58 protein-coding genes and 1 pseudogene are annotated in these 55,731 nt (G+C 67.8%); 28 read left to right on the top strand and 31 right to left on the bottom strand.

The window, feature by feature from the left end; translation table 11 throughout:
* Window positions 1-323 precede the first annotated feature (323 nt).
* The 7 genes from nrdH (at window position 324) to EDF51_RS10500 (ending at window position 11,103) form a co-directional block, all read left to right on the top strand.
* A complete protein-coding gene (nrdH, locus tag EDF51_RS10530; protein ID WP_017886897.1) occupies window positions 324-557 on the top strand; it encodes a glutaredoxin-like protein NrdH in 234 nt (77 codons plus the stop codon).
* A gap of 110 nt (window positions 558-667) precedes the next feature.
* Complete coding sequence (gene nrdI, locus EDF51_RS10525; protein WP_071291227.1) at window positions 668-1,084, top strand: class Ib ribonucleoside-diphosphate reductase assembly flavoprotein NrdI; 417 nt, start codon at window positions 668-670, stop codon at window positions 1,082-1,084.
* Window positions 1,085-1,101: 17 nt separating this feature from the next.
* Window positions 1,102-3,207 carry a class 1b ribonucleoside-diphosphate reductase subunit alpha gene (nrdE, locus tag EDF51_RS10520; protein WP_134194811.1) on the top strand — a complete coding sequence of 702 codons (2,106 nt, stop codon included), beginning with the start codon at window positions 1,102-1,104 and terminating at the stop codon, window positions 3,205-3,207.
* Window positions 3,208-3,301: 94 nt separating this feature from the next.
* On the top strand, window positions 3,302-4,303 hold the full coding sequence (gene nrdF, locus EDF51_RS10515; protein ID WP_111086559.1) for a class 1b ribonucleoside-diphosphate reductase subunit beta: 1,002 nt from the start codon (window positions 3,302-3,304) through the stop codon (window positions 4,301-4,303).
* Window positions 4,304-4,763: 460 nt separating this feature from the next.
* A complete protein-coding gene (locus tag EDF51_RS10510) occupies window positions 4,764-9,944 on the top strand; it encodes a DUF6531 domain-containing protein (RefSeq protein ID WP_134194809.1) in 5,181 nt (1,726 codons plus the stop codon).
* Complete coding sequence (locus EDF51_RS10505) at window positions 9,941-10,378, top strand: hypothetical protein (protein ID WP_134194807.1); 438 nt, start codon at window positions 9,941-9,943, stop codon at window positions 10,376-10,378. Before EDF51_RS10510 ends, EDF51_RS10505 begins: the two co-directional genes overlap by 4 nt.
* Window positions 10,379-10,578: 200 nt before the next feature.
* Window positions 10,579-11,103, top strand: a complete 525-nt coding sequence (locus EDF51_RS10500; RefSeq protein ID WP_123341231.1) for a hypothetical protein — start codon at window positions 10,579-10,581, stop codon at window positions 11,101-11,103.
* Here the strand turns inward: EDF51_RS10500 and EDF51_RS10495 are convergent.
* The 3 genes from EDF51_RS10495 to EDF51_RS10485 all read right to left on the bottom strand — a co-directional run bounded on the left by EDF51_RS10495 (window position 11,049) and on the right by EDF51_RS10485 (window position 14,238).
* Window positions 11,049-11,936, bottom strand: coding sequence for a carboxypeptidase-like regulatory domain-containing protein (locus EDF51_RS10495; protein ID WP_159572678.1), 888 nt, complete (start codon window positions 11,934-11,936; stop codon window positions 11,049-11,051). The two genes, EDF51_RS10500 and EDF51_RS10495, sit on opposite strands and share 55 nt — an antisense overlap.
* A gap of 224 nt (window positions 11,937-12,160) precedes the next feature.
* Entirely contained in the window at window positions 12,161-13,396 is a 1,236-nt protein-coding gene (locus tag EDF51_RS10490) for an acyl-CoA dehydrogenase family protein (protein WP_123341229.1), read from the bottom strand.
* A 416-nt stretch (window positions 13,397-13,812) separates the two neighbouring features.
* Entirely contained in the window at window positions 13,813-14,238 is a 426-nt protein-coding gene (locus EDF51_RS10485; protein WP_123341228.1) for a hypothetical protein, read from the bottom strand.
* A gap of 170 nt (window positions 14,239-14,408) precedes the next feature.
* Here EDF51_RS10485 and EDF51_RS10480 point away from each other — a divergent pair, with 170 nt between their 5' ends.
* The 7 genes from EDF51_RS10480 to EDF51_RS10450 all read left to right on the top strand — a co-directional run bounded on the left by EDF51_RS10480 (window position 14,409) and on the right by EDF51_RS10450 (window position 19,021).
* Window positions 14,409-14,780 (top strand): hypothetical protein, encoded by a 372-nt coding sequence (locus EDF51_RS10480; RefSeq protein WP_123341227.1) that lies wholly within the window; start codon window positions 14,409-14,411, stop codon window positions 14,778-14,780.
* 46 nt (window positions 14,781-14,826) lie between these two features.
* The gene (locus EDF51_RS10475; protein ID WP_123341226.1) at window positions 14,827-15,324 is read left to right on the top strand and encodes a hypothetical protein; all 498 of its coding nucleotides are present in this window, start codon (window positions 14,827-14,829) and stop codon (window positions 15,322-15,324) included.
* Window positions 15,325-15,797: 473 nt separating this feature from the next.
* Window positions 15,798-16,130, top strand: coding sequence for a hypothetical protein (locus EDF51_RS10470; RefSeq protein ID WP_123341225.1), 333 nt, complete (start codon window positions 15,798-15,800; stop codon window positions 16,128-16,130).
* 51 nt (window positions 16,131-16,181) lie between these two features.
* A complete protein-coding gene (locus EDF51_RS10465) occupies window positions 16,182-16,781 on the top strand; it encodes a DUF5819 family protein (protein ID WP_131847149.1) in 600 nt (199 codons plus the stop codon).
* On the top strand, window positions 16,778-17,749 hold the full coding sequence (locus EDF51_RS10460) for an HTTM domain-containing protein (protein ID WP_159572674.1): 972 nt from the start codon (window positions 16,778-16,780) through the stop codon (window positions 17,747-17,749). Before EDF51_RS10465 ends, EDF51_RS10460 begins: the two co-directional genes overlap by 4 nt.
* On the top strand, window positions 17,688-18,578 hold the full coding sequence (locus tag EDF51_RS10455) for a serine hydrolase domain-containing protein (RefSeq protein WP_134194805.1): 891 nt from the start codon (window positions 17,688-17,690) through the stop codon (window positions 18,576-18,578). Before EDF51_RS10460 ends, EDF51_RS10455 begins: the two co-directional genes overlap by 62 nt.
* Window positions 18,566-19,021: a DUF1648 domain-containing protein gene (locus EDF51_RS10450; RefSeq protein WP_134194803.1), complete on the top strand. Its 456-nt coding sequence runs from the start codon at window positions 18,566-18,568 to the stop codon at window positions 19,019-19,021. Before EDF51_RS10455 ends, EDF51_RS10450 begins: the two co-directional genes overlap by 13 nt.
* A 185-nt stretch (window positions 19,022-19,206) precedes the next feature.
* Here the strand turns inward: EDF51_RS10450 and EDF51_RS10445 are convergent, their stop codons facing one another.
* On the bottom strand, window positions 19,207-20,256 hold the full coding sequence (locus EDF51_RS10445) for a methionine synthase (RefSeq protein ID WP_131847140.1): 1,050 nt from the start codon (window positions 20,254-20,256) through the stop codon (window positions 19,207-19,209).
* A 32-nt stretch (window positions 20,257-20,288) separates the two neighbouring features.
* Complete coding sequence (locus EDF51_RS10440) at window positions 20,289-21,248, bottom strand: putative oxygenase MesX (RefSeq protein WP_131847138.1); 960 nt, start codon at window positions 21,246-21,248, stop codon at window positions 20,289-20,291.
* 120 nt (window positions 21,249-21,368) lie between these two features.
* Between EDF51_RS10440 and EDF51_RS10435 the strand changes: the two genes are divergently transcribed.
* Window positions 21,369-22,310: a LysR family transcriptional regulator gene (locus tag EDF51_RS10435; RefSeq protein WP_134194801.1), complete on the top strand. Its 942-nt coding sequence runs from the start codon at window positions 21,369-21,371 to the stop codon at window positions 22,308-22,310.
* 74 nt (window positions 22,311-22,384) lie between these two features.
* Here the strand turns inward: EDF51_RS10435 and EDF51_RS10430 are convergent, their stop codons facing one another.
* The gene (locus EDF51_RS10430) at window positions 22,385-23,365 is read right to left on the bottom strand and encodes a family 20 glycosylhydrolase (protein WP_134194800.1); all 981 of its coding nucleotides are present in this window, start codon (window positions 23,363-23,365) and stop codon (window positions 22,385-22,387) included.
* Between the two features lie 28 nt (window positions 23,366-23,393).
* Between EDF51_RS10430 and EDF51_RS10425 the strand changes: the two genes are divergently transcribed.
* The 3 genes from EDF51_RS10425 to EDF51_RS10415 all read left to right on the top strand — a co-directional run bounded on the left by EDF51_RS10425 (window position 23,394) and on the right by EDF51_RS10415 (window position 25,664).
* Window positions 23,394-23,972, top strand: a complete 579-nt coding sequence (locus EDF51_RS10425; protein ID WP_134194798.1) for a hypothetical protein — start codon at window positions 23,394-23,396, stop codon at window positions 23,970-23,972.
* The gene (locus EDF51_RS10420; protein ID WP_166673526.1) at window positions 23,969-25,147 is read left to right on the top strand and encodes a GDSL-type esterase/lipase family protein; all 1,179 of its coding nucleotides are present in this window, start codon (window positions 23,969-23,971) and stop codon (window positions 25,145-25,147) included. Before EDF51_RS10425 ends, EDF51_RS10420 begins: the two co-directional genes overlap by 4 nt.
* A gap of 82 nt (window positions 25,148-25,229) precedes the next feature.
* The gene (locus EDF51_RS10415) at window positions 25,230-25,664 is read left to right on the top strand and encodes a hypothetical protein (protein ID WP_134194794.1); all 435 of its coding nucleotides are present in this window, start codon (window positions 25,230-25,232) and stop codon (window positions 25,662-25,664) included.
* Window positions 25,665-25,786: 122 nt separating this feature from the next.
* On the opposite strand, the pseudogene EDF51_RS10410 reads toward EDF51_RS10415, so the two are convergent.
* The 8 genes and pseudogenes from EDF51_RS10410 to EDF51_RS10375 all read right to left on the bottom strand — a co-directional run.
* Window positions 25,787-26,212, bottom strand: a pseudogene (locus EDF51_RS10410) (alpha/beta hydrolase); the annotation flags it as partial.
* A 64-nt stretch (window positions 26,213-26,276) separates the two neighbouring features.
* The gene (locus EDF51_RS10405) at window positions 26,277-26,783 is read right to left on the bottom strand and encodes a hypothetical protein (protein WP_134194792.1); all 507 of its coding nucleotides are present in this window, start codon (window positions 26,781-26,783) and stop codon (window positions 26,277-26,279) included.
* Window positions 26,784-26,866: 83 nt separating this feature from the next.
* Window positions 26,867-28,333, bottom strand: coding sequence for an SDR family NAD(P)-dependent oxidoreductase (locus tag EDF51_RS10400; protein ID WP_133937785.1), 1,467 nt, complete (start codon window positions 28,331-28,333; stop codon window positions 26,867-26,869).
* An 18-nt stretch (window positions 28,334-28,351) separates the two neighbouring features.
* On the bottom strand, window positions 28,352-29,425 hold the full coding sequence (locus EDF51_RS10395) for a low specificity L-threonine aldolase (protein WP_134194790.1): 1,074 nt from the start codon (window positions 29,423-29,425) through the stop codon (window positions 28,352-28,354).
* A gap of 4 nt (window positions 29,426-29,429) precedes the next feature.
* Window positions 29,430-30,101, bottom strand: a complete 672-nt coding sequence (locus EDF51_RS10390) for an SDR family oxidoreductase (RefSeq protein ID WP_243837116.1) — start codon at window positions 30,099-30,101, stop codon at window positions 29,430-29,432.
* Window positions 30,098-31,579: a DUF6421 family protein gene (locus EDF51_RS10385; protein ID WP_134194788.1), complete on the bottom strand. Its 1,482-nt coding sequence runs from the start codon at window positions 31,577-31,579 to the stop codon at window positions 30,098-30,100. Before EDF51_RS10385 ends, EDF51_RS10390 begins: the two co-directional genes overlap by 4 nt.
* Before the next feature lie 256 nt (window positions 31,580-31,835).
* The gene (locus EDF51_RS10380) at window positions 31,836-32,093 is read right to left on the bottom strand and encodes a hypothetical protein (protein WP_134194786.1); all 258 of its coding nucleotides are present in this window, start codon (window positions 32,091-32,093) and stop codon (window positions 31,836-31,838) included.
* Window positions 32,090-32,611: a hypothetical protein gene (locus EDF51_RS10375; RefSeq protein ID WP_134194784.1), complete on the bottom strand. Its 522-nt coding sequence runs from the start codon at window positions 32,609-32,611 to the stop codon at window positions 32,090-32,092. Before EDF51_RS10375 ends, EDF51_RS10380 begins: the two co-directional genes overlap by 4 nt.
* A 182-nt stretch (window positions 32,612-32,793) precedes the next feature.
* Between EDF51_RS10375 and EDF51_RS10370 the strand changes: the two genes are divergently transcribed.
* Window positions 32,794-33,369, top strand: coding sequence for a TetR family transcriptional regulator (locus tag EDF51_RS10370; protein WP_134194782.1), 576 nt, complete (start codon window positions 32,794-32,796; stop codon window positions 33,367-33,369).
* 32 nt (window positions 33,370-33,401) lie between these two features.
* Window positions 33,402-33,623: a hypothetical protein gene (locus EDF51_RS10365; protein ID WP_134194780.1), complete on the top strand. Its 222-nt coding sequence runs from the start codon at window positions 33,402-33,404 to the stop codon at window positions 33,621-33,623.
* Window positions 33,624-33,669: 46 nt separating this feature from the next.
* Here EDF51_RS10365 and EDF51_RS10360 read toward each other — a convergent pair whose 3' ends face one another.
* A complete protein-coding gene (locus tag EDF51_RS10360) occupies window positions 33,670-34,314 on the bottom strand; it encodes a GntR family transcriptional regulator (RefSeq protein ID WP_134194778.1) in 645 nt (214 codons plus the stop codon).
* Window positions 34,315-34,434: 120 nt separating this feature from the next.
* On the opposite strand from EDF51_RS10360, the gene EDF51_RS10355 reads away from it, so the two are divergent.
* From EDF51_RS10355 to EDF51_RS10345, 3 genes are read left to right on the top strand one after another with little or no spacing between them, the layout of a single operon-like run.
* Window positions 34,435-35,142 (top strand): DUF969 domain-containing protein, encoded by a 708-nt coding sequence (locus EDF51_RS10355; protein WP_123291728.1) that lies wholly within the window; start codon window positions 34,435-34,437, stop codon window positions 35,140-35,142.
* Entirely contained in the window at window positions 35,139-36,209 is a 1,071-nt protein-coding gene (locus tag EDF51_RS10350) for a DUF979 domain-containing protein (protein ID WP_133937774.1), read from the top strand. The genes EDF51_RS10355 and EDF51_RS10350 overlap by 4 nt, the downstream gene beginning before the upstream one ends.
* On the top strand, window positions 36,196-37,251 hold the full coding sequence (locus EDF51_RS10345; RefSeq protein WP_243837115.1) for a DUF2891 family protein: 1,056 nt from the start codon (window positions 36,196-36,198) through the stop codon (window positions 37,249-37,251). Before EDF51_RS10350 ends, EDF51_RS10345 begins: the two co-directional genes overlap by 14 nt.
* Window positions 37,252-37,440: 189 nt before the next feature.
* Here the strand turns inward: EDF51_RS10345 and EDF51_RS10340 are convergent, their stop codons facing one another.
* Window positions 37,441-38,310 carry a GyrI-like domain-containing protein gene (locus EDF51_RS10340; RefSeq protein ID WP_134194776.1) on the bottom strand — a complete coding sequence of 290 codons (870 nt, stop codon included), beginning with the start codon at window positions 38,308-38,310 and terminating at the stop codon, window positions 37,441-37,443.
* Between the two features lie 179 nt (window positions 38,311-38,489).
* On the opposite strand from EDF51_RS10340, the gene EDF51_RS10335 reads away from it, so the two are divergent.
* The 3 genes from EDF51_RS10335 (at window position 38,490) to EDF51_RS10320 (ending at window position 41,223) form a co-directional block, all read left to right on the top strand.
* Complete coding sequence (locus EDF51_RS10335; RefSeq protein WP_131847106.1) at window positions 38,490-38,966, top strand: hypothetical protein; 477 nt, start codon at window positions 38,490-38,492, stop codon at window positions 38,964-38,966.
* Between the two features lie 653 nt (window positions 38,967-39,619).
* Window positions 39,620-40,261, top strand: coding sequence for a GNAT family N-acetyltransferase (locus tag EDF51_RS10330; RefSeq protein ID WP_131878054.1), 642 nt, complete (start codon window positions 39,620-39,622; stop codon window positions 40,259-40,261).
* Between the two features lie 563 nt (window positions 40,262-40,824).
* Complete coding sequence (locus EDF51_RS10320) at window positions 40,825-41,223, top strand: hypothetical protein (RefSeq protein WP_134194774.1); 399 nt, start codon at window positions 40,825-40,827, stop codon at window positions 41,221-41,223.
* A gap of 120 nt (window positions 41,224-41,343) precedes the next feature.
* On the opposite strand, the gene EDF51_RS10315 is transcribed toward EDF51_RS10320, so the two are convergent.
* Window positions 41,344-41,862, bottom strand: a complete 519-nt coding sequence (locus tag EDF51_RS10315; protein WP_132048354.1) for a helix-turn-helix domain-containing protein — start codon at window positions 41,860-41,862, stop codon at window positions 41,344-41,346.
* A gap of 78 nt (window positions 41,863-41,940) precedes the next feature.
* Here EDF51_RS10315 and EDF51_RS10310 point away from each other — a divergent pair, with 78 nt between their 5' ends.
* A complete protein-coding gene (locus tag EDF51_RS10310) occupies window positions 41,941-42,669 on the top strand; it encodes a tyrosine-protein phosphatase (protein WP_166673525.1) in 729 nt (242 codons plus the stop codon).
* 17 nt (window positions 42,670-42,686) lie between these two features.
* Here EDF51_RS10310 and EDF51_RS10305 read toward each other — a convergent pair whose 3' ends face one another.
* The 8 genes from EDF51_RS10305 to EDF51_RS10270 form a co-directional block, all read right to left on the bottom strand.
* Entirely contained in the window at window positions 42,687-43,340 is a 654-nt protein-coding gene (locus EDF51_RS10305; RefSeq protein ID WP_134194770.1) for an HAD-IB family phosphatase, read from the bottom strand.
* A gap of 65 nt (window positions 43,341-43,405) precedes the next feature.
* Window positions 43,406-44,662: an MFS transporter gene (locus EDF51_RS10300; protein ID WP_134194768.1), complete on the bottom strand. Its 1,257-nt coding sequence runs from the start codon at window positions 44,660-44,662 to the stop codon at window positions 43,406-43,408.
* A 119-nt stretch (window positions 44,663-44,781) separates the two neighbouring features.
* Window positions 44,782-45,384 carry a helix-turn-helix domain-containing protein gene (locus EDF51_RS10295; protein ID WP_134194766.1) on the bottom strand — a complete coding sequence of 201 codons (603 nt, stop codon included), beginning with the start codon at window positions 45,382-45,384 and terminating at the stop codon, window positions 44,782-44,784.
* 355 nt (window positions 45,385-45,739) lie between these two features.
* Window positions 45,740-46,552, bottom strand: coding sequence for an AAA family ATPase (locus EDF51_RS10290; RefSeq protein ID WP_123293741.1), 813 nt, complete (start codon window positions 46,550-46,552; stop codon window positions 45,740-45,742).
* Window positions 46,552-47,946 carry a Mu transposase C-terminal domain-containing protein gene (locus EDF51_RS10285; RefSeq protein ID WP_134194764.1) on the bottom strand — a complete coding sequence of 465 codons (1,395 nt, stop codon included), beginning with the start codon at window positions 47,944-47,946 and terminating at the stop codon, window positions 46,552-46,554. The genes EDF51_RS10290 and EDF51_RS10285 overlap by 1 nt, the downstream gene beginning before the upstream one ends.
* A 5-nt stretch (window positions 47,947-47,951) precedes the next feature.
* Window positions 47,952-48,554, bottom strand: coding sequence for a recombinase family protein (locus EDF51_RS10280; RefSeq protein ID WP_123293853.1), 603 nt, complete (start codon window positions 48,552-48,554; stop codon window positions 47,952-47,954).
* Window positions 48,555-48,694: 140 nt separating this feature from the next.
* The gene (locus tag EDF51_RS10275; RefSeq protein ID WP_079238225.1) at window positions 48,695-49,279 is read right to left on the bottom strand and encodes a uracil-DNA glycosylase family protein; all 585 of its coding nucleotides are present in this window, start codon (window positions 49,277-49,279) and stop codon (window positions 48,695-48,697) included.
* Window positions 49,276-50,373 carry a TDT family transporter gene (locus tag EDF51_RS10270; RefSeq protein ID WP_243837114.1) on the bottom strand — a complete coding sequence of 366 codons (1,098 nt, stop codon included), beginning with the start codon at window positions 50,371-50,373 and terminating at the stop codon, window positions 49,276-49,278. Before EDF51_RS10270 ends, EDF51_RS10275 begins: the two co-directional genes overlap by 4 nt.
* Before the next feature lie 136 nt (window positions 50,374-50,509).
* On the opposite strand from EDF51_RS10270, the gene EDF51_RS10265 reads away from it, so the two are divergent.
* On the top strand, window positions 50,510-51,436 hold the full coding sequence (locus EDF51_RS10265; RefSeq protein ID WP_134194760.1) for a LysR family transcriptional regulator: 927 nt from the start codon (window positions 50,510-50,512) through the stop codon (window positions 51,434-51,436).
* Here EDF51_RS10265 and eno read toward each other — a convergent pair.
* From eno to EDF51_RS10235, 6 genes are all read right to left on the bottom strand, one after another.
* Complete coding sequence (gene eno / locus EDF51_RS10260) at window positions 51,421-52,755, bottom strand: phosphopyruvate hydratase (RefSeq protein WP_208321838.1); 1,335 nt, start codon at window positions 52,753-52,755, stop codon at window positions 51,421-51,423. The two genes, EDF51_RS10265 and eno, sit on opposite strands and share 16 nt — an antisense overlap.
* A 136-nt stretch (window positions 52,756-52,891) precedes the next feature.
* Window positions 52,892-53,377, bottom strand: coding sequence for an inorganic diphosphatase (locus EDF51_RS10255; RefSeq protein ID WP_134194758.1), 486 nt, complete (start codon window positions 53,375-53,377; stop codon window positions 52,892-52,894).
* A 32-nt stretch (window positions 53,378-53,409) separates the two neighbouring features.
* Window positions 53,410-53,781 (bottom strand): CrcB family protein, encoded by a 372-nt coding sequence (locus EDF51_RS10250; RefSeq protein ID WP_071295098.1) that lies wholly within the window; start codon window positions 53,779-53,781, stop codon window positions 53,410-53,412.
* Window positions 53,778-54,281 carry a CrcB family protein gene (locus EDF51_RS10245; protein ID WP_235035968.1) on the bottom strand — a complete coding sequence of 168 codons (504 nt, stop codon included), beginning with the start codon at window positions 54,279-54,281 and terminating at the stop codon, window positions 53,778-53,780. The genes EDF51_RS10250 and EDF51_RS10245 overlap by 4 nt, the downstream gene beginning before the upstream one ends.
* Window positions 54,278-55,024 (bottom strand): 2,3-diphosphoglycerate-dependent phosphoglycerate mutase, encoded by a 747-nt coding sequence (locus tag EDF51_RS10240; protein ID WP_134194756.1) that lies wholly within the window; start codon window positions 55,022-55,024, stop codon window positions 54,278-54,280. Before EDF51_RS10240 ends, EDF51_RS10245 begins: the two co-directional genes overlap by 4 nt.
* Complete coding sequence (locus tag EDF51_RS10235) at window positions 55,021-55,527, bottom strand: universal stress protein (RefSeq protein WP_134194754.1); 507 nt, start codon at window positions 55,525-55,527, stop codon at window positions 55,021-55,023. Before EDF51_RS10235 ends, EDF51_RS10240 begins: the two co-directional genes overlap by 4 nt.
* Window positions 55,528-55,731: the final 204 nt, after the last annotated feature.

Here is a 55,731-nt window from a genome sequence, read left to right as displayed (position 1 = left end):
TGTCACCCGTCCGGGGGAGGTGCCGCCGCGACACGCCGACGCGCTGATTCCACACATGTGGATCGTGGCTGTCCACCGGTGTGGGCAAGTGTCGGTGGTCGGCCGCAGACTGGCGGAAACTCGGGCCTCCCGGGAATCCACAGACTGTGGACGGCGTTGTGGAGAACTACATGGCTGTAACACTCCCTCTTGTGGTCGGTCCCGCGGCTAGCCACTAGATGTAGTGTGGAGACATCGCAGCGGCCCCTCCCGGACACGACTGCGGACAGACATCAGCACCACCTCCACAGCACGTGAGAAATCAGTAGAAACCAGGGGAGAACATGGCCGTCACCGTCTACACCAAGCCGTCCTGCGTCCAGTGCACAGCGACGTACCGGGCCCTCGACAACAAGGGCATCGAGTACGAAGTGCACGACGTCTCCACCGACGAGGCAGCCCTCGAACACGTCAAGAGCCTGGGCTACATGCAGGCCCCCGTCGTCGTCACGGACGACGACCACTGGTCAGGCTTCCGCCCCGACAAGATCGCGACGCTCAGCGCCGAACTGGCGTAGTCGTCTCCCGTCCTGTGGACGGTCCCCGGTTCCGTTCAGGAGGCCCGGATAACCGCCCACAGGACACCCTCCGGTCCGCCTGTTCCGCACCTTCACCACAGGAGCGCACCATGAGCCGATTGGTCTACTTCTCGAGCGTGTCCGGGTACACCGCGCGCTTCGTCGAGAAGCTCGGCCGCGACGCGGACCGGATCCCGCTCTACCCGAGCGAACCCTTCCTCCACGTGGACGAGCCCTACGTCCTGTTCCTGCCCACCTACGGTGGCGGCAACGGCGAGGGTGCGGTCCCCAAGCAGGTCATCAAGTTCCTCAACGACGCGCACAACCGCTCGCTCATCCGCGGTGTGGTCGTCGGCGGCAACACGAACTTCGGCGAGGCCTACGGCCTGGCAGGGGACGTCATCGCGCGGAAGTGCAACGTCCCCCTTCTCTACAGATTCGAACTCTTCGGGACCCCTGACGACGTGTCGGCGGTCAACTCAGGATTGGATGCATTTTGGACGCAGCAGTTGCAGACGTCGATCTGACGTCGCCGCAGACGGGGATGGACTACCACTCCCTCAACGCGATGCTCAACCTCTACGACGCGGACGGCAACATCCAGTTCGACAAGGATCGTGAGGCCGCCAAGCAGTTCTTCCTGCAGCACGTCAACCAGAACACCGTCTTCTTCCACAACCTGAAGGAGCGGCTCGACTACCTGGTCGAGAACGAGTACTACGAAAAAGCGACGATCGACATGTACTCGCTGGACTTCATCCAGCGACTCAACGACCTGGCGTACTCGAAGAAGTTCCGGTTCCAGACGTTCCTCGGCGCGTTCAAGTACTACACGAGCTACACGCTCAAGACGTTCGACGGCAAGCGCTACCTCGAGCGCTTCGAGGACCGCGTCGTCATGACCGCCCTCGGCCTGGCGCAGGGCAACGAGCAGCTCGCCATCGACCTGGTCGAAGAGATCGTCGCCGGCCGCTTCCAGCCCGCCACCCCGACGTTCCTCAACACGGCGAAGGCCCAGCGCGGCGAACTCGTCTCCTGCTTCCTGCTGCGCATCGAAGACAACATGGAGTCGATCTCGCGCGGGATCAACTCGTCGCTGCAGCTCTCGAAGCGCGGCGGCGGCGTGGCCCTGCTGCTCTCCAACATCCGTGAGGCCGGCGCCCCGATCAAGCAGATCGAGAACCAGTCCTCGGGCATCATCCCCGTGATGAAGCTGCTGGAAGACTCCTTCTCCTACGCGAACCAGCTCGGTGCGCGTCAGGGTGCCGGTGCGGTCTACCTCAGCGCCCACCACCCGGACATCATGAAGTTCCTCGACACCAAGCGCGAGAACGCCGACGAGAAGATCCGCATCAAGACGCTGTCCCTCGGCGTCGTCGTGCCGGACATCACGTTCGAGCTCGCGAAGAACAACGAGGACATGTACCTGTTCTCGCCGTACGACGTCGAGAAGGTCTACGGCGTCCCCTTCGGCGACGTCCCGATCTCCGAGAACTACCGCGCGATGGTCGACGACTCGCGCATCAAGAAGACGAAGATCAAGGCGCGTGACTTCTTCACGACCATCGCCGAGATCCAGTTCGAGTCCGGCTACCCGTACATCGTGTTCGAGGACACGGTGAACAAGGCCAACCCGATCAAGGGTCGGATCAACATGTCCAACCTGTGCTCCGAGATCCTGCAGGTCAACACCCCGACGACCTTCAACGAGGACCTGTCCTACAAGGAGATCGGCAAGGACATCTCCTGCAACCTCGGCTCGCTGAACATCGCGCTGACGATGGACTCGCCCGACTTCGGCAAGACCATCGAGACGGCCATCCGCGGCCTGACCTCGGTCTCGCAGATGTCGCACATCACCTCGGTGCGTTCCGTCGAGGACGGCAACGACAAGTCGCACGCCATCGGCCTCGGCCAGATGAACCTGCACGGCTACCTCGCTCGTGAGCGCGTCTACTACGGCTCCGAAGAGGGCATCGACTTCACGAACATCTACTTCTACACGGTGCTGTTCCACGCCCTGCGCGCCTCGAACAACATCGCCATCGAGACCGGCGAGACCTTCGACGGGTTCCGCGACTCGAAGTACGCGTCGGGTGAGTTCTTCGACAAGTACACCGACCAGGCGTGGACCCCCGCGACCGCTCGTGTCGCCTCGCTGTTCGACAACGCGAACATCACGATCCCGACGCAGGAGGACTGGGCCGCACTGAAGGCCTCGGTCCAGGAGCACGGCATCTACAACCAGAACCTGCAGGCAGTCCCGCCGACCGGTTCGATCTCGTACATCAACCACTCGACGTCGTCGATCCACCCGATCGCGTCGAAGATCGAGATCCGCAAGGAAGGCAAGCTCGGCCGCGTCTACTACCCGGCGCCGTTCATGACGAACGACAACCTGGACTACTACCAGGACGCGTACGAGATCGGTGCCGAGAAGATCATCGACACGTACGCCGCGGCGACGCAGCACGTGGACCAGGGCCTGTCCCTGACGCTGTTCTTCAAGGACACCGCCACCACGCGTGACATCAACAAGGCCCAGATCTACGCATGGCGCAAGGGCATCAAGACGATCTACTACATCCGTCTGCGCCAGCTCGCCCTCGAGGGCACCGAGGTCGAGGGCTGCGTCAGCTGCATGCTGTAGAGCTGCTGCTCTCTTCCTGGAGGCGCGGGGCGGGCCCCGCCCCGCGCCTCCAGTCCGTCATCAGATCACCATCTCGAATCCGGAAGACAATCCCATGACCCTCACCGACCCGGTCCACGCCACGGGCAAGTCCATCCCGCTGATCAGTTCGGTCAGTGCCATCAACTGGAACCGCATCCAGGACGACAAGGACGTCGAGGTCTGGAACCGGCTGGTCAACAACTTCTGGCTGCCCGAGAAGGTGCCGCTGTCGAACGACGTGCAGTCGTGGAACACGCTGACGCCGGCGGAGCAGCAGCTCACGATGCGGGTCTTCACCGGCCTGACGCTGCTCGACACCATCCAGGGCACCGTCGGCGCGATCAGCCTGATCCCCGACGCGATCACCCCGCACGAAGAAGCCGTCTACACGAACATCGCGTTCATGGAGTCGGTGCACGCGAAGAGCTACTCGTCGATCTTCTCGACGCTGGCCTCGACGCCCGAGATCGACGACGCCTTCCGCTGGTCCACCGAGAACGTGAACCTGCAGAAGAAGGCCCAGATCGTCCTCGACTACTACACCGGTGACGACCCCCTGAAGCGCAAGGTCGCCTCGACGCTGCTCGAGTCGTTCCTGTTCTACTCCGGCTTCTACCTGCCGATGTACTGGTCCTCGCGCGCCAAGCTCACCAACACGGCCGACCTGATCCGCCTGATCATCCGCGACGAAGCCGTCCATGGGTACTACATCGGGTACAAGTTCCAGAAGGGCCTCGAGGGCGCTTCCGAAGAGCGCAAGCAGGAGATCAAGGACTACACGTTCAACCTGCTGTTCGAGCTCTACGAGAACGAGGTGCAGTACACGCAGGACCTCTACGACCAGGTCGGGCTGACCGAGGACGTCAAGAAGTTCCTGCACTACAACGCCAACAAGGCGCTGATGAACCTGGGCTACGAGCCGATGTTCCCCAAGGAGACGACGGACGTGAACCCGGCGATCCTGTCGGCCCTGTCGCCGAACGCGGACGAGAACCACGACTTCTTCTCGGGGTCGGGGTCGTCGTACGTCATCGGCAAGGCGGAGAAGACCGAGGACGAGGACTGGGACTTCTGATCTCGCTCTGACTCGTGGGGACGCCCCGCTGGCTTCTGCCGGCGGGGCGTCGTCGTTCGCCGGACCGCACTGACGTGTCCGGTCAGCGGGTGGCGGTGGTCGGCGCGGACTCGACGAGGGCGGCGACCTCCTTGGGCCGTGCGTTCTGGTCGTCCATCGAATGCACCCTCGGTCGAGTCCGAGTTCCCCTCGGGGCGATTGGACGGCGCTGTCATCCGGGGCCCGCCCGCAGGCGACGTTGACTGCGCCCGCAGATCTGATGCGCCTGGGCGGAGCAGGCCCTGTCCTGGTGATTCGATGTCGGAGCGGGCCGATTCGTGTGTGCGGTAGCAGGCCAGAGAGATGCTTGGTCCGCTCGCTCGCTCGCTCGGGCTGGCTCCGTGGGGGACCAGCGACACGGGCGACGAGCCTGCGTTAGGTTCGACTGAGACAACACCGCTTTCCATGGGGGGACACAACGGTGACTGGAACGACAGACCTGACCGCGTACGCACTGCCGGACCTGACGTACGACTTCTCCGCGGCCGACGACCTCGCACGACAGTGCGACCTGGCGAAGACTACGGTGGAGCTCCAATCGCCGTCGCGCGCGGCGCTCGTCACGCTGGCCGGCACCGACTTCGCAGGCGGTTTCGCGGAGACCTTCCGGTCGAACGCGCAGATCGCCCAGGAGGACGCGCGCGAGCTCACCACGAAGCTCGGCGAGGTCGCGAGCGGCATCCGTGCGCTCAGCGATGCCGCGCGGGCGGAGAACACCCGCCGGCGCGAGGCCCGGGCCTGGCGCGACCGCGTGATGGCCCGCCGGACTGACCTCGTCGACAGTACTTGGGACCAGATTTTCGGTGAAGAACCCCCGCCGAGCAGTGGCAAGGTCGACGTTCCGGCCTTCCCGAGTACGAGCTACACGGCGCGTACCAGGAGCACGCCGACGCCGGGTGCCGGTCCGGGAACCGGGGGAAGTGTCTCGTCCGCGCGACCAGACCGCCTCCGGGCGTTCGCCTCCGGATCCGCCTCACTGAACGGCAGCCTGCAGGCGCTCCCGGGGCGGATCGCGGCTGCCCTGGCGGCCTTCACCCAGGGGTGCGACTTCGGCCGAGTTGACCTGTCGACGCTCCTCGCGGGCTTCCGGGCCTGGTCGACCGCAAATGAAGGCGACGTGGACTGGGCGAACACGATCGCAGCTGCCTTCGAAGCAGCCGGGGCGAGCGGAGACGTCGTCTCGCTGAACGACACTTCGCTCCTGGCCGCGCTACTGGCGGCGGGGGTGGGCAGGACGCGGACCGACCTCGACTTCGGCGCCCCGTCGTTGCTCGGCGCGGTCCCCACCAGTGGCTTCGCAGCCGACCCCGTGAACACGGCGACCGGCAACTTCGTCGAGCTGGAGCGTGACCTCTCCTTCGCCGGAGGCGCTGAGGGCTTCGAGCTCACGCGGTTGTACAACTCGTTCGACCTCGTCGCTGGTTCTTTCGGTCGCGGGTGGTCCTCAGTCCTCGACAAGCGCCTCGAGGTCCTCGCCGACCATGTTGAGTTGGTGCACGATGACGGCCGACGGAGCACTTTCCCGACCCGGGGCGACATCGCGGTTCGTGCCGTCGGAGAGAACCTGTGGCTGGCACCAGAACCCGACCCGACGGCGGGTTCGACGGTTGACCGTGAGGTGGTCCTCGTCGTCCGTGACAACGCCGGCTCCTGGTGGTCGTTCACATCCCGAGGGGTGTGGATCGCCGCCGGTACCGGGACCGCGGCGACCACCAAGGCCGTGCGGGACGGCGACGACAGGCTCGTGCGGCTCCAGCACCGACGCGGGCGGTTCATCGACTTCCTTCACCGCGACGGGCTGGTCCGTTCGGCGCGCTCCTCCGACGGACGCACGGTCACGTACGACTACGCCGACGACGGTGCACTCAGGTCGGTGACGGGTCCCGGCGGAACGCGGACGTACACATGGGAGGACGGCGGTCGCATCGAGCGGGTGACGGCGGCGGACGGCGTCGTCGAGTGTGCGAACATCTACGACCAGCACGGTCGTGTGCTCCTGCAGACGACTCCGCAAGGCCGCACGATCCGGTTCGCGTACCTTCCCGGACGGGTCACGTCCGTCGCCGATGAGGACGGCACACAGTCGAACACGTGGACATCCGATCGCCACGGTCGCGTGGTCGCAATCACCGACGCGGATGGTCGACGACAGTCGTTGAGCCACGACGAGCACGGGAACCTCGTGGCCTCGACCGCTCGTGACGGATCAGTCGCGGTGCACGAGTACGACGACCGCGGGCGCCTCACCCGCACCGTCGCAGCGGACGGGACCGACACGGTCGTCGCCCACGACGATCACGACCGCGTGCATCGCATCGAGCGCGACGGTCGAAGCGTCTCGTTCACGTACGCCGACCCCTCGGCGACGTACCCCTCGCTCGTCGTCGACGAACGAGGCGCTCGCTTCACGATGAACTGGGTCGATGACCTGCTCGTCCGCGTCGAGGACCCTGAGGGCGTCGTGCTGATGTACGAGTACGACGTTTCGGGTGACCTCGTCGCTGTCACGGACGCGCTGGGCGGGACGACCCTGTACACGCGGGACCACGTTGGTCAAGTGATCACGACCACCACTCCCCTGGGACACCGGACGCGCTTCGAACGTGACGCCGCCGGCCTCGTGACGTCCTGTGAAGCCCCAGACGGTTCCGTGTGGACGTTCGAACGCGACGCGGGGGGTCGTGTCATCTCGGTCGCCGATCCGGTGGGCGGGCAGACAACATACGAGTACGGAACCGGGGGCAGCGTCACGCGCGCCACGGATCCGCTCGGACGGGCGAGCGACGTTCGGTACGACAATCTGGGCAACCTGCACGAGATCCTCCTGCCGGACGGTACTCACTGGAAGATGCTCCACGACGCGCTCTCGCGACTGCGCGAGGTGACGGATCCGGCAGGTGGGCGATGGCTCCGGGAGTATGACGCCGTCGGGCGCCCGACGGCACGGATCGATCCCGCAGGCGTCCGCTCTGTCGTCGAGCAGACAGATCGTCCTGCGGCAGTACCGTTCTTGGACCTCGACCTCGCGGGCCGCGTAGTCGCCGGTACGTCTCCGCTCGGTGACCGTACGACCATCGAGTACGATGTCTGCGGTCGGCTCTCGGCGTGGACCGATGCAGACGATGGCAGGACGATGCTCGGATACGATGCGGACTCGCGGATTGTGGAACGCATCGAGCCCTCGGGTGCCGTCACCACGTTCGAATACGACGCCTGTTCACGGCTGGTTGCGGAACGAGTGCCCGGCATCGGGACGACGCGGTACGGTCACGACCCTGCCGGGCGTCTGGTCACTGTCGACGACTCACCGAACGGTCGCCGGACGATCACCCGGGACATTGCCGGGCAGGCGGTCGCGGTCGACGACGCGCTCGGGCACTCCACGACCTTCCACCGGGACGTCCTCGGGCGGGTCACGCAGATGGTCGGGCCCTCCGGCGGGCGCACGCTGAACACCTGGACCGGGCTCGGTGACATGGCGTCGACGACCGACCCGATGAGCCGCGCCGTGACGTGGACTCGGGACGCAGCCGGCCGACCGACGGCCCGCACGAATCCCGATGGCCACACGACCACGTGGACCCACGACCCAGCAGGGCGGCTGACCGAGGTCCGTCAGGACGGCCGACTCGTTGCGGCAGTCGCGCGGGACGAGTCCGGCCGATCGATCACGATCACCGACAGGACTCACCCCGACGGCGAGCAGACCGAGCACCGGCTGGAGTACGGCGCCCGGCACGAACTACTCCGGCGCACGACGACTCGTGCCGGGCGGAGCATGACGACCGGATGGGAGTACGACGCCGCTGGCAACCAGCGCGCGATAACCACGCCGGACGGCGTCAGGACCGAGTACGACCGTGGTCGTGCAGGCATCCTGACCGGCATGAGGCGGCCCGACTTCCCCGACGCCTCGTTCCGGTACGACGGTGACGGCCGGCTGACCGAGGTCGTCGCCGGGTCCGTGGGTCAGTCGTGGCAGTACCGCGATGGCTTCGTCGTCGGGCATGTGTCAGACGGGCGGAAGACCACGCTCGAGCGCGACAGCCGAGGGCGCGTCGCTGCCGTGCGCGATCCGGACGGGATGACCGTGACGTACGAGTACGACGAGGCGTCGCAGTTGGTTGCCGCGACCGGGACGACCGCGTCGACCTGGACCTACGATCGCTCCGGCCGGATGGTCGAGGAGCGAGACGCATTCGTGAACACCTCGTACCTGCACGACGCCACCGGAGCGCTCCTGCAAACCGAAAGCCGAGGCGACGGGACCGCGGTCGTCCGGTTCGAGTACGACAGCTCAGGCAGGCGTGTCCTCGCCGCAACCGACGACGGCACCACCACGTACGTGTGGGACGAGCTCGGTCAGCTCCGCACAGTCGTGCGTGCAGACGGGGTGGGCGTGAAGCGCTCCGACCTGTGGGTCAACGCTCTCGGTGAACTCGCCGAGGTCAACGGCACGACGCTTTGCTGGGATCCGACGGCACCCGTGCCCACCCTGCTGGCGATCGGTGACGTTCCGATCGTCACCGCGCCCGGGATGCTCGGCGTCGACGGGAGCTGGATCACCTCGGGGTGGCGTCGTTCTCGCTCCGCGCAGCTACACGACCCGTGGTTCTCGACCGACGTCGCGACGTCACCGCGCCTCCCGGACGGCATCGAGGTCAGTCCGACCGGCACCGTCCTGGTCGGTGGACTCGAGCTGAGCGGAGCACGAGCGTACGATCCGTCGGTACGGTCGTTCCTGTCCCCAGATCCCCTGCCCCCGGTGGCGGGTGCGGCCTGGGCCGACAACCCGTACGCCTTCTCTGGCAACGACCCGGTCAACCAGACCGACCCGACCGGACTCCGACCGATCACGGACGCGGAACTCGCGGCGTACGGAGCCGGCCGACAGGGCTTGCTCGGGATCTCGTACCACTTGTCGAACAACGGCGCCTTCTCGATGGACGGGGACCTGCACGCCTCGCACGCCTTGTCATGGCTGCTCGGCATGTCGCTCCTCGACCCACGCATGCCGGGCCCAGGCGTCGTCCTCGGCGCGCTCAGTCCGCTCCCGCTGGTCGGTATCCCTGTCGGCATGGCAGCGGACTTCTACGCCGGGACCGTCCTGACGAGTGGGCAGGGTGAGATGCTCTTCGGGTGGGCGACGGGCACGTCACCTCGGACGTTGCTCTACGGATCGGACAGCAAGATGACGCAGGTCGTGAGGAACGAGCTGCCGGGTGACCAGCGCAGGGACATCCTCGACGATCTGAAGGACACGGGCGTCGCGACCGGGTACGGCTACCAGGCGGGACCCGCGTCGTTGACGAACCAGAACCTCCTCCGGGACATCCGCACGGTTGTCACCTGGCCGGTGGCGTCTGAACGGGATCGCACGCTCTTGGCCCTCGGGACGTACGACGTTGACGCGAAGGTCGTGTCGAAGGGCGACGACGGAACCACCGTGGTCGAGTACACGGCGACGAACGAGACCACGCTCGGCTCCGCCCTGCGGATTCCCGGGCTCGACTACGACGCGTTGAACCGAGCCGCTGGAGACCACGGTCCGTTCTCGCGGGTGACGGAGCGGTTCACGTGGACGGAGAAGGTGAAGTTGTGACTAGACACCTGGTGGGCGTCGCGACCTCGATCGCGGTGCTGGCGATGTTGTTGACCGGTTGCGCCGTCACGGCACAGCCCGAGCCGCAGGACTACGCCGGCACTTGGGTGCTCGAGGGTGCGGACGGCGACGGAGCGGCGGAGTTCACCGTGTCGGCGGATCGAACGTTCACGGCGCGCAACATCCCGATCGACCTCGCGTGCCGGACCAGGAACGCTGCGACGAGCCCTCCGGGCTGCGCGGGCGGCGGGGACTCGGCGAGCTTCTCCGGACGCTGGAAGGTGGCCGACGGGGACTCGACCGGCATTCGGTTCTACTTCGATGACCGCTTCGTGCGCCAGGGTTACTCGACCAACGGCGGACTCGGTTTCTACGTCGGATCACTCGATGTGCCGCGTCCCGACTACCTCTTCGTCCGTTCGTCATCGGACTGACCGGAAGCCTCTCACGCAGCCCGTCCGGTCACTGTCCCGAAGCACTCGACTCGCTCGCGCAGATCGTCGCAGACGGGAAAATGGGGCCATGACCGTCCTGACTCGCACACGTCTGCGCGGCGCCGTCGTGACCATGCTCGCGGCCGTGGAGCTCGCGACGACCGGATGCGCCTCGGGCGGCGCCGGCAGAGGAGACGACGGTGACCGGAGAGGACACGCGAGACGCGGCCGGCAAGACGCAGGCACAGGTCGCGAATCTGTCGTTGAAGGACGAGTTTGACTCGGCCGGCGAGCGGTACGAGCACGGGCAGGCGGTCCTCGCCGCCGCGCAGCAGCAGATCTCGGACGGCGCCTGGTACTGGAACGGTGGAGACGTCCGCCCGCTGCCGGCCGGCGACGCCGCGTTCGGCGAGGCACCGGACGGCGCGACCGGCGCGGAGCAGAACCTCGAACTGAGGCAGCGCTACTTCGATGAAGAAGGATGGCGGTCGCGCAGCGCGAAGGTCGGGACGGACCACGAGGTCCGGGCCGGGGTGACCTGGAGCGTCCGGCCGAACGGGCAGTACTCGCTCGGCGTGTACAGCGAGGCGGTGCCAGCTGGCGCCGCGCCTCCCGTCCGTCGTTTCTCACGTGATCGCGTGCAGTCGCGCAGTCAACTGCGCCCGACCACTCAGCGCGACACCGTCTCCGGTACCGCGCCACCCCAACCGTTGAACCCGCCGTAAACGACCTTCACCGGGACGGCTTGCGCCCGGTCTGCCACGTACCGGTACACGCCTCCCGGACGGCCGAGCCACATCGTCTGCGCGGTCGTTGCGGTCGTCGCCACGGTCCGGAGTTCCACCACGTACTGCCCGGAGGGGATCTGGAACTGCGCGGTCTGCTCGCTGTCGAGCAGCGTCGAGAACCGGGTCGAGAACGACGCACCGGTCGTCGCGTTCGTCACCGTGACGGTCGCGCCGCTCAGCTGCGCCGACGGGGTGCGGGACGCCGAAGCCGCGTAGACGACAAGGTCGTAGTCGCTGTGTGCGTAGTGCCGTGACAACGTGACTTGGGAAGCCGGGAGCGTTCCTCGCTGCTGGTACACCCGGGTCTTCCAGACGGCGGGCGACGCCGTTCCGCTGGCGTACGCCTCGATGCGGTACTTCCCGGTGCTCAACCCGACGAACCGGTACTGGCCTGTGCTGTCCGAGGTTGTTGTGAACACCTGCGAGGTGTCCTCGTTCCAGGCGTACATCAGGCGGTCGGCGGCGGGTCCCGTGGGGCCGACCACGCCGCCCTGCACGGTGGCACCGATCACGAGCGGCACGGTGACCGCGACTGTCGAACCGCCGCGGACCGCGATGCCCGAGCGGATTCCGGGGGCGTAGGTCTCGGTTCCGTGCGGCGGGAGTTGCTGCGTCGTCACCGTGACGGTGTCCGGTGCGGGGATGCCGGTGAACGTCGCGGCGCCGTCATCGTCGGTCGTGGCGTTCCCGACGACGACGTCGGTGCCGATCGCTGCGAGTTCGACGTCCGCCAGCCGGATCGCGGTGCCGTCCGGCGTTGCGAGCTGCACGGTGATCGTTCCGGATCCGGCCGCAGTCGCTGGTGGCGCGAGGCCGATCAGCGCGCCTGCTGCCAGCGCAACGGCCAGTGTCGTCCCCGTGATCAGTCGCATCGCGTTCCCCGATGGTCGGCCAGCCGTGCGTTGCCAGGGACTGTACGCGCACGGCGGCCGGGCGGCGGGGCAGGCACGTCGCAGCAGCGGTCACGCGGAAGCCGTCCCGGCTTCGACGGGCGTCACGAGGTGCGGGTCGCACCGATCGCCCAGACGCGGGGCGGTTCGGCACCGTTGACCGAGTGGTCACCGATGATCCGTGCCTTGAACACCCACGGGTTGTGGCTGCCGGCGGTGCGAGCGTTCCGCCAGTGCCGGTCGAGGTTCTTCGTCGTGCTCACCCCGGACGCCGCGAGCGCGTCGAACAGGTGCGAGGTCGCCGTCGTCGCCAGGGTGGTCAGCGCCACCTGCGCCTGCGCGGTCGCGAGTTCGGCGCGGCCGTTGCGGCGCTCGTCCTCGGCGGTGTCGAGCCCGGCTCCCTCGTACGCACCCTGCAGGGCTGCGGCGGCCCGGTCGACGATGGCGGTGGCGGCGAACCCGGCCGCCGACACTTCGCCGACGACCTGCAGGATCTGCGGGTCGGACGCGAACGTGTCGGCGTTGCCGTGTGAGAAGACGCGGGTGCGGTTGCGGACCTCGCGCGCGATCTCCCGTTCGCCTGCGAGGACGGACCCGGCGAGGACGCTCAACAGCACGCCCTGGTAGAACGCCGTCTGGTACTTGAACCGCTCGTCGAAGGGGATCACCGCGTCGGCCTGCACGACGGCGTCGTCGAAGGTGCTGGTGCCGGAGCCGGTGGTGCGCTGCCCGAACCCGTCCCAGTCGTCGGTGTGAGTGACCCCGGGCTGGTGCGCGTCGACGATCGCGATGACCCGCTCGCCGGTGTCCGTCCGTTCGGCGTAGGTGTCGATCCAGTCGGCGAAGATGCTGCCGGTCGAGTAGTACTTCTGCCCGGTGATCCGGAACGTCCCGTCCTGCTGCGGGGTCACCTTCGTGATCACGTCGCCGACCTGCACTGACCCGACTTCTGTCCACGAGTTGCCGGCGATCTCACCGCGGCCGAAGCGGTCCAGCCACCCCTCGCGTTCCCCGGTCCGTGCGACCAGCCGGTCTTCCACCAGCGCGAAGTGACCGCGGAGCGCCTGGGGGATGTTGCTGTCAGCGGTGGCGAGTTCGGTCAGCAGGCGGAACAGCTGGGGCAGGGTCGCCCCGGCTCCGCCGTGGGCGACGGGGACGCGGACGGCGCCGAATCCTGCGGCGGCGAGTTCGCGGATCTCCTCGAACGGGAGGCGGTGGTCGCGTTCGCGCTCGGACGCGCCGGCAGCGATGCGGTCGATGATCGGACGGAAACGGGCGAGGAGCTCGTCGTCGGCGCCCTCGTCGATCGTGCGGTCGGCGGTCTGGTTGCTGATGGTCACGAGGACTCCTTCGTGGTCTGGGTTGCTGCCTGTCGCGTGGTGTGGCGCCGTGTGGTGTCGATTCGTCTGGTGTGGGCGGACAGCCCGACCAGATGTGCGCAATGGCGAGACTGTGGCATCGCCGAACGCCCGCGAGAAGGGTTGTGTCGATGTGTGTCGGGGGGTCACTTCCCATGACACGTGACTGCGCAGCGACGAGGTGGGGCTTCGCAGCAGCGCCTTCGCAGTGCTGCGCGTGTGCGATGGCCGCGGAGCTCGTCGGACGAAGACGGGCATGCTCTTCCGAGAAACCCGCGTCGGCGACGCTCAGAGCAGCGCGCATCAACGAGGGAGCACGCACCCGCCAGAGGACCGGCCGCTGCCTTGCTTGGTGTGGGCGAAAGCCGTGGTCTCGGCGTCGTTCACTCCGGTGACGTTCAGGCCGGCGGGGTCGTCCCTGCGCCTTCGGTGTCGTCCGCGCCCGCAAGACCTGTCCCGGCCTGGTCGAGGTTCTCGCGTGGGTCGCCCATGTCTCCGGTCGCAGCGCCGGTGGGGGACCGCCCGAAGTGTTTACGGACGGCGTTCGCCTCGGCGAGGGACAAGGTGCGTCCTGCTCCGAGGGACGGAGCGCCCTTGATCGCGTCCTTCGTGTACCCGACGTGCACGTCCGTGCCGTCGAACGTGGCGTCGTCGGCGGGGACGAGCGCCTGGTGACGCCCGAGCAGTCCGGTTGCGACACAGACGTAGGCCGCACTGCCGTCCTCGTCGGAGGGGAACACCTGCACGACCTTGCCGACTGACACGCCGTTGCGATCCCGGACAGTCGCACTCTCGACCTGGTGGATGACGCCCTTGGTGATCATGAACGTAGTCAACGCCCTCGAGTCTGACGCTTCGCAGACGCCGTCCTCCAGGCCGGCGGTCAGGACCCGTGCGCCGATGGTGACGGAGAGACACACTGTCGTGGTCGGCACCCCGGTGCCAACGTGCCTCGTCGGCGCAACCGCGGCCGTGCCTCCAGGCCGGATCGAGAGTGGCGCACGCGGCGGACGCGACACGAACGGCATCGGCGGGGATACCGGACAGCATCCATGGGGCGGACGAAATCGACGCGGATGCGGTGGACGCGGGGCAAGCAGAGGTGGCCAAGCCGCTCATCGAACACTGGGGCGGCGACGAATGGGCCGCAGTCGGCCGGGACTTCAGTTCGGATCACAAGCAGGATCCGACCGCCCCAGGATTTGGTGCCACGAGTTTCGGCTCCGACGGAGCATCGGGTCTCAACCCCGTCCACGACCATGGAGTCCATACCTGGTACGGCGGCGGTTACCTCGACGAGGACACGCAGTCGCTCCAGAACGTGGGCTATGCCACGACCGGCCAGCCCGAACGGCTCACGAGATGATTGTGCGAACGTCGCAGACACAGCGCAATCTGAGTGGAGTTCCCAGATGAAAGTACCTCGACGGAAAGCCGTCATCGTCCTCCCGTCTGTAGGAGCGGTACTGCTCGCGGTCGCCGTCCTCGCCGGCTGCAGCTCCGGGCTCGGGAAGACCCCGGAGCGGGCGAAGCAGTCGATCGTCACGTTCGTCGAGGGTTCGACGGACGTTGTCGGTGACGGTTGGGAACCCAACGACGGTCCACGGCTGGGGAAGTGCGGACTCGGCCTCGGGACCGGCGGCGTCCAGTACGTCTACGCCAAGGTCCGCGCTGCCAGCGCTGATCCAAAGGCCGACGTCAAGGCGGTGGAACAGCACTGGAAGGAGCTCGGGGTCACGACCGAGCGGTACCAGACCGGCGGCGAGGACCCGATCCTCGGCGTCCGGGGCAGGGGTGGTCCGGTGAGCTCCTCCGACTTCCGTGCGGATCCCCGCGGGTACACGATCGACGGCAGCTCGCAGTGCATCGCGGGGGACTTCGACAAAATGAGCCTCGACAGCCAGGAATGACGAACTCGGGCTGACCGACGGTCAGGCAGGCGATGGGTGAGTCCCCGCCGACGCGATCTGCCCGCCGGAGCCGAGCCGTGCCTCCGGGGCGGACCGAGACCTGATCGCCTGCCGGACGCGACACGAAGGGCAGCCCGCCCTGTTGCCGAGGCGAGCCGTCCTGTGCGGCCGGGCCGCTCGCGCGATACCGGCACGGCGACGCTGGCGAGCTCGCCCGGCACGATGTCCGTATCCGCGGGCCTGCGCCGAGCTTCCCGAGCGCCGTCTCCGTGCCAGCGGTGCCACGCCCGAGTCCTGAACCTCGTCGTGGAAGACGGTGAAGGCGGGCTTGTCGAGCTAGAAGATGTGGACCCCGGCGGCCTTCCCTTCGGAACGTTGACCGAATGTGCCCAGATGGCATCGCACCCGCAAGCTAGATCGCTTGGTCCGAAACTGGTACACAGGTACTCCACACAACAGATTGGAGTTCGAAGATGAAGTTCAAAACGAAGCTCGCGGGTTCGGCCGCAGCCATCCTGGTCGGCAGCACGCTCCTGCTCGCTACGCCGGCGCAGGCTGCTCAGGCGTCCTATGAAAAGTCGAGTGCGATGGCAGAGGTCGTCGCGAACCAGGGGGCCCCGTCGATGACCTCTGAGCCAGAGCAGCGCGGGGTGGTCGGCGTCGCGAAGGCTCTGGCAGCAGGGTTCAAGGCGGCCAGCGCACCGCAGGCGGCGGGGAACGTCGCGCGTCTCGCGAGCATCCTCGGTTTCGCCGCGGACACACCGCAGCCCTCGGCACAGCTCGAGTCCGCCTACTTCGATCGCTGACGAGTAGGAGGGGCCCGTCCCAGTGGGCGGGTCCCTCCCTCCGGGAGAACTATGCACAAGACCTTGCTCGCAGCTGCGGGAGTGGCAGTCGCCGGAACGTTCGGCGCGTGCGCACTCGTGCTGGCTGGTCCGGTCACGCCGATCAAGTTCGATGTTGGCCCGGTGGTGTCCCTGCTGAATCCGCACCTCTCTCAGAACTGGCAGCTCTTCGCGCCGGATCCCATCAGTGATGAGCGCGGTGTGGTTGCTCGCGTCCGGTGCCAAAACGAGGTGACGCATTGGACCGACATCTCGTCGTCCGCCATCGCGCGGACCCAATCGTCGAGGTTCTTCCCGGATCGCGAGAGCCGGATCGTCAGCAATGCGCTCGTCGAGCGCTTTGCGCAAGACGACATCAGCAAGCGGCTTGAGGCCAGGGGCAAGGAGGACCTTGCGCCCTCCGACGTCGGCGCGCAGCGACGGGCGGAGCGGGTTCTGGCTCGCTACGCGGCGCTACAGATCCCGTGCCCATCGGCACTCGGCGTTGCTGACGGGCCGTCCGCTGTGCAACTCCGATACGTCGTCCAGTCGCTCGCGCCGTGGTCGAAGCGCGATGAAGGGTCAGCACGCGCAGAGCCTCGCATCACGGACTCCGAATGGATTCCCTTGTGATCCGCGCGCTCGGTTCCCGAGTCAGCGTCGTTGCCGACTGGATGGTGGATGCGCCTCGTGCGACGACCGCCCTGAGCCTGCTTAGGGCGGTCGTCGGGGTGGTGTCGACGGCGTTCTACATCCGGCAGTACGCAGGGCGACTTGAGTTCTTTGGCCCGGACGGTGTCTACGGGCTCGAAGGCATCCGCGATTACACGGCCGGTATCGGGACCTGGAGCCTCTACGCCGCGTCGGATTCGGCGGTGTTCTTCGAGGTCATCTTCCACATCGGCCTGGTGGTCGCGTTGCTTGTCACGCTCGGTGTGGGTGGCCGTCCGGTCCTCGCGGCCCACTACGTGCTCCTCTGGTCGCTCTACATGGCGAACCCGGCTTTCATGGACGGTGGTGACGCCCTAGCCGCGACAGCAGTGCTCTTCCTCTTGCTGACCAGGTGCTATTCGGCCTTCACCATCCTCAAAGGACGGCGAAGGCCGGAGGGGGGCCCGATCGCGTCCGTCCTCAACAACACGGGGCTCCTGCTCCTGGTGACCCAGGTGACTGTCGTCTATCTCATGGCCGGGTTGTACAAGGTGCAAGGTGAACTCTGGCAAGACGGCACTGCGCTGTACTACATCCTCAACGTCCCAGAGTTCTTTCTCCCAGAGCTCACGCCGTTGCTCGTGCAGTCGGACTGGCTGATGGTCATCAGCGCCTACGCCACTGTCCTGACGTCAGTGTTCTTCCCCGTGCTCGTCTTCTTCCGCGCGGGGAGGCCTGTGGCTGTCACGGCAATGCTCACATTCCACCTGGCGATTGCCTTGCTCATGGGTCTGACGTCGTTCGCCATCGTGATGGCCGCGTACGACCTCCTCTTCGTGAATGCCCACGTCGTGAGTCTTCACCGCCGAGCTCGGTCGTTGTGGAACGGTGCATTGGCCCGCATCTCGACCCGCTTTCAAGGAGGGACACCTGGTGCGGAATCCGCTTGAGAGCTCCGGGCTCTGGCGTGCGAGTCTTCGCACAGCTGACGGCTGGCGAACCGTCCGCGAGCCCCGTGGGCCCTACGCCACTGCCTCGATGCTGGAGTGGGGGAGCATCACGAAGGGACTCGTGGGCACGACGGCTTGGCTCACACTCGAGGTCGAGCGGCCGGTCGCGTACTACCTCCCCGGTGTGCCCGACGCCGACATGACCGTTGCTGACCTCGTGCACCACACCTCGGGTTTGCCACGGCTTCCGGCCGCGATGCGCGACCTACTGTTCGGCGACCCGTACCGAGAGGCCGTCGGCGTTCCCCTGGAACATGCAGTCGCGGAGCCGGTCACGCCCCGAGGGCAGTTCGAGTACTCGAACCTGGGGTACGCGCTCCTGGGCGCAGTGCTCGACGAGGTGCACGGCGACTGGTTCGCCGCTGTGCGCCAGCACGTCCTCGAGCTGGCTGGGATCAGCTCTGCGGCACTCGTTCCAGCTCCAGCAGACCGGGTGGTGCCAAAGCTCTTCGGTCGTGCGATCAAGCCGTGGGCGCTCGGGGAGTCGTCGTTTGCGGCGGCAGGCGGCGTTTGGTCCACGTTCGACGACCTCTGTCGCTACGCCGATTGGGCGCTCGAGTCCGGAGCAGGGCACTCCCGCACGGTGAGCTGGCAGCGGGAAGGGGCATCGACTTGGATCAACGGCGAGGTGCGAGCGGCCGGAGCGGTCATCGCCAACGCGGCAGGAGTCACCGCCGTGGTCCACACGCTCGCGAAGGCTCCGCATGCGGCCGACACGATCGCCACGGCGCTCATCGAGCGGGAAGTGCGGGAGACATGCAACGGCTGATGATTGCACCGAGGCCCAGCGCCCGCGGTCGGCGCACGCGCGAGGGGCTTTTCGCAGCCATCGCAGCTGCGTTCCCCGTCGTCGTCGAGGTTGCGCTCACCAGCGCCTGGTGGGATCGGCTACCCGAACGGATCGCGACGTCGTTCGGCCCCGACGGCAGCCCGAGCGGGTACGGAACACCGTTGGGAACCGCGATCCTGCTCGCGGCGATACAGGCGCTGTTCCTCGTGGCGGCGGTCGGGTCCGCCTTCGTTCGAGACCGGCGCAGAGGTCGCATCTCATGTGCGGTCACCGCAGGGTTCGTCGCGGCGCTCGCGATGAGTTGGCTGATCATCGTGGGATTGGCGTCTTCGGCGTTGAGCGCGACGGCTTGGTGGCTTCTCGCGGCGGCACCCGCGTGGGCCGTTGTTCCGTACTGGCTGCTCTCCGCCGCGAGGGACTGAAAGCGGGTCGTTGGGACAGCGACCGGGTCGAGGGGCAGTAAAAGGCGAGGGCAGTACCAACGCGACCTGTCGGACAGACCGCAGCCGCGCCTCCCGACCGGATCGAGAGCCGCGCACGAGGCGGGCGCGACACGAACGGCGGCTCTCCTCCTTCTGGAAGAGAGCCGCCGTGCGGCTGACAGCGCCTAGCGTCCTGAAGGGACGGCCGCGCCGACGAGCTCAGCCCGCACGATGTCCGCCCCAGCGGACAGCGCACCGAGCTTGTCCAGCGCGGCCCCACGCGCAAGCGGAGCCATCCCGCAGTTCGAGCTCGGGATGAGCTTGTCGGCCTCGACGAACTCGAGCGCCCGACGCAGGACCTCGGCGACCTCCTCCGGGGTCTCCACGGTCTCGGTCGCGACGTCGATGGCGCCGAGCATGACCTTCTTCCCACGGATCAGCTCGACGAGCTCGAGCGGCACGTGGGAGTGGATGCACTCCAGCGAGACGATGTCGATGGATGACTGCTGCAGGAGCGGGAACGATTGCTCGTACTGCCGCCACTCGGCCCCGAGGGTCTCCTTCCACTTGTTGTTCGCCTCGATGCCGTAGCCGTAACAGATGTGCACGGCGGTCTCGGCGCGCAGGCCCTCGGTTGCGCGCTCGAGCGCGGCCACGCCCCAGTCCTGCACCTCGTCGTGGAAGACGGTGAAGGCGGGCTCGTCGAACTGGATGATGTCGACGCCGGCGTCCTGCAGTTCGCGTGCCTCTTGGTTGAGGATCGTGGCGAACTCCCACGCCAGCTTCTCGCGGCTCTTGTAGTGCTGGTCGGAGAGCGTGTCGATCATGGTCATCGGGCCGGGGAGCGCCCACTTGATCGGACGGTCGGTCTGGGCGCGCAGGAAGCGAGCGTCGTCCACGAACACGGGCGCCCGGCGGCTCACGGCGCCGACGACGGTCGGGACGGCCGCGTCGTACCGGTCACGGATGCGGACGGTCTCCTTGCGGTCCAGGTCGACACCGTCGAGGTGCTCGATGAACGTCGTGACGAAGTGCTGGCGGGTCTGCTCACCGTCGCTGACGATGTCGATGCCGCGGTGCTCCTGCTCGTGGACGGCGGACCGGAGGGCGTCCTGCTTGCCCTCGGTCAGTGCTGCTCCTTCGAGCAGCCAGGGGGACCAGAGCTTCTCGGGCTCGGCGAGCCAGGACGGCTTCGGCAGGCTGCCGACGATCGAGGTGGGGAGGAGGGACGTCATGCGGGTGCGGTTCCTGTCAGGAGAGAACGAGGTCAGAGGGATACGGCGGCGTCGGCAGCGAACCGCGAGAGGAGCGCGTGGTGCGGCGTCACGAGGTGCTCCTCGGTCCACCGGCCCTGGGTGATCCCGAGGCGGCTGCGCTCCTCGCGGTCGTAGGTCACCGGGGTGGGCGTGAAGTCGGTGTGGTCGAGGGTGGGGCGGTAGGTGCTCCCGGCCGGGGTGTTCGCGGCGTAGATCTCCGGGCGGTAGATCTTCTGGAACGTCTCCATGGTGGCGATCGTGCCGATGAGCTGGAGGTCCGTGTAGTCCCCGGTCAGGTCCCCGCGCGTGTAGAACGCGAGCGGGGCCGACGCTCCGGCGGGCTGGAAGTACCGGACCCGCATGCCCATCCGGCCGAAGTAGTCGTCGGTGAGCGAGGAGTGCTCGTGCTCGTACTCGGCGCCGAGGACGGGGTGGACGTACCCGGTCCGGCGGTAGGTCTGGCTCGTCGAGACGCTGATGCAGACGACGGGCTCGGCACCGAACCCGTCGTGGAACGCCGGCGACGAAAGGAACCGCTGGAAGAGCGCCCCGTGCAGCGCCCCGAAGTCAGACGGCAAGCCCGGCGATGACGGCAGCAGCACCGAGAAGTCGTAGTCGCGCAGGTACGACGAGAAGTTGTTGCCGAGGATGCCGTGGTGGTGCTCGCCGGTGTGCTGGTCGACGATCGTGACGTCGAGCATCTCGAGCAGCGGGAACTCGGCGTCCGCTCCATCGTCGAAGAACTGCAGCGAGGCCGAAACGATGTCGAGCTGCAAGCGGTAGCGATCACCGGCAGCCAAGAGGTCGTTCGCGCGTCCGTCGATCATCGCCAGCGCAGCACGGAGGTTCTGCTGACGGTGCTCGCCCCGCGCCAGGTTGGCGAAGTTCGTGGTCAGCCGGGAGCTGTCGGCGGGGGAGTAGTCCTCGTCGAACCGGGTCCGGGTGATGCTGAAGGTGAGGTCGTTCGCCATGGTCGGCAATCTGTTCGTCGGGCGGCCCGTGGGCACGGTGGGAAGGATGAATCGATCATGGCCGGATTCGCGAGCCATCAGGTAATACCGAGACGCTATGCACCGGTATAGCCTCGGCCTATGGCCCGTGTCTCGAACGACATCACCCTGCAGCAGCTCCGGTACTTCATCGAGGTCGCGACGGAGGGCTCGATCAGCGCCGCGGCCGACCTGCTCTACGTGTCGCAGCCGACGATGTCCGCCGCGATGAAGGACCTGGAGACGCGGATCGGGCGCCCGCTCTTCACCCGATCGGCCCGGGGAGTCGTACTCACCGTCGACGGCGTCGAGTTCCTCGGGTACGCCCGGCAGGTCGTCGAGCAGGTCTCCCTGCTCGAGCAGCGGTACGTCGGCGGCCAGCGGTCGCGTCGGCTGCTCGGGGTGTCCGCCCAGCACTACTCGTTCGCGGTGGAGGCCTTCGTCCGGATGGTCGAAGCGGCCGCTGCGGACGAGTACGAGTTCTCGCTTCGTGAGACCCGCACCTGGGACATCATCGAGGACGTCCGCACGCTGCGCAGCGAAGTGGGCATCCTCTACCGCAACGACTTCAACACGCAGGTGCTCGGCAAGCTGCTGCGGGACGCCGGCGTCGTCTTCACCCCGCTGTTCGTCGCGCAGCCGCACATCTTCGTGGCCCGTCGGAACCCCATCGCGTCACGGGAGCGTGCGACCCTCGAGGACCTCGCCGACCTGCCTCGACTCACCTTCGACCAGGGCGCGAACAACTCCTTCTACCTGGCGGAGGAGATCCTGTCGACGATGTCGAGCAAGCGGGAGATCCGCGTCTCGGACCGCGCGACGATCTTCAACCTCATGATCGGCCTCGGCGGGTACACGATCTCCACCGGGCTCATCAGCGACGACCTCGACCCCGAGATCGTCGCCATCCCCCTCGACGTCGACGAACGCATCGAGATCGGCTGGATCGCGCACGCCTCCGTGCCCCTCACCGTGCAGGCGCAGGCCTACCTGGACGAGTTGCGCGCGGTGGTCGCCGGCTACGGCGTCGAGCCGCTCGGATAGGCAGGCCGCGGTTCGCGCGGTTCGCGCGGTTCGCGCGGTTCCGGCGGTCGGCCGGGAGGCCCGTCATGCGTCCGTCAGGAGGCTGCGGTCTCGAGTATCGCCGTCACGTGCGGCGCGCTCCACCGCAGGAGCGCGTCAGCGGGTGGACTGTCGAGGTCCTCGCCCCAGATCGCGACGGCGGCGCCCGACATCGGAGCTGCGAGCAGCGAACCGGAGTCGCCGTCCCACGCCCGGAGTGACCAGTTCTCGCGGAGGTCGGCGACGGTGTACTCGCTGTCGGCCGGGTCGAGGTCGGTCGGCACCTCGTACAGGTAGTACGAGTTGTAGTTGAGCAGGTCGATCCCGGCCTGCTGCAGGTCGACCGCACTGGCCCGGCGTGCTCGGCGTTCGCGGCGCTCGGCTGCGTCCTCGGTGTCACCGTCGAAGCTCCAGTACGTGACGTGGATGCGCGGGTCCAGTCGCCCGACCGCAGCGCGATCGATCCCGTCGTTCCAGGCCCAAACCTCGCGGTTGCCGAGCGCGGCCGCCATCGCGTTCATCCACGCGACGCGTCGGGCGGCGGTGACGTCGCCGCCCCATTCGTCCCCACCGATGTGCACGGTGCGGCTGGACGGGAACGTCCGCTGCACCTCGGCGTACAGCTTCGTCGCCAGCGCGAGACTGCCCGGCGCCGACGGGTCGAGCTCGCTCTCGCCCGAACGGATGCGATCGACCCACTTCGTGCCGTGCTCCGCCTCGAGCAGGGCGAAGGCGGCAGCCATGTGGCCGGGAGTGTCGATCTCGGGCACGATCGCCACGCCCCGCTTCGCCGCGTAGTCGGCGATCGTGCGTGCCTGTGCGGCGCTGAGGAACGGACGATGGGTGACCCGGCTCGTGTACACGCCGTGATCGAGGTCGGCGTTCGCCAGGGTCTGGCCGAGGACCGCGCTCTCGATGCCGACGTTCTGGTCATCGGTGAGGTGCAGGTGCAGGAAGCGGCCGCCGTCGTCGGCGAGCAGGTCGATGTACCGCTTGATCAGTGCCACGGGGTAGTAGGCGCGAGCGACGTCGAGCATCACGCCTGTCTCGGGACGCGTGCGTTTCGTGGGTTTCGTGCTGACGGTCGCGGTCGACGTGCGGCACTGTTTTGCGGAGTACGCACCAGTGCAGGCGAGGACCGAGTACTTCCCGGCTGCTGCACGGGAAGGTGTCCCGCGGACTGCGGTGACCGTCGTGCTCGAACCAGCGGACAACGCCTTCACCGCGACCCGGCCGAGTGTGTACTTCTTGGTGCCCGTGGACAGGTACAGCCAAGCTGAGGTAGCGGGCTTCCGCACGGAGGCGGTGTTCTTGAGCTTCAGGGTGGTGCGCACGGCGGTGCCGGTCGAGGTGGCGGTGGTGGACGCGGTGACCTTCGTGACCGTCACCGTCGAGGCTGCCGTGTCCGCTGATCCTGCCGTTGCACGGATGCCGACCAGAGCTGCGGCCGACACAGCAACGGCCAGGGCAACCGCGATGGTCCGTCTGACGGAGTACGGCGCGGTCGCTGGACCGGCAGTCGGGTCCGGGGTTCCGGCGGAGGAAGGCACGGAGACGACGGTAGTTCACCAGGGTTGCGCGGTTAGCATTGCCCGACCCGGCACCCGGTCGCGGACCACATCCCACCCAGGGGAGACAAGGTGAACAGCCACGAGCGCACCACCGATCGCGGTCGGCGTCGAAGGTCGCGCCGGCTCGTCACCGGCCTGGTCGTCGCACTCGTGTCGATCGTCGCGACGGGGTGCTCCGCGGCGAAGGCCCCGGAGGTCGCCGAGCCGCTCGCGACCTGGAACGCCGCCGTGGCCGACCGGACCGAGGCGCCCGCGAACTGGGTCGCCCTGGGCGACTCGATCACCGAGGGGCAGGGCGCCTCGTCCCGCTCCACCCGGTGGATGGACCTCACGCTCGACCAGCTGCGCACGGAGCACCCGACGGACGGGGTCACCGGAGGGGCCGGGTACCTCCCGGCGCAGTTCGCCGTGTACGCACCGGACTCGACCTGGGGTGACTGGGCGACGGCGCGCACGGGGGAGAGCCAGTTCGACATCACCACCCCCGCCCTCGGCTACCGATCGGTCGGCATGCAGGCGGGCGCCTCGCGGAGCTACGGCTTCACGGGCACCGGGATCGACATCTGGTGGGCGCGCTACCCCGGGTCCGGCGACTTCACCTACAGCGTCGACGGAGCGGCACCGACGACCGTGTCCACGACGGGGACTGCCAGCACCGGGACGACCACGACGGTGGACGGACTGTCGAGCGGGGAGCACACGGTGACCGTCACCGCCGTCGCGCCGTTCTCCTTGCTGGGGTTCACGATCTACGACGGTGACCGGGACAAGGGGATCCACCGCTACGACTCCGCGCACTCGGGCTCGACGATCGCGACGTTCACGAAGGACCAAGAGGGCTTCCTGACGGCGATGCGTCGAGCTGCTCCGGACCTCATCACCATCACGCTGGGTGGCAACGACGCGGCGAACCTCACACCCGACGAGCTCGGCGCCCAGTACGTGGCGTTCCTCGAGACGCTCGCGGCGCTCCCCTCGAAGCCCTCGCTGCTCGTGATCGGCGAGTTCACGCCGGCGTCGAGCATGACGGACGGCATGGCGGAGCCGTGGTCGAGCTACCTCGCCGAGATCAAGCGGGCCGCAGCGACGGGCGGAGCCGCGCACGTCAGCATGGCCGACACGTTCCCCGAGGCTGACACGTCGGGCTCGGGGATCTACTCGACGGACGGTATCCACCCCAACGACGAGGGGCAGCGTCGGATCACGAAGCTCGTGCTCGCCACCCTGGCTGCGCACGAGGGCGACTGAGGGGCGGAGCTGCTCCGTGCGGCCGTCGAGCCCTGGACCGAGGCATCCCCGGAGTGGTGCGACGATCCACTACCGTGAGCGCATGGGGGAGGAGCGCAACCAGTGGTTCGGCCCCGATGAGGACGCGTACCTCCGCCCGGCACGAGCGCAGCCTCGGACACCGCGCGTCCCGACGAAGCCCGGCGCGATCGACCTCGTCGTGACCGCTGTCACGCTGGCCGTCACCTACGTCGCCGCGCCCCTCGCCTGGTTCTGGGTCGTGCTCAGCCAGATGGCCTTCGTCGGGTGCACGGGCACCGCGAGGAACTGCAACTACGACGCGAGTTCGGTCGTCCTCATCGCGTATCCGCTCGTGTCGGGTGTCATCGCCGTCGTCGGGACGTGCTGGGTGGTCGTCCGTCGGCGCCGGTGGCAACCGGGGTCCTTCGCCGCTCTGGGCACGCTCGCCGGCCTCCTGGCGGCCTTCGTCGTCGCTGAGTTCGTCACGGACATCGCGTCCGGCGGCTACCTGTTCTGAACCGCCGGCCGGGCCGCTGACGCACGGTGGGCAACGGACTGGAGGCGCGGTGCAGGTGAGTCGATCGACTCACCCGCACCGCGCCTCCAGTCCGGGTTGCTGCGAACGCAGCGTCAGCGACGTCAGCCGCGGATGAACGCGAGGATGTCGGGGTTGATGACGTCCGCGTGCGTCGTCAGCATGCCGTGCGGGTAGCCCTCGTAGACCTTCAAGGTCGAGTCGCTGAGCAATTCTGCCTGCTTCAGCGAGGCGTCCGCGTAGGGCACGACCTGGTCGTCGTCGCCCTGCAGGACGAGGACGGGCACGGTGATCGCGCGCAGGTCCTCGGTCTGGTCCGTCTCCGAGAACGCCTTGATGCCCTCGTAGTGCGCGACGGCACTGCCCGTCATGCCCTGACGCCACCAGTTGGCGATGACCGGTTCGGACGGCGTCACGCCGTCACGGTTGAAGCCGTAGAACGGGCCGGAGGCGACGGCCTGGAAGAACTCGGCGCGGTTGGCGGCGAGTGCCTGGCGGAACCCGTCGAAGACCGCGATGTCCGTGCCCTCCCGGCGGCTGCGACTCGTGCCGATCCGGCGCCCCTTCGTCTGGGCAGCGGCTTCCGGGCGTCGATCAGTTTCCCGACCGGAGCTTGTCGGGCACACCGTCGGAGCATGCGGAGGTAGCGGAGATCTGGTAATTGCCGGGGTAGGCGTTGAAGCTTGCCGAGGTCACTGGACCACCTCGACCACGGACGCCGGGTACTGGATTCGCGCCTCCGCTCTGGTACTCCTCGACCTGGATGCCGAGGCCCTGCCAGTGCTTGCTCACCGACTGAACGTCGGTCTTCGCGTCGGCGCCCGTAGTGTCCGCTCGTTTCATGACGTACACGAACGTCGTCCCCGTCGCACCACTCGGCTGCTCGCACTCCCGAACTCCCGGACCGCTCAGGTGCTCCCAGCTCCCGCCGGCTGCTGACGAGGACTGTTCCACGAAGTCGACAACGGACTGCTTCGCTTCTGACGGTTGCACTGTGGGCTCTCCTGGATCGTTGCTGCAGCCGGACAGGAGGAGGGTGGAGCATCCAAGGACCACCGCGGTCGCGATCGACCTGTTGAGCGGGGAGCGCTTCGTCGTCACGGTTGTCCCTGCATCTGATCGATCACGGTCTTCTCGTACCACGTCATTCCTTTGGGCTGCGCAGCGTCACTGCCGTACGGAGCTCACCAGGAACTGGGCTTGTAGTCCTTCAGGAACACGCCGAACACGTCCTCGCCCGCCTCGCCCCGCACGATCGGGTCGTACACGCGTGCAGCCCCGTCGACGAGGTCGAGCGGCGCGTGGAAGCCCTCCTCCGCCAGCCGGACCTTCGTCGGGTGCGGTCGTTCGTCGGTGATCCACCCGGTGTCGACGCTCGTCATCAGGATGCGATCGGTCTCGAACATCTCCTGCGCACTCGTTCGGGTCAGCATGTTCACGGCGGCCTTCGCCATGTTCGTGTGCGGGTGTCCCGGTCCCTTGTAGGCGCGGCCGAACACACCTTCCATCGCGCTGACGTTCACCACGTAGGTGCGGTGCGCCTCGCTCGCGGCCATCGCGGGACGGAGCTTCGAGATCAGGATGAACGGCGCGGTGGTGTTCGCGAGTTGGACCTCGAGCATCTCGAGCGGGTCGACCTCGTCGACGGCCTGCGTCCACGAGTTCACGTCGTGCAGGTCGGGCACGAGACCACCGGCGTCGATCGCGGTGCCCATGGCCAGGCGCTCGAGCGAGCTCGACCCCGGAGCCATGGCCTGCTCGGTCAGTTCGTCGGCCCTGGCTGCGGCGGCCGCGAGGATCGGGTGCGCCGTGACCGACCGGGCGAGCGCCTGCGGGTGCTGGTCGTTCGTGTGCCCGAAGGTCACGAGCTCGGGCAGCGGGCCGTCCGGCAGCGGCGCGAGTTCGGCGTCGACGAGGGGCTGGTACGCGCCGGGCGACCGGCGAACCGTCTGTGTCGCGTTGTTGATCAGGATGTCGAGGGGACCGGCCGCGGCGACGTCCTCGGCGAGACCGATGACCTGGGCCGGGTCACGCAGGTCGATGCCGACGACCTTCAGGCGCGAGATCCAGTCGGCGGAGTCCGGAAGGCTCGTGAACCGGCGCACGGCGTCGCGGGGAAACCGCGTCGTGATGGTCGTGTGGGCGCCGTCGCGCAGCAGGCGGAGCGCGATGTACATGCCGATCTTCGCGCGGCCGCCGGTCAGCAGGGCCCGCTTGCCGCTCAGGTCCGTCCGGGCATCACGCTTCGCGTGGCTCATCGCCGCGCACGAGGGGCACAGCTGGTGGTAGAACGCGTCGACGACCGTGTACTGCTGCTTGCACATGTAGCAGGGGCGGGACTTCAGCAGGGTGCCGGCGGTGGACGCCGTCGTCGAGGTGCTGATCGGGACCCCGCGGGTCTCGTCGTCGATCCGGTCGGCTGCTCCGGTCGCGGTGGCGGCGATCACGAGGCGGTCGGCCTCGGCGATGACCGCGCGCTTCTCGAGTCGGTGCGCACGCTTCACGGCCTTGAACATCTTCGCCGTGGCCTGACGAACCCGCACGAAGTCGGGGTGCGTCTCGTCGATGTCGCTCATCTGCTCGAGCACCCGGAGCGTGGCGTCGAGGTCCTCGGGTAGGATGCCGCTGGGTTCGGGCTGCTCGGAGATCACACGGGATTCTACGTTGGATCAGGCCGCGTCGAGCTCCCGCGTCAACGCCGCCACGAAGTCGTCGATGTCCTGCTCCGACGTGTCGTACGCGCACATCCACCGCACCTCGTTGCGGCTGGCGTCCCAGTCGTAGAACCGGAAGTGCTTGCGCAGCCGCTCGGCCACCCCCGCGGGCAGCGTCGCGAACACCCCGTTGGCCTGGGTCTCCTGGCTGAACCCGACGCCCCGGATGCTGCCGTCGGCGATCCGGGCCTCGAGTGCGCCGCGGAGTCGGGCGGCCATGGCGTTGGCGTGCCCGGCGGAGCGCAGGTACAGGTCGTCGGACAGCAGCGCGATGAGCTGCGCGGAGACGAACCGCATCTTCGACGACAGCTGCATGTTCATCTTGCGCAGGTAGTGCAGCCCCTCTGACGCCGCGGGGTTGAGCACGACGATCGCCTCGCCGTAGAGCATGCCGTTCTTCGTGCCGCCGAAGCTCAGCACGTCCACGCCGGCATCGGTGGTGAAGTCGCGCAGGGGCAGGCCGAGGGTGGCGGCGGCGTTGGAGATGCGTGCGCCGTCCATGTGCAGCGTCATGCCGAGCGGGTGGACGTGGTCCGCGATCGCCCGGATCTCGTCGACCGTGTAGGCGGTGCCGAGCTCGGTGGTCTGCGTGATCGAGACGACGAGCGGCTGGGCGCGGTGCTCGTCGCCCCAGCCCCAGGCCTCCTTGTCGATGAGCTCGGGGGTGAGCTTGCCGTCGGGGGTCTCGACCGGCAGCAGCTTGATCCCGCCGATGCGCTCGGGAGCGCCTGCTTCGTCGGTGTGGATGTGCGCGGTCGTGGTGCACACGACGGCGCCCCACCGCGGCAGCATCGACTGCAGCCCGACGACGTTCGCGCCGGTCCCGTTGAACACCGGGAACGCCTGCGCCTGTGAACCGAAGTGGTCGCCGATCACCTCGTTGAGACGGGCCGTGTAGACGTCCTCGCCGTAGGCGATCTGGTGGCCGTCGTTGGCCGCGGCGATCGCGTCGAGGATCTCGGGGTGGACACCGGCGTAGTTGTCCGAGGCGAAGCCCCGCAGGTCCAGGTCGTGGAGTCGAAGGGTCACTGGTTCATCCTAAGGAAAGGGAGAGCGGGAGACGGGCGCCGTTCACGTCGGCCGGCGGTGCCGTCCAGAGCCGCACGACCTCGTCGCCGAGCCGCTCTTCGAGACCGGCGAGGGCGCCGACGACGAACACGGTGGCTGCCGCCGAGTCCGGTGCGTCCTTCCGGAAGCCCTGGGCGACGGCACGGACCCACGCGTCGGAGGCGGCCTTGGCGGCTGCGTAGTTCGCGGCGCCTGCGGTGGGGGAGTCGACGGCGGTGGACGAGACGAACGCGAGCCGACCGGCCGGCGACGCCACCAGGGCGTCGTAGAACACGCGTGTGGTGTTCCGCAGGGTGCGGAACGCCCGGTCGAAGAAGTCCCAGTCGTCGTCGGACTGGCCGGCGATGCCGCCGCCCCCACGCCACCCACCGACCAGGTGGACCAGCCCGTCGACCGCTCCCGCCGTCTCGTGGACCGCAGCCGCGAGCGCGGTGACCGCGCCGAGGTCTGCGAGGTCGCACGTGTGGGTCGTGACGCCCGGGACGGAGGCGTGCAGGGCCTCCAGTGCGTCTGGTCTGGTGCCGACCGCGACGACGGCCGCCCCGGCGGAGGTGAGTGCGCGCGCGACCGCCGCGCCGCTGGTGCTGGTCGCGCCCGCGACCAGCACCGTGCGACGGGACAGGGAGCCAGCGCTCACGCGGCGACGTCCGGAACGGACGGAACAGCGGACGGAGCAACCGACGACGAGCCGGTGATGCCGGCCGTCGAAGCGATGACCGCAGCCATCTTCTTGTTCAGCGCCTCGTAGAACATCGACAGCGGGAATTCGTCGTCGAGTACGGCGTCGGTGTAGCCCTTGGGCATTCCGGCGAGCGTTTCCTCCGGCAGTCCCCGCGCCCATCTCGACGCCGGGTGCGGCGTGAGCGTCCGGGTCAGCATCTCGTACGCGGCGAGCCAGTGCGCCGATTTCGGCCGATCGATCGACCGCCGGTACAACTCGTTGATCTGATCACTGAGCGCGATGATCACGTCGGGAACGGCATCCCAGTCGATGGTGAGCTGCGTGTCGGTCCAGTGCAGGACATCGTGCTGGTGCATCCACGCGAACAACAGTTGCCCGCCGAGCCCGTCGTAGTTCCGGACGCGGCTGCCGGTGATCGCGAACCGGAAGATGCGGTCGAAGACGACGGCGTACTGCACCAAGCGGGCGTGGTCGCGGATTGCGCGTTGCGCCTCGTCGAGGTCCGCGTCCGGCACCGCGGAAAGCGCGCGTTCGAGCCGTACGGATTCCCGGAACGCCGTCAGGTCGCAGCGGAGTTCTTCCAGCGAGTAGAGGAAGAACGGCATCCGCTGCTTGATCATGAACGGGTCGAACGGCAGGTCCCCGCGCATGTGCGATCGGTCGTGGATGATGTCCCACATCACGAAGACCTGTTCCGTCAGCTCCTGGTCGTCGAGCATTGCTGCAGCGTCGTCCGGCAACTCCAGTTTGGTGATCTCCGCAGCGGCACGGACGACTCGGCGGTAGCGAGCGGCTTCGCGGTCCTGGAAGATCGCGCCCCACGTGAACGTCGGGATCTCGCGCATCGCGACCGTCTCGGGGAACAGCACCGCAGAGTTCGTGTCGTACCCGGGCGTGAAGTCGACGAACCGCAACGCGACGAAGAGCGTGTTGCTGTAGTCGCCCGCTTCGAGTTCCGCGATGAACTCCGGCCAGATGACCTCGACCAGGACGGCTTCGACGAACCGCGAGGAACTGCCGTTCTGCGTCACCATCGGGAAGACGACCAGGTGGCCGAGTCCGTCGATGCGGTGCTGTTGCGGCTGGAATGCGTTCAGGGCGTCGAGGAAGTCGGGAACGCCGAAACCGTCGCGTTCCCAGCGTGCGAAATCGCGCTGCAGTGCAGCGAGGTACGCCGCATCGTGCAAAAAGAACGGGGCCAGTTCGGCAATGGCCGGGAGGATCGTGGCCAGGTGCTCGGAAGCGGTCGCGTGATCCGCGTGGTCGGGTATCGAGCCGTCGGCCGTCTGCAGCGCACGGAACGACACGACAGCGGCTTTCAGCCGCGTCCACGCGGGATGCTCTGCGACCTCGCGCACTGACGGGCGGTCCTCGACGACCTCGGGTTCTCCGACGATGGCGCCCTGCGTGAACTCCTGGACGAACTGTGACATGTCGAACCTCCCGTCATTGGGCCGGCCGCGGATCTGCGGCGTGGTGGTGCGCTTGTCATGAGCCTAGGGAGGATCGGGGGACGCATTCTTGCCCATTTGCGGGGGTTTCGTGCGCAGCGCCGTTCTCCGCGCGGCAAACCGACTCTCTCGCGCACGAATGCATCGCTGGTCGCGCGCCGGCAGCCATGGTGCGCGGAGCCAGCGGCACTGGGAGGGGCTCGGAGGCGCTGTCCCGACAGGCCTCCGAGCCGACTCCTTAGCGCTTCGTGACGGCTGCGATTGCTTCGCTCACGGTCGAGCCCGGGTGCGTTTCGCGCCATCTCTTCACCTGGCTGGGGTCAGGCGCTGACCCTCGCGGGATGGGCGTGTTTCCCACGATGCCCGGTGCGAAGGTGGCGTACGTGATCGTCGCGAGCGCGGCCATGCACGAGTAGAGCAGGTCGAGCGTGAGCCATGCGCAGGCGGTCAACGCGATTCCACCGAGGATGATCAGTGATGGCGTCCAGCGACTCATCGGAAGCACCCTCGCTTCACGGCCGCGACCCCGAGGAGCTCTGCACCAAGTGCGGCCGCGGCCCCGCCGAGGGCTCGGATCTTCTCCCAGCTGAACGAAGCGCCCCACATGATTCGGACTGCCTTTGTGACACCGCCGAGTGAGTTGATCAAACGTTTGATCTTCAAGATCTTGGCGACTGGGAATGCCGTCGATGCAATCATGAGGGCGATCGCGCCCGTGCACTCGAGGATGCTCGCCCGAGCCGCTCGCTGCATCGTCGGGTTACCAGCTACCCATTCCTCGTACGCAGACTGGCCGTTCAGCAGTACAGCTTCCGGAATGCTCTCGATGAGCGCTAATCCCCGTTCGACATCGACGGCCTGAAGGTCGAGATCCTGGACGATCGAGGCGACCGATGACGATGGAGCTCCTGTCGCTGCCTGAGCTGGCGGGGCGGCCAGCATCGGTGCGCACAGTCCGGCTGCTAGTAGTCCAACGACTGCGAGCTTGCTCGCTGAGGCGGTAGTTGACGTCATGGGTCTTCCCTCCTGGTCGGCGTCCCTCGCCGAATGAACACCAACCTGCCGGCAACCGGTGAAATGTGCAACGTCACCAGCGCGTCGTGTTCGCTGCTGCGCTTCAGGGCATCGCGCCTGACCGGCCCGGCATCGCGGCCGTCCGGCTCCGCGGTGCCGACTCGGTCGATACGGTTGTCTGCATGGCACGCTTCACGCCCCCAGCCGCCGACGCGATGCGCGCACGACTCCTGCTCGCAGCACGCGACGAGTTCGCCGCGGCTGGGCTCGTCGGCGCCAAGATCGAGCGGATCGCCGCGGCGGCGTCGAGCAACAAGGCGCAGATCTTCCACTACTTCGGCAGCAAGGAGGGGCTGTTCGACGCTCTGCTGGCCCAGACCGTCGCCGAGATGTTCGACGAGGTCCCCGTCGACACCGACGACCTCGCCGAGTGGGCTGCCCGCCTGCACGACTCGTACGTCCGGCGTCCTTGGGTCGAACGGCTCGCGACGTGGCACCGCCTCGAGCGGGGGAGTGACGGTGCGCTCGAAGCCGTCATCGCCAGCGATGCCGAGGCCGTCGCCGCGGTCGAGCACGCCCAGCGCGCCGGGGTTCTGCCGCGCAGCTACCGGCCGGCGGTGCTGCTGGGCCTGGTGATGCACCTCGCCGCGTTCTGGAGCTCGGCCTCTCCCGAGTACGGCTCCTTGGTCGCGGCGGTCGCACCTGCGCGGCGTCGGCAGATCGTCATCGACGCGGTGAGGGCGCTCGTCGGGGGCTGACGTGTCGCACGGCCGGGCGTAGGGTTCGGCCCATGAGCAGCGACAACCGGTTCCTCCGCGCGACCTTCGGGCGGCCGTTGGTCTGGGTCGGCGTGCTGTGGCTCGCGGTCGGGGTGCTCTGGGGCGTCCTGGCGATCATCGAGCCGAGTGTCTTCCGCTTGCTCATGGCCGTCCTGTGGCTCGTGCTCGGCGGCAGCATGCTCGCCGTCGCGCTCCGCGACAGGAAGCTCGGCCTCGGCCGGTACCAGCGCTAGTCGAGGCGGGCCGAGCGTGCAGGCAGGACCCGCACCGGGCCTCCCGTCAGCCTGCCGCGTCCGCGGCCACCCGCAGCGTCCGCTCCGCATCGTCGAGGTAGTCCGCCAACAGCGCCGACGCTCCCGCCTGGTCGCCGGCGCGCAACGCCGCGACGATCGCGTCGTTCCGGTCCACGAACTCGGCGTGGAACGACCCCGGGTCGTCGGTCGTCAGGAAGGCCAGCCGCATCTCGGCGAGCAGCCCGTCCATCAGTCCGTGGATCCGCGCGCTCGGGACCGCTCGGACGAGCTCGGAGTGGAACCGGATGTCCGCGGTGCCCACGGCGCCCCAGTCGCCCGCGGTGGCAGCGTCCCGTGCGGCCGTGACGGCCGCCTCGGCTGCATCGAGGGCCGGTGACGTCGGCGAGCACGCGCGGACCGCGGCTTCCTCGAGCACCCGTCGGGCGGCGTACAGGTCGGCGACGTCCTCGGCGGAGAGGCGTCGCACGAAGACCCCGCGGTTGAACACGTGCTCGACCAGCCGGTCCCGCGCGAGCAGCCGGAAGGCCTCGCGCAGGGTGTTCCGCGACACCCCGAGCTGGTCGCTCAACCGTTCCTCCGACAGCTGTGCCCCCGGGGAGAACTCGCCCGCCGCGATCATGGTGCGCAGCCGGTCGGCCGTCGAGTCGGCACCGCTGACGGTTCGGGTCATGTGCCGATCCTGACACGGCCTCGGGCATCGCAGGTGCGAACCCCGCACCGTGTGACCGTCGTGTTACAGAGCGGAACAGCCTCTTGCGATTGTTGAACAATGCGGGCCAGACTGTCCCGCATGTTCGTCCTCATCGGCGTCGCCGTCGTCATCATCGGGTTCGCGTTGCGCATCAACGCGCTGCTCGTCGTGACCGTCGCGGGCATCGTCACCGCGGCCATCGGCGGGATCGGTCCCGTCGGCATCCTCACCGCGTTCGGCGACGGCTTCGCGTCGAGCCGGTCCGTCACGACCTTCGCGCTCGTCCTGCCGGTGATCGGCCTGATCGAGCGCTACGGGCTGCAGGACCAGGCCAAACGCCTGATCGCGAAGCTCGACAAGCTCACGACGGGTCGTCTGCTGGCCGGGTACCTGGCCATCCGGCAGGTCACGGCCGCGGTCGGCCTCACCAGCATCGGCGGGCCGGCGCAGACCGTTCGGCCCCTCGTGCACCCGATGGCCGAGGGCGCGGCGATCAAGAAGTACGGCCGGATCGACGAACGGATGCGCGAGAAGATCAAGGGCTACTCGGCGTCGTCGGACACCGTCGGGGTCTTCTTCGGCGAGGACGTCTTCGTCGCCGTCGGCTCGATCCTGCTCATCACGACCTTCGTCGACGCCACCTACGGTCTGTCGCTCGAACCCATCGACCTGGCGCTGTGGGCGATCCCGACCGGCATCGCCGCGCTCCTGGTCCACGGCACGCGGCTGCTGCTGTTCGACCGCACGCTCGACAAGATGGCCGCCGACGCACGCGTCGACGCCCCGACGCAGGGAGCCGCAGCGTGATCACCAGCGAATGGCTCTACTGGCTCATCGGTGCGTTCTTCATCGCGGTCGCGGTCCTCATCGTCACGGACACCTCGCACGCGAAGCGACTCGGCAACGCGGCGTTCTGGGGGATCCTCGGGGTCTCGTTCTTCTACGGCACCTTCGTCGCCGCGAAGACCGCGCCGTCGTGGGTGCTCGGCATCGCCGTCCTCGTGATGGTCGCGCTCGCCGGACTCGGGTTCACCGGGACCACCAGTCGCACGCGCGTCGCCAGCATCCCGGGTGCCGGAACGGGGGCGGAGACCGGCCCGGCCGAACCCACCGCTGCGGCCACGAAGCCGTCCGCCAGCACGAGCGTCCTCGCGACGACCAGCCCGGACGAGCGTGCGGCGTTCGCCACCCGGTTCGGCAACAAGCTCTTCATCCCGGCGCTCGTCGTGCCCGTGGTCGCCGTCCTCGTGGCGACGCTCGGTCCACTCGTCTCGATCGGCGGTACGCCCCTGCTCGCCGAGGGCAGCGCGACCCTGACCGGCCTGGGCATCGGCTCGGTGCTGGCCGTGGTCGTCGCGGTGTTCGTCCTGCGCCCGCCGAGGATCGCCACGCCCATCCGTGAGGGCGGCCGTCTGCTGCAGGCCATCGGGTGGGCGGCGCTGCTGCCGCAGATGCTCTCCACCCTCGGCATCGTGTTCACCCAGGCCGGGGTCGGCGACGCCGTCGGCACCATCATCAAGTCGATCCTGCCCGGCGGCTCGCTGATCGCCGCGGTGGTCGTCTACTGCCTCGGCATGGCGCTCTTCACGATCATCATGGGCAACGCGTTCGCCGCCTTCCCGATCATGACGGCCGCGATCGGCTGGCCCGTCCTGGTGCAGGGCTTCGACGGCAACCCCGCCGCGATCTTCGCCATCGGCATGCTCGCCGGCTTCTGCGGCACGCTCGTCACCCCGATGGCCGCGAACTTCAACCTGGTGCCGGCTGCCCTGCTCGAGATGCGGGACAAGTACGGTCCGATCAAGGCGCAGATCCCGACCGCCGCCATCCTGCTCGTCGTCAACATGGGAGTCATGTACCTTGTCGCTTTCTGATGCTGCCCCGCTCGACCTGACCCGGGCCGCGTGGACCGACCGCTTCGCGGCCGTCGCCGCCGAGAACACCACCCGCGAGTACCCGTACGCGGCGCACCACACGACGTCCGGCCCGGACGACCGGGCGCTGCCGGTCGAGCTGCACCCCGCCTTCGCCACGTCGTACGACTGGCACTCGTCCGTGCACATGCACTGGCTCGCAGCGCGTCTGGTCGCGCACGGTCTGCCGGCCGACCTGGAGGCCCGGCTCACCACGATCCTGCAGGCCCACCTGAGCGCTGATCACCTGGCGACGGAAGCCGCCTACTTCCACACGACGCCGCACTACGAGCGCCCCTACGGGTGGGCCTGGCTCGCGAAGCTCGCCGCCGAGGTCTCCGCGTCCGAGGTGCCGGCCATCCGGCAGCTCGCCCCCGGGTTCGCGCCCGTCGTCGACGTGCTCGAGGACCTCGTCACCCGCTGGGTCGACGGCGCTGCCCACCCGGTGCGGCACGGGGTGCACTCGAACTCGGCGTTCGGGCTGCTGCTCGTGCTCGAGGCCGCACGGTCGCTCGGCCGCGACGAGCTCGCCACGACGGCGGAGCGGGCGGCGCGCGAGTGGTTCGGCGAGGATGCCGGGTGGCCGTTCGCCTGGGAGCGCAGCGGGCACGACTTCCTGTCCGCCGGACTGGCCGAGGCCGACCTGATGCGGGCCGTGCTGACCCCGGCCGAGTTCGCGACGTGGTCGGACGGCTTCTTCGCCCAGGTGCGGTCGGGCGACGCGATCCTGCAGTCGACGGTGGTCCGCGACGAGAACGACCCGCAGCAGGTGCACCTGTTCGGGCTCGACCTGTCGCGAGCGGGATCGGCCCGGCGCATCGCGGACGCCCTGCGCGCCGGTGAGCTCGACGACGACGGGCTCGCGAGCCTGCTCGACGAGGCGGCGGACCGGCTGCTGGCCTCGGGTCTGGCCGCCAGCGTCGGCGAGGAGTACTACTCCACGCACTGGCTCGCGAGCTTCGCCTGGGACGCCATGGAAGCACGCGAGCACGCCGCGCGCTGACCCTGCCGTCAGCTGAGTCCCGTCACGGGAAGTTGAGCCGCTTCCTCCGGATCCCGCGTTCGCTGAGGTGTGAGCAGCTTCGCTCTGTGTCGTCCTTCTCGCTTCGCTCTGTGTCGTGATCGCGTCCCGGTAGCGGATCCATCAACGGGCGGCGGACCTGCCGGCATCCCACGGCCGACAGGTCCTTCTCTACTCAGCGCGCTCGACAGGGAGCCAGAGCTCGCAGGTGGCCGTGCTGAAGTAGCCGGCGCGGTCGAGTACCGCGACGATGGACGGTCCAGGCCGGAGCCGCCAGGGGTTCGACGGGAACCAGTCGGTCGCGGTCGCGGCCCATGCCTCTTGCAGCGCAGCCGGATACTCGCCCTCGGTGTGGAACACGGCCCACGTGCCGGCCGGAACCTCGATCGTGTCGAGATCTCCGATCATCGGCGCCTTCTCCGTGACGGCTACTCCGTGCAGGTAGGTCAGTTCGCTCCCCTCGGTGTAGTCCGGGTCGACGTCGGCGCTGACCTGAAGCAGGCCGGCCGGTTCGGTGTCGCTCAGGGCTTTGAGGCGTGCGTGTTCTGCTGCCGGAAGTGAGGCGATGTGGGCTTGGATCTGCGGGTTGATGCCCTCGTGGATGAGGGGCACGCGGATGGCGTGGCCGATGAGGTGAAACGCCGGTCGATCGGTGATGCGGGTGTCCATGGTGATGTTCCCTTCTACGGTCAGGCGGAACCTGAGCTGCGGTTGCGTTCGAAGGGGGCCGCCATTTCGCTTGACGCTGCCGACGCTGACACCGTGCACTGATCGGAACGCTCGACCGAATGCCTCGGTGGAGCCGTAGCCGTACCGCACCGCGATGCTCAACAGGTTTCCGTCTCCGAGGACATCCGCTGCCGCGACTGACATTCGGCGACGCCGGATGTACTCCGACAGGGGCATCCCAGCGAGTGACGAGAACATTCGACGGAGGTGGTACTCCGTCGTGCCGAGTTCCCTCGCCAAGGATGCAACGTCGAGGTTGTCGTTCAGGCGACCTTCGATCAGTTCGACCAGTCTGTTGAGCTCCGCGATCATGCCGCCTCCTTCGACACCCACACTTCCGGGTCATAACGGTCGGCACCCTACTATCGCGGTCCGATCGGATCGCCTCTGTGCTCCGGAACGTGCCCATTAGCCGGTCGACTACCGGGCGAGCCGCGGTCGTCTTGGCGAGCAGATGAGGGATCACGGGCAATCCGTTCTACGGTGTTGCAATGACGAGTGACGTCGAGGGCGGACCTGGCTGGGTCATTCGGTGCGCTGACCTTCGGCCAGCGATCACCGATCTCGCGAAGTTCCGTGACGGCATGGCAGGTGACCCGCTGGTTGCAGTCATTGAACTGTTGTGGACCGGTCACGCGCAGAACGCCCTCGAGCGCCTCGAACGACTCCCAGAGAGCATGCGCGTGCGAGCACTGATCGCAGACTGCAAACGTGATCTGGGTGATCACCTCAGCGCGGTCCGGGAGTATGACCGACTCGTTGCGGAGTGCGCTGGAACAGCCCGCGAGGCCGTCATGCGGCAACACCGAGCGAAGGCGTTGCTCGCCGCCGGCAGCGCGGACCGAGCAATCGAGGACTTCCGTCAAACGGTCGAGCTCCGACGCGGACACGACACCGCTCTTCTCGCCTCAGCCGAGCAAGGTCTCGCCGCGGCTGAAGCAGCCGCACTCCGGCCACCGCTGGCGTAGCAACCTGTCTCGCTGACGGATCGGTCATCGGGCGCGACGTCGGTCAAGCAACTTCTGCAACGAGGTCCGCTCGCCCTTCGGTCGCATGATGCCGATGTGCGTCCTAGCCTGTCCACATGGGTCAGTCTCGGGACACGAGGACGATGAGTTGTCTACGCCGAGCGGCCCTCCCCGCTGTAGTCGTCTCTGCTGGCGCAGTCTTCGCGGTCGGGATGTTCAGCCTCGGGATGATCAGGTTCAGCTACGTGGACTGGCGATCCGTGGCTTTCGCTTCACAGATCGCTGTCCCATTGGGAGTCGCGGTCGCCGCGGTCGTCACTCGGGTGGGGATAGTCGTGCGGAACCGCGCCGAGGACGCACCCGCGGCACATCCGGTGCGTCGTGCATCGGTCGTGGTGGGAGTGCTTGCGTTGATCGCGGCCAGTCTGGGCGGTCTGCTGTTGACGGCGGGCGGTTGGCAACTTGTCCTGCCGGCGGCAGCCGTCTGCGGGTGCCTAGCCGCAGGATGCGCAGCGCTGGTTCTGCGACGACCGAGAGCGGACACTCGAGACGACGAGTCAGATGGGGACCGGGTAGGGCGCGTCCGTTAGTCAATCGGCCAACGGGACATCGCTGGCCCGTAACGTTCGACGCCGCGCTCTTATCGTTGGGCGATGGATCTCGATCACGTTTGGCCCTTGTTTGGGCTGCGCCTCATCACTCCTCGGCTGGAACTGCGGCCCCTGCGCGACGAGGATCTTCCTGGGCTCGTCGACGTGGCCCTGTCCGGCGTCCACGATCCCGCTCGGATGCCGTTCGGTGTCCCATGGACGGACGCAGAACCGACAACGTTGGCTCGTTCTCTCGCGCAGTACCACTGGAAGCTCCGGTCCGGGGTGAGCCGTGACTCGTGGGGTGTGAGCTTCACCGTGCTTCACCAGGGGACACCGGTCGGGGTCCAAGAGCTGCACGCTCGCCGCTTCAACGCCCGCAAGACCGTCGAGAGCGGCTCATGGCTCGCCCTCGAACATCAGGGCCACGGGCTCGGGACCGAAATGCGGGCGGCGCTACTGCTGTTCTCGTTCGACCATTTGGGAGCTGAGTGGGCGGAGTCGAGCGCAGTCGCTTGGAACGAGCCATCCCTTCGGGTGTCCGCGAAGCTCGGTTACGAGCTCAACGGTGTCACTCGCGCCCAGACCCGCGCCGATGAGGTCGTTGACGAGGTCAGGGTGCGCTTGAGACGGGAGGACTTCGCCCGGCCGAGCTGGAGCCTGATGACTGAAGGGGTCGAAGCAGCGACCGAGTTCTTGATGTAGTCCAACAGGCGAGCGCTCGGCGGTCCGGTAGCCGATCCGCTATCGGTAGACGATCCGACAGCACACGCCGTTGCTCGGCGGCCCCGGTAGAGTCGGCGCGAACGCCGAAGTCGACGAGATGGGGGTCTCGATGCGCACGATCGCGTCGGTTGCCATGATGGCCGTTCTTGCTTTCACCGCTGTCGGTTGCACTGACAGTTCCGGACCCGACGCCACTCCGGTCCCGTCCTCTGGTCAGCCGTCGGCTTCGACGTCTGCGGTCTCCGAGAGTGCTCCGCCGGAAGATCACGGGAGGACCGTGACGGCGAATGGAAGCGTCACCGGCGGTCCCTTGTCTTTCGTTTACACCGTGGCATCGGGGGACGCCGTGACAGGAATCGCTGCGCGTTTCAGTCTCTGTACTGCCGACATCTACCTCGCCAATGAAGAGCCAGAGGTATACGGGCACGAGCTGGCCGTCGGTCAACAGCTCACTATTCGCCGGATGGCCGGGCCGGGTCATACAGCGGAGCAGTGCGACCAGCCCTACCCCGACGGCGTGTACTGACCATGGGGATCGCGCCTTGAAGGGTCCGTCTGTAGAGCGCGGCTGGAAGTCGACACGAAGTGCGGTGTTGTTCTGGGTTCTCGCGGTGCTCGGGCTGCCCATCATGGCCGGCGCGTGGTTGTGGCTCAGTCTTGCCTCGTTGGAGGAAGCTACCGAACAGCCGAAGGCTGTTGCTGCGGGCACCACGATGGCTGGCACGACGCTGCTCATGGGCGGCATCCCGCTGGTGCTCACCCATGTCCTGGGACTAGTCGTCCTTGGCGCGGTTGCCGTCAGCGGGCGGTACCGCCGGTGGACTGGAATGATCGCGGCCCTGGTTGCAGTCGCTGTTGCCTCCGCGACTGGAATCACGTTCGTGTTGATCCTGAACGGCGGGCAGCTGCTCACTTCGGTGAGTGGTTCATACGGTCCGTAGCCCCTACCAGCGCGCAACATGATGCTGGGGTCCCTCGACATGGGTGGGCCGACGAAGCCAGATGCGTTCCGGCGTCCGGTAGCGGATCGGCCACCGGACGTGCGCAATCGGCGAGAGAAGCTAGTTGGTAACGGCGTCGCTACCGGCGCGGTGGAAGGCTACGAGCATCTCGACGGCGGCGCCTTCCTCATCGTTGAACCGACTAACCAGGTCCCGTAGCTCTCGTTGGAACTGCTCCTGCCGAGCAGCGGACAGCCGCATCGTCGCAACCGACTCCCCGAACCGATCGGCGACCGGGGCTGCGTAGTACGAGGCCAGCGCACCCTCCAGGATCGCTTCGCTCACTGACGCACCAGAGTCGGACTCCTCCCGGAAACTGATCTCGACCGTCCGCCCCGTCGCGCGATACGGCACCTCACGAGAGTTTCGCAGGCCCGGCCGCGCGAGGCCGGCCTCGACCAGCCCTGCGTCGACGAGCACTCGGAGATGATGCAGCACCGTACCGGGGTTCATGCCAGTACGACGCGCCAGCTCACTGATCCCCGCAGCTTGGCCAGTGAGCAGCGTGAGAAGACGCACCCGAAGGGGATGCGAGAGAGCCTTCGCTTCCAGGTGAGTTGCGGGACGACGCTCGGACACGACGCCACACTACTTCCCCTGTCGCCACTCGTTGAGTATCGTCAACGACTAGTCATTGAGAAATCACAAGGAGTGCGCGTGCGGTTGCAGTGGGATGGGCTACACAACGCTCGGGACCTCGGAGGCCTGGCCCTACAGGCAGGCGGTAGAACCCCACATGGCGTCTACGCACGGTCGGACCATCCGCTGCACCTGACGCCTGAAGGCTGGGAGCAGCTCGCCGACTACGGCATCCACACCATCGCTTCACTCGAAACCGCAGGCCTCGACGGCGAAGCTGCGCTGCGATCGAATCGGCCGATTGAACTACCTCACGACCTCGCCGTCGAGGTTCTCCGTCTGCCGGTGGAGGACGCCGCGGATCAGGAGTTCATGGCGAAGTGGGCGCGGACCGGGCTCTGGGGCACCCCCTTGTACTTCGCGGACGCTCTTCAGCGGTGGCCGCGCCTGTACGGCGACGCGATCAACGCCTTGGCGCTGGCCGATTGCCCCGTGCTATTCCACTGCGGTCGGGGGCATGATCGGACGGGTATCGTCGCCCTACTCCTCCTCACTCTCGGCGGCGTCCGGCCCGAGGCGATCGCTGAGGATTACCTCCTGAGCTCCCGGAATCTTGAAGCGCAGGACCCGCGCTCGGTTCAGATGCTCGAGAACGCGCTCCGTGACCACGGCATCACCGCGTACGCCGCGATCGCCGCTGCCATTGGCGTCGTCGACGCTAAATGGTTGGACCGTGCGGGCGTGCGGCCCGACGCGATCGCCGCTCTTCGCGCTCGATTCAGCCCCGACGCCACCTCGTCTCGGTAGCCGATGGTCGACCGGACTCACCGGAAGTCGCGTCTCCACGCCTCGAGCCAAGGAAGAACGTCACGGAGGTCCTTGGTGTCAACGGCGGCGGTAGCTGCGGCGCGTGCCGTCGAACCGGCGTTCAGAGCGAGTGAGGTCGGCAGCGCATCGAACAGAGGGATGTCGGAGCGACTGTCCCCGACGGCGCAGCACTGGTCGATCGGGACTCCGCGCTCCGCCGCGAGCTGCAGTGCGCGGTCTCGCTTGTCGTACTCGTTGAAGTGTTCGGCGACGGTGCCGTCATAGACGGTGCCGACCACCTGAACTCGCGGGCCGCCGTTCATCGTCAAGTGGTGACGCTTCGCAATCGCCTCACTCACCGGCTGCCACGCAAGGGAGGCAAGGACGGGCTCGACATCGTGCTCCGTACACCAGGCGACCACCGCATCGATCCCGTCGATCAGGGGAAGATCGTCGAGCCAGTCGGCAACGACACGTGTCTCCACACCACGCCAGCCTTCGGCGTCGATGACGCTGACTTGCTCGTTCGTCAGTTCCCCAGCGGCGTAGCGCTCCTCGGCGGCGTCGAGCTCGTGCTGGTGTCCGAGACGCTCGGCAAGGAAGCTACTGCTCGACATCGACGGAATCAACGTGCCATCAATATCGAAGAAGACCATCCCTCGTGTGCTCATTCTCGGAGCGTAGTCAGGCGCACACCACTTCCGCTGTCCCGTTAGCCGGTCGGTCGCCGGACAGGTCAGGGACGATCGTTTCTGACGTGGTGCGCTGAGTTGCCCCTCTCCATCAGCCGCCACGACCCGCCTGTCAGCGGTGTGAGAGTCGTCACGACGTAAGCCGCCGCGACGATGCCGAATGCGAAAGCGAGTCCGATCGTGTCGGCGGCGAGCCCGCCGAGCAGGGCACCGAACGGGACGCCAGCCCACGCTCCCGCGTTGATGAGGCCGAAGACGCGTCCGCGCATGTGCTCGGGCACCCGCTCGAGTTCGACTGTCGCGAGGATCGGGTTGAGCGATCCCGCCGCGAGCCCTGCCAGCGCGGTCGCTGCGACGAGCACGGGCAGCGGCGCTCCGAGCGCGAACGCCAGACTGGACGGCCCGCCGGCGAGTGTGAAGCACACCGCAAACGTCACCCGCCGCGGCACCCGGTGGGCGACGAAACCGAAGGCGACGTTGCCGAGGAGAGCACAACCACCCATGGTCGCGACGAGCAGCCCCAGCGCTGCCGCGCCTCCGAGACGGTCGTTGGCGTAGAGGGGAAGCAGGGTCGATCCGCGAGCGGCGTCGAGGAGGTTCGTGATGAGCACCAGCCCGACCAGCAGCCGCATCAGCGGGTCCCGCACGACGAAACGAGCACCCTCTGCGAGGTCGCCCCAGAAGGACGCGCGCCGCGCGCCCCCGATCCCCGTGTCTGCTTTTGCTGCCTTCGCATCGCGAGGGACGAGCGCCCATGTCAGTACCGCCGACACCACGAAGGTCGCAGCGTTGACGAACAGTGACGCGATCGGGCCGACGGCCGCCACGAGGAGGCCCGCCAGGGAAGCGCCGACCAGCTTCGCGAAGCGCTCGGACCCGTCGAGGAGGCCGACACTGCGCTCGACACGGACACGAGCCTTCTGGGTCAGGCCCGGCAGCATCACGCGGCGAGCGGTCTGCCCTGGGGTGTCGAGGAGGCCTCCCACGAAGACCAGCGCCAGCAGCGCCCAGAACGGCAGACCGACGGTCAGCGCCAACACCGGCATCGCGAGGACGGAGGCACCGCTCACGACGTCCGCCACGATTGCGGCGCGACGGTGGCCGACCCGGTCGACGACGACTCCGCCGAGTGGGCCGCCGATGATCACCGGCGCGGTCGCGAACGCTGCGGCGACGCCGATCTCGACGCCGGAGCCGCCGAGCGCGAGGACGTAGAAGGGGACCGCGAAGGCCGTGACCACGTTGCCCGTCTGCGAGACCGCGTGAGCGGCGACGAGGGCGACGAGGGCTGCGCGGGCCACGCGACTCGACGTACCGGCTTTGCCGTCGCCACCCTTGTCGGATGCGTCGCTCTGCGCGGCGTGAACGTGCGCGGGGCGCTCGTCGGGAGCGGGCGTTTCAGTGGGCGGGGTGTTCTTAGTCACGCGCCCGCACCACCTGGGTGCCGGTAGGCGTGGTAGGCGAGGACGACCGTCTCGGCCCCGTCTCCCGCGTCTGGGCTGTGTGCGGCGCCGACATCTACCCAGCGGTCGACGACGGACTCGAGTTCGGCGCGCAGGGCGGCAAGCTCCGTCACGGTGAGGCGGATCGCGCGGTCGCCGCCAGCCGCTGCCGTGACCCACTCCCGCGGCAGAGCCGGTCTGGCGTCGACGTACTGGAGGTAGCGCGCGGCGTTCGCCTGGACGATCGACTTCTCGAGGGCGGCCGATGCGCTGAGGCGAGCTGGGTCGTCGAGCAAGTCGGCCGGCTCCCACGAAGTGAGGGGTGCTGCAGCCTGCCACCAGCGCTCGCGCCGGTCGGCGCTTTGCGGCTCGGCCGCCTGGATGAGGTCGCTCGCGGCGAGCTTGGATAGGTGGTAGCTGACCGTGCCCGGAGCCTCGTCGACGACGTCGCCGAGCTGCGCCGCAGTCTGGGGACCTCGCTCGCGCAGCAATCCGAGAAGGCGCAGGCGCGTTGGATGGGCCAGAACCCTCATCGAAGCAGCGTCGGTGAGGGTCGAACGGAGCGTGTCGCGAGAGGCCATACGAGTAAGCTAGTTGCGCAACTGTTCTTGCGCAACGGATCTTGTCTACTTGTTCGAGTCGCTAGTGACCAGGTCGCACCGGACGCACGGGTTGAGCGCTTGAGGCGTGAGAGCCGCTTGTTACAAGGTGCTCTGATCCACCGCAAGGGGCGAAGGCTCTCGAACTTGCCGTCGATGACTCAGCAGGCAGAACCTGCCACGCCTGGCCAGTCCAGGCACGGCGTCGACCGTCTCGGTAGCCGGTCGGTCACCGGTGCAGATTTGGACGCCTTGAGACGAGCGCCAGAACCCAGCAGCTACGTGGGTGTGAGCGGCAGCGCCTCATGGCCCGGTTCGGGCATCGTTCTTTGGCTTGTTAGCTGACGCCAATGACAAGAGTGCTGCGGGCGGCTTCGATGACGTCGTTGGTGATGACGTCGAGTTCGTTGATGCGGAGCACGCGTTGGATCTGCGGGAGGAGTCGTTCAAGGAGGCGGAAGTTACCGCGGGTGATCCGTTCGATGGCGGCGACGGCTTGGGCGTCGGTGAAGTCGTCAGGGTCGAGGGTGTGGCCGAGCTTTCGCCACTGGCGTTCGAGGACGAACAGCAGCTCGTCGTGGCCGAGTGGGCGGTACTGGTGTGCGAAGCCGAGACGGCTGTAGAGCTGCGGGTAGTGCGCGAATTGCTTCTCGATGCCGGGCATCCCGATCAAGATCAGCGCTGTGCCTGTGCGGTCGTACTGATCGCGGAGCCACTCGATCGCGGTGGCGGTAAGCCGTTCCGCTTCGTCGACGATGACGAGCTCGAGCTGGGACGGTGGTTGACCGTGGCGGTAGCTGACGGTGTGACCGATGAGTCGGAGGTGTTCCTCGACGAGGATGTTCGTGTGGCGTAGGTCGTAGTCGAGCTGGTCGCGAAGGGACCGCAGGGAAGCAGCGACCTGCGGCGTGTAGAAGACGGTGCGCGCTCGGTGGGCAGCGGCGTAGACCTTGAGGTCGCTTTCGGATCGAGGACCCCATTGCTTGATGAAGGGTCCGATGAGGTCCCAGTGTGCGTAGCGGCGGGCCGAGAGCGTCTTGCCGACGCCGGCGGCGCCGAAACAGATTCCGATGGTCTGTTGCTTGCGAACGGCGTCGGCGAACTCCGTGAATCGACGGTGTTCCTTGGTGACGACGAACTGGTTGGGCATCACTGGTCCTCCTCGTAGGTACGGAGCCTCCGTCGGCGCTGCTGAGATACGGGCTCGGACGGTGGCTCCTGCGCTGGCGGATGTTCGACGACAGCGATGCGTTCTTGGATCTGTCCGCGGAGCGCTCGGCGGTGTGCGTTTCTCGCGGCCTGGATCTGTTTGAGGGAGACGGTTTCGCTCTGGTGTTCCGGGTTGACTGCGGTGCAGAGGTAGATGTTGCGGTGGAACACGCGGATCTCGGTGATGTCTCGTGGGTCGTAGCGGATCGTCACTGTCGCCCCGACGAACGGTGCCAGTGTTGGTGACGTGTAGCGAAGGCCCTGGAAGCGGATGCCGTCGCGTTGCACGATCCGGGACGCCGGCACGGTCAGGAGAAATCCGTCGAGCTGTTCGAGGGAGTCGGGCATGCGGGCCAGCCAGCCGCCAGCGATCCATGCGTCCACCGGGGACTGTTTCGTTTCCCGGTGAATGCGAGTGTTGTAGCGGCCGATGAACGCCACGACAGCCGCATCGAGGCCAGCGAGGTCGAGGACTGGTGACGGAGCGGGCGTCTTCGTCGTCAGGTGGCCGGGCAGGCCGGTGAGCAGTTCCGTGTTGACGGTGCCAAAGAACCGCTCAATCTTTCCGCGGCCTTGCGGTCGACCGACTGCGGAGTGCACGATCCGAAGGTGCAGTGATCCGGCGGTTGCACTGAGTCGGTGGCTGGTGAAGTCGGACCCGTGGTCGACGTAGAGCACGTCGGGGATGCCGCAGATGGGCCAATCGGGTTGGACCTTGTGCCAGATCGCCTGCCGGAGAGCGAGCGCGGTGTTCGCCGCCGATGGCGCACCGAGGAACACCAGATACCCGCACACCGCTCGGGAGTAGTCGTCGAGGATGACGGTCAGCCAAGGACGAGCCGGCCTCCCGTCCGGGCCGACAATCAGGATGTCGAGCATCGTGTGATCGGCCTGCCAGACCGCGTTCGGCTGGTGCGCTCGACGCCGGAGGAGCAGCTCGTGTTTATCCCGGTACGACGCCGGCCCGTCGAGCGCCAGGGTCACCATCCCTGGGTCGAGAGCGCGCACGATGTTCTGCACGGTCGAGTACGACGGTGCATCGGCGTCGCGGCCAGCGCAGCGCTCGACCAGGCGCCGGTGGATGGTGGCGATCGAAGGTCGTGGCCGGGTCAGGGCCAGTGCCTCAACCAGAGCCACGAGATCCGGCGATGTGCGCCTGACCCCACGATCCAGGCGAACACTGTCGGAGAGCGCGTCGTAGCCGCCTGTTCGGTAGCGGGCGAGCCACCGCGTCAGGGTCCGACGCGGCACACCCGTTGTGCGGACGAGCTCGGCAAGCGGAATCGCGTCATCGACATGCAGTCGAAGGATTCGCCACCGCTCGTCCGCGTCCACGGTCGCTACATCGACGGGGAGGGCTTGGTGCGTCGAGCGGTCATGACCTCGGTGTGCTTCGCGAGCGTGCGGTAAATGGTCGTCCTGCTGACTCCGAGGACGTCTCCGATCTGCGCGACGGTCATGTCCTGCTGCTCGTACAACCGGCGCGCCGTTCGGACTTGGTCAGAGGACAGCCGCGGTGGACGCCCGCCGGTGCGGCCACGGGCGCGAGCCGCAGCAAGGCCGGCATTGGTGCGCTCCTTGATGAGGTCCCGTTCGAACTCCGCCAGGGCCGCGAACACGTGGAAGACGAGGCGGCCGCCGGGCGAGGTGGTGTCAATGGTCTCCTGCAGCGACCGGAATCCGACACCACGGTCCGCGAGGCCGTGCAGCTGGTCGATGAGGTGCCGGATCGAGCGCCCGAGTCGGTCGAGACGCCAGACGACGAGTGTGTCGCCGGGGCGGATCTGGTCGAGGAGCTTGTCGAGTTCTGGTCGGTGCTCGAGTGACCCAGACATGGTGTCGACGAATACGCGGAAGCAGCCGGCAGCGTTCAGCGCATCGACCTGCAATGACGCGTCCTGGTCGGTGGTGGATACACGCGCGTACCCGAGGAGGTGCCCCATGAAGAGAACGTAGCGAAACTCGACCAGGAGGGGTAGAGGCGACACGTAGATTCCGGGACTGAGTTCCGCTACAAGACACGCCGTCTCGCATATTGCCGGAGCGTCGGTTCGGACAGTTGTAGCGGAATGGTTCGTATTCGCTACACCGGTCGCTTCAGTGCGGCAAGCTGGAGTGCTTGCACGGAACGTCGTTGTTGTTCCGCGCGGTGGCGGCCGTTGGCGGGAGAGGGGTGTGGCGCCGCGATGACGGGTATGAGTCTGGGGTGCTCGTCCAGGGTGAGATGCCGCATGACTCCGTCAAGGGCAACGGTCCCGTAAGTGACGATGGCGTCGAGCACGGGGAGCGCCTCGAGCAAAGCTCCGAGGGCGCGTCGCCCCTCGTCGATGTCCGCAGGTCGTACGCGGCCGGGGACTTCCCAGGGGATGAGGTTCCAGCGGAGGTACTCGTTGCGTGCGAGTCCGGACTCGATGCGGGCTGCTCGGAACGCGGCCGCGGTCGGGCCCGGGTTGTCCTCGCTGCAGACCGCCGCGTGCGCGGCGGCAATGGTCTGCGGGCCGGGCGACTGCATGAGGACCAGCACGCGGCTTGATGTGCCGCCGGATCGTGGGTCGAAGCTCGGGACGAACCGTCGCGAGCCGTCCGGTGCGGTGCGCCATGTCTCGGCGAGGGCGTTCAGCGATCGAACGTCCGCGAGCTCGTCCGCGAGCTCCTCGGCGGTGCTCACGCCGGCTGTGGTGGTGCCAGGAGGGTGCCTCGGATGACGGAGCCGTGGAAGGTGCGGGCGGCAACGGTGATCCACGCGGCGACGAGGCCGACGTAGTAGACAACTGCGAGGACCGCGACGACGGTGAGTCCGGAGTGCAGGGCCAGGCCGTTCAGGCCGGTGACGCAGGTCCCGACGGGGAACGTGAAGGACCACCAGGTCAGGCTGAACGGCAAGTGCTCTCGGGCAGTGCGGATGGTGATCGCGAGGGCGATGACGGTCCACAGCAGCGCGAAGCCGAGCATCGCGAACCCGTACACCAGCGCCACGACCAGCAGGGCGTGCGCGGTGCTCGCATCGACAACGGTGGGGGCGTTCGATGCGAGGAGGTTGACGGCGGTGATGGACTGTCCGACCGGCCCGAGGACGATCCACAGAGTCGGGACCATGCCCGCGGCGCCGACCTTGTGCTGCGCGAGACGGTTCCAGATCAGCGTGATCACCACCAGCGACGTGATGAGGCTGAGGCCGAAGAAGCCGTAGCAGGACCACAGCAGCGTCTCCCGCGCCTGCCCGGCGGGGGCGTACGGCAGCAGGAGCGCACCGGTGGAGGCGGACACCATCGGCGGGACGATCGGCATCAGCCAACCGCCGAACGCGGAGTCGGGCGTGTTCTCGTGGCGGGTGAACGCCAGGTACGGCACGAGTACTGCCGTGAGCAGTCCTCCGATGGTGCCGATGCTCCAGAGCACCCAGTCGACGGTGACGGCAGCCGGGAGGCCGATCCAGTCCTTGCCGAGCAGGATCGTTCCGGCACCAACGGTGAGGAACGCCATCGGCGGTGCCCCGTAGAAGTGGGAGATGACCGGGTGCAGGTGGTGCTTCGCTGCGGTGCTCCGGTAGCGGATCCAGTGCAGCACCGTCGCGATCGTGAGGGCGACGAGCAGGACTGCGGCGATCGCCCATACGACCGTCGCCGCAGTGCGCAGACCTGGGAACTGCAGCGGCAACGACGCAGCCGCGACGGCGACGATCCCGGTCCCCATGATCGATGCGAACCAGTTCGGGGTCAGGTTCGACACGATCAGCCCGGGCCGCTCCAACTCCCGGAACAACCGCCGTTCTTGCACACCATGCTCGGAACGTGCGGGTGCGGGTGCGTGGGCGAGGTGAGCGGACATGCACCCAGCGTGCGCGTGTTTCCCATGGTTCGGGAACGGCGAACTCGTTGGCGGGGCACAATGTTTGCTTGTGGCACTGCGACGGCTGACCGACCGGACCCTGGACCTCGACACTCTCGAGGTCCTCGTCCGCGTCGCGGAAACCGGTTCGTTGACCCGCGCGGCCGAAGTGTTGGGGGTGACACAGCAGGCGGTGTCTGCGCGACTGCGTGCCGCGGAGCAGGCGATCGGTCAGCCGCTGGCGCACCGGAGAGCATCCGGGACAGCTTTGACCGACGCCGGCCGGGTGGTGCTCGGTCTGGCCGTTCCGGTGTTGGAGGCGTCGCAGCGGCTCGAAGCAGGACTTGTCGCGCTTCGAGAACCGGCGGGATCCCTCGTGGTCGCAGCGTCGCAGACGATCGCCGAACTCTTGCTGCCTGGATGGTTGCTCACCCACCGTGCTGCCGCGCCCGATGCGTCGGTCCGATTGATCGCGGGCAACTCCACCGCTGTGATCGACCTTGTTCGCTCCGGCGCTGCCGACGTCGGATTCACGGAGACCCCTGCTGCGCCACCTGACCTCTCCTCTCTGGTGGTCGACGAGGACGAACTCGTGGTTGTCGTCGCTCCGCACCATCCGTGGGCGCGGGCTTCGAGCATCACCGCGGATGACCTCGCGGAGACGCCGCTACTGCTCCGTGAGGAAGGGTCCGGCACCCGCGCCACGGTCGAGGCGTGGCTCGACGATGCGGGCCGCACCCTCGTTCCGCCAGCGGCGGTACTGGAGACGACGGGCATCATCCGCGCCAACGCTCGAGCGGGCATCGCTCCGGCGGTGATGAGTCTCCGCACCGTGGGCAGGGACCTCGCCGACGGTGCCCTCGTCCGAGTGCCGCTGCTCGGCCCGCCGCTGATCCGGTCGCTGCGTGCGATCTGGTCGGGCCACCCCGGGCCTGCTGTCACGGCGTTTTTGGACACCGCTCGCAGCTCGAGTGCCGGTGGTCAGATCAGTCCGTAGGGCAGATCCGGGTGCTGCTCGGCGATCTCGGTGAGCCGGTTGTACTTCGCGACCCGTTCGCCGCGGGCGGGTGCGCCGGACTTGATCTGCCCAGTGCCGGTCCCGACGACGAGGTCGGCGATGAACGTGTCCGTGGTCTCCCCGGAACGGTGCGACACCATGCTGGCCATCCCGATGCTGGTGGCGGTGGCGATCGCGCCGAGGGTCTGGGAGACGGTGCCGATCTGGTTCGGCTTGATCAGTGCCGCGTTCGTCAGGTGTTGCTCGCCGCCGTCGCGGATGCGTTGGGGGTCGGTGACGTAGAGGTCGTCGCCGACGATCTGGATCCGGTCACCGAGCGCCGCCTGCATGCGGCGGAACCCGTCATAGTCGTCCTCAGCGCACCCGTCTTCGATGCTGCGGATCGGGTACGTGTCGATGAGCTGCCGGTAGTAGTCGACCAACCCGTCCCGGTCGAGGCTGTCGTCGAGCATCCGATACGAGCCGTCTCCGAGGGAGAACTCGTTCGCGGCCGGATCGAGGGCGATCGCCACCTGGTCGACGCCCGGCTCGTAGCCTGCGGCGCGGATCGCGGTGACCAGCAGGTCGAGCGCTTCCTCGGGTGCAGCGATCGATGGTGCGAAGCCGCCCTCGTCGCCGAGGCCGAGGCTACCGAACCGGTCCCGCACCAGGCCCGCGAGAGCGTGGTACACGTCCGCGCCGATGCGGACAGCGTCGGCCATCGATGAGGCGTTGACGGGGGCGATCATGAACTCCTGGAAGTCGAGCTTGTTCGCTGCGTGCGCGCCGCCGTTGAGAACGTTGAAGTGCGGGACCGGCATCCGCGGCGTCGAGCCGGTGATCTCGGCGATCCACTGCCAGAGCGGGAGGCCCGCGGCGTGTGCGAGCGCCCGGGATGCGGCGATGGAGGTTGCGACGACGCTGTTCGCGCCGAGCCGGCGGTACCCGGTGGTGCCGTCGAGTTCGGCGAGGGCGGCGTCGACCTGTCCGATTGCGGACCACGATCGCCCGGTGAGGAGGCCTGCAATGTCGGTGTTGATCAGGTGGAGCGCCTGGGTGATGTCGCGGCCGCCGAACGCTGTTCCGCCGTCGCGGAGCTCGATGGCTTCGTGGGCGCCGGTGGATGCGCCCGCGGGGGCGTCGCCGGTGACGGTGCGGCCGTCGTCGAGTCCGAGCAGGACGCGGACGGTCGGGTAGCCGCGGGAGTCGAGGATACGGGTGCCGTGGACGGCGTCGATGGTGACGGGGTGGTCGTGGTGGGTGACGTACTCGCCCTGGTGGGCTCCGTGGTGGTGGATGCCGCTGATGTAGTCGTTCATGGTGACGCTCCTTCTGGTCGGGTCATGCGTCGTGGTCGTGCGGATGGAAGGGAAAGCCGCGGGGAGGCGGAGGGGACGACCTGCTGGCGATCACTCAGCGCCAGTGCCTCCCCGCGGCGGTCAAGGGGCCCGTGGATCACGGGTGTCGGGTGTGGGCTTCCTGTGCAGTGCGGATGACGGCTTCGGCAGCAGGACGGTTGGCCCACCCGTTGGTGGTGACGTGCTTGCCGTGTTCGATCTCCTTGTAGTGGGAGAAGAAGTGCTCGATCTCGATGAGGGTGTGCTCCGGGACGTCGCTGATGTCCTGCAGGTCTTCGAACCGGTCGTCGCCGGCGGGGACGGCGAGGATCTTGTCGTCGCCGCCGTTCTCGTCGACCATGCGGAGCATCCCGACCGGCCGGACCGTGATGACGACGCCCGGGAACGTCGGTCGGGGCAGCAGCACGAGCGCGTCGAGGGGGTCGCCGTCATCGCCGACCGTGTCATCGATGGAGCCGTAGTCCTGGGGGAACACCATGCTGGTGAACACGGCCCGGTCGAGCCGGATCCGGCCGGTGGTGTGGTCGACTTCGTACTTGTTGCCGCTGCCGCGGGGAACCTCGATCGTGACGTCGAACAGCATGGGAAGGCCCGTTCCAGGATGTGGGGTGGCGGTCACAGCAGACCGCCGAGGAGGATGCCGGCGATGGCTGCCGCGACCGAGAGGACGAGCATCCCGAGACCGTTGACGGCTGCGGCGGTGATCCGGCCGCTGCGGGCGAGGCGGACCGTTTCGAAGCTGGCGGTACTGAACGTGGTGTAGCCGCCCATCACCCCGGTGCCGAGCACCGCCACGGGGGCTGCGCCGAGGTGACTGGCGGCGCCGACGATGAGCCCGAGCAGCAGCGACCCGGTGATGTTGATCGTCAACGTGCCGACGGGGAGCCGGAACTCCCGGCCGGTGTTGATCAGCCCGTCGAGGAGGAACCGGCCGGCAGCGCCCACGCCGCCACCGGCCGCGACCGCGAGGAGGATGCCGGCGTTCATGCGGACACCGTCCGGGGGCGGAACCAGCCGGCGACCACCAGTCCGACCGCGGTCGCGATCGCACCGGCTATGACGGTCAGTAGCGCGTACCCGGTGCCGGCGAGACCGTGGCCGGTGAGGAACAGTGCGGCGGTGGACTCAGCGAGGGTGCTGTAGGTGGTGAAGCCGCCGAGCACTCCCGTGCCGAGCAGCAGACGCAGGACACGGCGGCGGCCCGCGTCGGGACCGCGATGCGCCAACGCTTCCAGGAGCACCCCGAGCAGCAGCGCTCCGCTGATGTTGATCCAGAAGATCGACCAGCTCACCCCGCCGTCTGCTGGGAGCAGCGCACTGATCACGTCGCGCAGGAGTGTGCCGACCGTGCCACCGACCGCGACGAGGCCGACGTACCGCCACCGCAGGTGCACGGGCCGCATGGCCGTTGCGGGGTCGGAGACGTCCACATCCGGGTCGGAGGGGAGCTGATCATCGGGCATCGGGGTGTCCGTTCGGGTGGTCATGTTCCGCCTTCTGCCGCGACCAGCGCCGCGGCGTGGTGCGCTGCTACCGGATCCAGGAACGCCCCACCACGCGGGACGAGAGCACCCGTCGGCGTAAGCTCATACTGCAGCGGCTGCCCGGTGGGCAGGTTCAGTGCGTGCAGTTCCGGGTCCGTGAGGTCGTCGATGCACGCGCACATGGCGCGGAGCGAGTTGCCGTGCGCGACGACGAGGACGCTCCGACCCGACCGCACCATCGGTAGAAGTCGGTCCTGCAGCACGGGTCGGACCCGATCGATGACATCGGAGAGGGCCTCGGTGCGTCGGAGGGCAGCGTCTGGCAGGTCGCGCAGCGCGGAACTTGACCGCAGCGCCGTCCACACTTGCAGGGACATCGCCGGCGGTGCGCCGTTCCGAGACCTGCGGAGCCGGGTGTACTCGTCGTCGCCGAGCGTTCGGCGCGCATCGGTCTTCGTCATCCCCGTCAGTGCGCCGTAGTTGCGTTCGTTGAGCTGCCAGACCTTCTCCGTCGGGATGGCGATGCCGAGGGTGTCGATGATCAATTCCGCAGTGTGCACGGTGCGCTGCAGCGTCGACGTGAGCACCTGGTCCGGGATGCTGCCTGCTGCCTGCAGGAGCCGCCCCGCGGTCACGGCCTGCCGTTCACCCTCGACGGTCAACGGTTCGTCGCGGAGGCCAGTGAAGGTGCCAGCCCGATTCGCGGTGCTCTCCCCGTGGCGCAGCAGCACCAACCGGCCCGTCACGACGCATCCCACGGCAGGGCGCTCTCGAACCCGACCGGAGCGTGTGGGACGACCACGACGGGACGGTGCTGCTGGTGCGTCAAGCGGGCGGCGACGGAACCGTTCAAGAACTCCGCAACCCGACGCCGGCCCGTCTGCGACCCGACGACGATCATCACCGCGTCACGCTGCTCCGCCACCGCAGCCAACGCCCGGCTCGGATCCCCGACCCGGATGAGAATCTCCACTCGAACAGACCGCGCTGCAGCGAGATCGTGGATGACGGCGACGTCGCGGTCGGGCAACTGCTGCGGTTCGGTGTCCGCCGTGTCCGGATCGATCGGTTCGATGATCTCCGAACCGTCCCGACGAGATCCCGCGCTCAGCAGCGCCGGATCCACCGCAACACACACCACCGACGCACCGAAATGCTTCGCGATCAGCGTGGCAACGCCGACAACGCCCTCCACCTGCCCGGACTGCACACCGACAACAATCGTGCGGGCGGAGTCTGCCTCACCCATGTCATCTCCCTATCTCGGGCACGCTGACGCGCACCATGCTGAGATAGGGACTGTTGTCGACAGCTGTCGAGGTTGGGTCCGGCAAGCCCCACTACCGGGTCCGAAGACACCACCAGTATGCACCCACCACCACGCACCACGACAGAAAAATCCTCGGACTTTTTCTGAACCTCGGACTTCTTCTGAAGGGGAGTGCCTCTGGCA

Source organism: Curtobacterium sp. PhB25 (assembly GCF_004365375.1).
GTDB lineage: Bacteria > Actinomycetota > Actinomycetes > Actinomycetales > Microbacteriaceae > Curtobacterium.
Note: the sequence above shows the minus strand (reverse complement) of the source record. Positions and strands in the feature narration are given on the sequence as shown.

Excerpts from the sequence above, each read along its gene's own strand:
- nrdH (WP_017886897.1), top strand. The coding sequence starts at position 324 with ATGGCCGTCACCGTCTACACCAAGCCGTCCTGCGTCCAGTGCACAGCG.
- nrdI (WP_071291227.1), top strand. The coding sequence starts at position 668 with ATGAGCCGATTGGTCTACTTCTCGAGCGTGTCCGGGTACACCGCGCGC.
- nrdE (WP_134194811.1), top strand. The coding sequence starts at position 1,102 with ATGGACTACCACTCCCTCAACGCGATGCTCAACCTCTACGACGCGGAC.
- nrdF (WP_111086559.1), top strand. The coding sequence starts at position 3,302 with ATGACCCTCACCGACCCGGTCCACGCCACGGGCAAGTCCATCCCGCTG.
- EDF51_RS10485 (WP_123341228.1), bottom strand. The coding sequence starts at position 14,238 with ATGATCACCAAGGGCGTCATCCACCAGGTCGAGAGTGCGACTGTCCGG.
- EDF51_RS10475 (WP_123341226.1), top strand. The coding sequence starts at position 14,827 with ATGAAAGTACCTCGACGGAAAGCCGTCATCGTCCTCCCGTCTGTAGGA.
- EDF51_RS10470 (WP_123341225.1), top strand. The coding sequence starts at position 15,798 with ATGAAGTTCAAAACGAAGCTCGCGGGTTCGGCCGCAGCCATCCTGGTC.
- EDF51_RS10465 (WP_131847149.1), top strand. The coding sequence starts at position 16,182 with ATGCACAAGACCTTGCTCGCAGCTGCGGGAGTGGCAGTCGCCGGAACG.
- EDF51_RS10450 (WP_134194803.1), top strand. The coding sequence starts at position 18,566 with ATGCAACGGCTGATGATTGCACCGAGGCCCAGCGCCCGCGGTCGGCGC.
- EDF51_RS10445 (WP_131847140.1), bottom strand. The coding sequence starts at position 20,256 with ATGACGTCCCTCCTCCCCACCTCGATCGTCGGCAGCCTGCCGAAGCCG.
- EDF51_RS10440 (WP_131847138.1), bottom strand. The coding sequence starts at position 21,248 with ATGGCGAACGACCTCACCTTCAGCATCACCCGGACCCGGTTCGACGAG.
- EDF51_RS10435 (WP_134194801.1), top strand. The coding sequence starts at position 21,369 with ATGGCCCGTGTCTCGAACGACATCACCCTGCAGCAGCTCCGGTACTTC.
- EDF51_RS10430 (WP_134194800.1), bottom strand. The coding sequence starts at position 23,365 with ATGCTCGACGTCGCTCGCGCCTACTACCCCGTGGCACTGATCAAGCGG.
- EDF51_RS10415 (WP_134194794.1), top strand. The coding sequence starts at position 25,230 with ATGGGGGAGGAGCGCAACCAGTGGTTCGGCCCCGATGAGGACGCGTAC.
- EDF51_RS10385 (WP_134194788.1), bottom strand. The coding sequence starts at position 31,579 with ATGTCACAGTTCGTCCAGGAGTTCACGCAGGGCGCCATCGTCGGAGAA.
- EDF51_RS10380 (WP_134194786.1), bottom strand. The coding sequence starts at position 32,093 with ATGAGTCGCTGGACGCCATCACTGATCATCCTCGGTGGAATCGCGTTG.
- EDF51_RS10375 (WP_134194784.1), bottom strand. The coding sequence starts at position 32,611 with ATGACGTCAACTACCGCCTCAGCGAGCAAGCTCGCAGTCGTTGGACTA.
- EDF51_RS10370 (WP_134194782.1), top strand. The coding sequence starts at position 32,794 with ATGGCACGCTTCACGCCCCCAGCCGCCGACGCGATGCGCGCACGACTC.
- EDF51_RS10365 (WP_134194780.1), top strand. The coding sequence starts at position 33,402 with ATGAGCAGCGACAACCGGTTCCTCCGCGCGACCTTCGGGCGGCCGTTG.
- EDF51_RS10360 (WP_134194778.1), bottom strand. The coding sequence starts at position 34,314 with ATGACCCGAACCGTCAGCGGTGCCGACTCGACGGCCGACCGGCTGCGC.
- EDF51_RS10355 (WP_123291728.1), top strand. The coding sequence starts at position 34,435 with ATGTTCGTCCTCATCGGCGTCGCCGTCGTCATCATCGGGTTCGCGTTG.
- EDF51_RS10340 (WP_134194776.1), bottom strand. The coding sequence starts at position 38,310 with ATGATCGCGGAGCTCAACAGACTGGTCGAACTGATCGAAGGTCGCCTG.
- EDF51_RS10335 (WP_131847106.1), top strand. The coding sequence starts at position 38,490 with ATGACGAGTGACGTCGAGGGCGGACCTGGCTGGGTCATTCGGTGCGCT.
- EDF51_RS10330 (WP_131878054.1), top strand. The coding sequence starts at position 39,620 with ATGGATCTCGATCACGTTTGGCCCTTGTTTGGGCTGCGCCTCATCACT.
- EDF51_RS10305 (WP_134194770.1), bottom strand. The coding sequence starts at position 43,340 with ATGAGCACACGAGGGATGGTCTTCTTCGATATTGATGGCACGTTGATT.
- EDF51_RS10295 (WP_134194766.1), bottom strand. The coding sequence starts at position 45,384 with ATGGCCTCTCGCGACACGCTCCGTTCGACCCTCACCGACGCTGCTTCG.
- EDF51_RS10290 (WP_123293741.1), bottom strand. The coding sequence starts at position 46,552 with ATGCCCAACCAGTTCGTCGTCACCAAGGAACACCGTCGATTCACGGAG.
- EDF51_RS10280 (WP_123293853.1), bottom strand. The coding sequence starts at position 48,554 with ATGGGGCACCTCCTCGGGTACGCGCGTGTATCCACCACCGACCAGGAC.
- eno (WP_208321838.1), bottom strand. The coding sequence starts at position 52,755 with ATGAACGACTACATCAGCGGCATCCACCACCACGGAGCCCACCAGGGC.
- EDF51_RS10255 (WP_134194758.1), bottom strand. The coding sequence starts at position 53,377 with ATGCTGTTCGACGTCACGATCGAGGTTCCCCGCGGCAGCGGCAACAAG.
- EDF51_RS10250 (WP_071295098.1), bottom strand. The coding sequence starts at position 53,781 with ATGAACGCCGGCATCCTCCTCGCGGTCGCGGCCGGTGGCGGCGTGGGC.
- EDF51_RS10245 (WP_235035968.1), bottom strand. The coding sequence starts at position 54,281 with ATGACCACCCGAACGGACACCCCGATGCCCGATGATCAGCTCCCCTCC.
- EDF51_RS10235 (WP_134194754.1), bottom strand. The coding sequence starts at position 55,527 with ATGGGTGAGGCAGACTCCGCCCGCACGATTGTTGTCGGTGTGCAGTCC.